General features: G+C 74.7%; 48 protein-coding genes (2 of these 48 cut by a window edge). 26 read left to right on the top strand and 22 right to left on the bottom strand.

The features are described from left to right. Positions 1–793, top strand: partial view of a sirohydrochlorin chelatase gene (locus tag ACFYUS_RS13340; RefSeq protein ID WP_388849778.1) — the 3' portion only. The gene continues 128 nt to the left of window position 1, outside the view; 793 of the gene's 921 nt are visible here — the last part of the coding sequence; its start codon lies beyond the left edge, outside the window; its stop codon occupies positions 791–793. An 88-nt stretch (positions 794–881) separates the two neighbouring features. Here ACFYUS_RS13340 and ACFYUS_RS13335 read toward each other — a convergent pair whose 3' ends face one another. Both ACFYUS_RS13335 and ACFYUS_RS13330 read right to left on the bottom strand, forming a co-directional pair. Then, positions 882–1,937 carry a lactonase family protein gene (locus ACFYUS_RS13335; protein ID WP_388849775.1) on the bottom strand — a complete coding sequence of 352 codons (1,056 nt, stop codon included), beginning with the start codon at positions 1,935–1,937 and terminating at the stop codon, positions 882–884. Positions 1,938–2,061: 124 nt separating this feature from the next. Then, positions 2,062–3,555: an FUSC family protein gene (locus tag ACFYUS_RS13330; RefSeq protein WP_388850591.1), complete on the bottom strand. Its 1,494-nt coding sequence runs from the start codon at positions 3,553–3,555 to the stop codon at positions 2,062–2,064. A 338-nt stretch (positions 3,556–3,893) separates the two neighbouring features. Between ACFYUS_RS13330 and ACFYUS_RS13325 the strand changes: the two genes are divergently transcribed. The 5 genes from ACFYUS_RS13325 to ACFYUS_RS13305 all read left to right on the top strand — a co-directional run bounded on the left by ACFYUS_RS13325 (position 3,894) and on the right by ACFYUS_RS13305 (position 8,847). Then, positions 3,894–4,970 carry an aminoglycoside phosphotransferase family protein gene (locus ACFYUS_RS13325; RefSeq protein ID WP_388849772.1) on the top strand — a complete coding sequence of 359 codons (1,077 nt, stop codon included), beginning with the start codon at positions 3,894–3,896 and terminating at the stop codon, positions 4,968–4,970. A 43-nt stretch (positions 4,971–5,013) separates the two neighbouring features. After that, positions 5,014–5,493, top strand: a complete 480-nt coding sequence (locus ACFYUS_RS13320; RefSeq protein ID WP_388849770.1) for an Lrp/AsnC family transcriptional regulator — start codon at positions 5,014–5,016, stop codon at positions 5,491–5,493. Between the two features lie 104 nt (positions 5,494–5,597). Beyond that, positions 5,598–5,993: a molybdopterin-binding protein gene (locus ACFYUS_RS13315; RefSeq protein WP_388849767.1), complete on the top strand. Its 396-nt coding sequence runs from the start codon at positions 5,598–5,600 to the stop codon at positions 5,991–5,993. Between the two features lie 147 nt (positions 5,994–6,140). Then, positions 6,141–8,096 (top strand): ABC transporter permease, encoded by a 1,956-nt coding sequence (locus ACFYUS_RS13310; protein WP_388849764.1) that lies wholly within the window; start codon positions 6,141–6,143, stop codon positions 8,094–8,096. 133 nt (positions 8,097–8,229) lie between these two features. Further along, entirely contained in the window at positions 8,230–8,847 is a 618-nt protein-coding gene (locus ACFYUS_RS13305) for a DinB family protein (protein WP_388849761.1), read from the top strand. Positions 8,848–8,860: 13 nt separating this feature from the next. Here ACFYUS_RS13305 and ACFYUS_RS13300 read toward each other — a convergent pair whose 3' ends face one another. From ACFYUS_RS13300 to ACFYUS_RS13290, 3 genes are all read right to left on the bottom strand, one after another. Further along, positions 8,861–10,921 carry a SpoIIE family protein phosphatase gene (locus ACFYUS_RS13300; RefSeq protein ID WP_388849758.1) on the bottom strand — a complete coding sequence of 687 codons (2,061 nt, stop codon included), beginning with the start codon at positions 10,919–10,921 and terminating at the stop codon, positions 8,861–8,863. 248 nt (positions 10,922–11,169) lie between these two features. Continuing rightward, positions 11,170–12,015, bottom strand: coding sequence for a phosphoenolpyruvate hydrolase family protein (locus tag ACFYUS_RS13295; RefSeq protein WP_388849756.1), 846 nt, complete (start codon positions 12,013–12,015; stop codon positions 11,170–11,172). 20 nt (positions 12,016–12,035) lie between these two features. After that, the gene (locus ACFYUS_RS13290) at positions 12,036–13,286 is read right to left on the bottom strand and encodes a Tm-1-like ATP-binding domain-containing protein (RefSeq protein ID WP_388849754.1); all 1,251 of its coding nucleotides are present in this window, start codon (positions 13,284–13,286) and stop codon (positions 12,036–12,038) included. Between the two features lie 210 nt (positions 13,287–13,496). On the opposite strand from ACFYUS_RS13290, the gene ACFYUS_RS13285 reads away from it, so the two are divergent. After that, on the top strand, positions 13,497–14,993 hold the full coding sequence (locus tag ACFYUS_RS13285; RefSeq protein WP_388849751.1) for a PLP-dependent aminotransferase family protein: 1,497 nt from the start codon (positions 13,497–13,499) through the stop codon (positions 14,991–14,993). A 24-nt stretch (positions 14,994–15,017) separates the two neighbouring features. Here the strand turns inward: ACFYUS_RS13285 and ACFYUS_RS13280 are convergent, their stop codons facing one another. After that, positions 15,018–15,464, bottom strand: a complete 447-nt coding sequence (locus ACFYUS_RS13280) for a DUF2000 family protein (protein WP_388849748.1) — start codon at positions 15,462–15,464, stop codon at positions 15,018–15,020. Positions 15,465–15,513: 49 nt separating this feature from the next. Here ACFYUS_RS13280 and ACFYUS_RS13275 point away from each other — a divergent pair, with 49 nt between their 5' ends. The 5 genes from ACFYUS_RS13275 (at position 15,514) to ACFYUS_RS13255 (ending at position 19,807) form a co-directional block, all read left to right on the top strand. Continuing rightward, positions 15,514–16,341 (top strand): helix-turn-helix domain-containing protein, encoded by an 828-nt coding sequence (locus ACFYUS_RS13275; protein WP_388849745.1) that lies wholly within the window; start codon positions 15,514–15,516, stop codon positions 16,339–16,341. A 297-nt stretch (positions 16,342–16,638) separates the two neighbouring features. Further along, positions 16,639–18,351 (top strand): FAD-dependent monooxygenase, encoded by a 1,713-nt coding sequence (locus ACFYUS_RS13270; RefSeq protein WP_388849743.1) that lies wholly within the window; start codon positions 16,639–16,641, stop codon positions 18,349–18,351. Continuing rightward, on the top strand, positions 18,240–18,986 hold the full coding sequence (locus tag ACFYUS_RS13265) for an NAD(P)-binding protein (protein WP_388850588.1): 747 nt from the start codon (positions 18,240–18,242) through the stop codon (positions 18,984–18,986). The genes ACFYUS_RS13270 and ACFYUS_RS13265 overlap by 112 nt, the downstream gene beginning before the upstream one ends. After that, positions 18,886–19,419, top strand: coding sequence for a carboxymuconolactone decarboxylase family protein (locus ACFYUS_RS13260; protein ID WP_388849740.1), 534 nt, complete (start codon positions 18,886–18,888; stop codon positions 19,417–19,419). The genes ACFYUS_RS13265 and ACFYUS_RS13260 overlap by 101 nt, the downstream gene beginning before the upstream one ends. Before the next feature lie 31 nt (positions 19,420–19,450). Next, positions 19,451–19,807, top strand: coding sequence for a hypothetical protein (locus tag ACFYUS_RS13255; RefSeq protein WP_388849737.1), 357 nt, complete (start codon positions 19,451–19,453; stop codon positions 19,805–19,807). On the opposite strand, the gene ACFYUS_RS13250 is transcribed toward ACFYUS_RS13255, so the two are convergent. Together ACFYUS_RS13250 and ACFYUS_RS13245 are read right to left on the bottom strand one after the other, a co-directional pair. Next, positions 19,791–20,762 carry a hypothetical protein gene (locus ACFYUS_RS13250; protein WP_388849734.1) on the bottom strand — a complete coding sequence of 324 codons (972 nt, stop codon included), beginning with the start codon at positions 20,760–20,762 and terminating at the stop codon, positions 19,791–19,793. The two genes, ACFYUS_RS13255 and ACFYUS_RS13250, sit on opposite strands and share 17 nt — an antisense overlap. Before the next feature lie 324 nt (positions 20,763–21,086). After that, positions 21,087–21,665, bottom strand: coding sequence for an isochorismatase family protein (locus tag ACFYUS_RS13245; RefSeq protein ID WP_388849731.1), 579 nt, complete (start codon positions 21,663–21,665; stop codon positions 21,087–21,089). Between the two features lie 130 nt (positions 21,666–21,795). Here ACFYUS_RS13245 and ACFYUS_RS13240 point away from each other — a divergent pair, with 130 nt between their 5' ends. Continuing rightward, the gene (locus ACFYUS_RS13240; RefSeq protein ID WP_388849728.1) at positions 21,796–22,344 is read left to right on the top strand and encodes a hypothetical protein; all 549 of its coding nucleotides are present in this window, start codon (positions 21,796–21,798) and stop codon (positions 22,342–22,344) included. Positions 22,345–22,359: 15 nt separating this feature from the next. Here the strand turns inward: ACFYUS_RS13240 and ACFYUS_RS13235 are convergent, their stop codons facing one another. The 5 genes from ACFYUS_RS13235 to ACFYUS_RS13215 form a co-directional block, all read right to left on the bottom strand. Then, entirely contained in the window at positions 22,360–23,319 is a 960-nt protein-coding gene (locus ACFYUS_RS13235; protein WP_388849725.1) for a hypothetical protein, read from the bottom strand. After that, positions 23,316–24,548: a DUF2306 domain-containing protein gene (locus ACFYUS_RS13230; RefSeq protein WP_388849722.1), complete on the bottom strand. Its 1,233-nt coding sequence runs from the start codon at positions 24,546–24,548 to the stop codon at positions 23,316–23,318. Before ACFYUS_RS13230 ends, ACFYUS_RS13235 begins: the two co-directional genes overlap by 4 nt. Positions 24,549–24,650: 102 nt before the next feature. After that, complete coding sequence (locus ACFYUS_RS13225) at positions 24,651–25,166, bottom strand: helix-turn-helix transcriptional regulator (protein WP_388849719.1); 516 nt, start codon at positions 25,164–25,166, stop codon at positions 24,651–24,653. A 65-nt stretch (positions 25,167–25,231) separates the two neighbouring features. Further along, positions 25,232–27,607, bottom strand: a complete 2,376-nt coding sequence (locus ACFYUS_RS13220) for an ABC transporter permease (RefSeq protein ID WP_388849716.1) — start codon at positions 27,605–27,607, stop codon at positions 25,232–25,234. Then, complete coding sequence (locus ACFYUS_RS13215) at positions 27,604–28,305, bottom strand: ABC transporter ATP-binding protein (protein ID WP_388849713.1); 702 nt, start codon at positions 28,303–28,305, stop codon at positions 27,604–27,606. The genes ACFYUS_RS13220 and ACFYUS_RS13215 overlap by 4 nt, the downstream gene beginning before the upstream one ends. A gap of 205 nt (positions 28,306–28,510) precedes the next feature. Between ACFYUS_RS13215 and ACFYUS_RS13210 the strand changes: the two genes are divergently transcribed. Together ACFYUS_RS13210 and ACFYUS_RS13205 are read left to right on the top strand one after the other, a co-directional pair. Continuing rightward, on the top strand, positions 28,511–29,836 hold the full coding sequence (locus ACFYUS_RS13210) for a sensor histidine kinase (protein WP_388849710.1): 1,326 nt from the start codon (positions 28,511–28,513) through the stop codon (positions 29,834–29,836). 2 nt (positions 29,837–29,838) lie between these two features. Then, the gene (locus ACFYUS_RS13205) at positions 29,839–30,552 is read left to right on the top strand and encodes a response regulator (RefSeq protein ID WP_388850585.1); all 714 of its coding nucleotides are present in this window, start codon (positions 29,839–29,841) and stop codon (positions 30,550–30,552) included. Here the strand turns inward: ACFYUS_RS13205 and ACFYUS_RS13200 are convergent. The 3 genes from ACFYUS_RS13200 to ACFYUS_RS13190 form a co-directional block, all read right to left on the bottom strand. Next, entirely contained in the window at positions 30,486–30,896 is a 411-nt protein-coding gene (locus ACFYUS_RS13200; RefSeq protein ID WP_388849707.1) for an STAS domain-containing protein, read from the bottom strand. The genes ACFYUS_RS13205 and ACFYUS_RS13200 overlap by 67 nt on opposite strands. A gap of 118 nt (positions 30,897–31,014) precedes the next feature. Then, on the bottom strand, positions 31,015–32,253 hold the full coding sequence (locus ACFYUS_RS13195; RefSeq protein ID WP_388849704.1) for an exo-alpha-sialidase: 1,239 nt from the start codon (positions 32,251–32,253) through the stop codon (positions 31,015–31,017). Between the two features lie 139 nt (positions 32,254–32,392). After that, a complete protein-coding gene (locus tag ACFYUS_RS13190; protein ID WP_388849701.1) occupies positions 32,393–33,805 on the bottom strand; it encodes an aminopeptidase P family protein in 1,413 nt (470 codons plus the stop codon). A 161-nt stretch (positions 33,806–33,966) separates the two neighbouring features. Here ACFYUS_RS13190 and ACFYUS_RS13185 point away from each other — a divergent pair, with 161 nt between their 5' ends. Further along, a complete protein-coding gene (locus ACFYUS_RS13185) occupies positions 33,967–34,965 on the top strand; it encodes a LuxR family transcriptional regulator (protein WP_388849698.1) in 999 nt (332 codons plus the stop codon). A gap of 9 nt (positions 34,966–34,974) precedes the next feature. Here the strand turns inward: ACFYUS_RS13185 and ACFYUS_RS13180 are convergent, their stop codons facing one another. Together ACFYUS_RS13180 and ACFYUS_RS13175 are read right to left on the bottom strand one after the other, a co-directional pair. Then, a complete protein-coding gene (locus ACFYUS_RS13180; protein WP_388849695.1) occupies positions 34,975–36,987 on the bottom strand; it encodes a prolyl oligopeptidase family protein in 2,013 nt (670 codons plus the stop codon). 20 nt (positions 36,988–37,007) lie between these two features. After that, complete coding sequence (locus ACFYUS_RS13175) at positions 37,008–37,556, bottom strand: FABP family protein (protein WP_388849691.1); 549 nt, start codon at positions 37,554–37,556, stop codon at positions 37,008–37,010. A gap of 496 nt (positions 37,557–38,052) precedes the next feature. Between ACFYUS_RS13175 and ACFYUS_RS13170 the strand changes: the two genes are divergently transcribed. The 6 genes from ACFYUS_RS13170 to ACFYUS_RS13145 all read left to right on the top strand — a co-directional run bounded on the left by ACFYUS_RS13170 (position 38,053) and on the right by ACFYUS_RS13145 (position 43,688). Further along, positions 38,053–38,919 carry an ABC transporter permease gene (locus ACFYUS_RS13170; RefSeq protein WP_388849689.1) on the top strand — a complete coding sequence of 289 codons (867 nt, stop codon included), beginning with the start codon at positions 38,053–38,055 and terminating at the stop codon, positions 38,917–38,919. Then, the gene (locus ACFYUS_RS13165) at positions 38,892–39,626 is read left to right on the top strand and encodes an ABC transporter ATP-binding protein (RefSeq protein ID WP_388849686.1); all 735 of its coding nucleotides are present in this window, start codon (positions 38,892–38,894) and stop codon (positions 39,624–39,626) included. Before ACFYUS_RS13170 ends, ACFYUS_RS13165 begins: the two co-directional genes overlap by 28 nt. A 23-nt stretch (positions 39,627–39,649) precedes the next feature. Next, positions 39,650–40,687 (top strand): ABC transporter substrate-binding protein, encoded by a 1,038-nt coding sequence (locus ACFYUS_RS13160; RefSeq protein ID WP_388849683.1) that lies wholly within the window; start codon positions 39,650–39,652, stop codon positions 40,685–40,687. Continuing rightward, positions 40,687–41,898 carry an LLM class flavin-dependent oxidoreductase gene (locus ACFYUS_RS13155; protein WP_388849680.1) on the top strand — a complete coding sequence of 404 codons (1,212 nt, stop codon included), beginning with the start codon at positions 40,687–40,689 and terminating at the stop codon, positions 41,896–41,898. The genes ACFYUS_RS13160 and ACFYUS_RS13155 overlap by 1 nt, the downstream gene beginning before the upstream one ends. Positions 41,899–42,005: 107 nt before the next feature. Next, positions 42,006–42,485 carry a DedA family protein gene (locus ACFYUS_RS13150; protein WP_388849677.1) on the top strand — a complete coding sequence of 160 codons (480 nt, stop codon included), beginning with the start codon at positions 42,006–42,008 and terminating at the stop codon, positions 42,483–42,485. 102 nt (positions 42,486–42,587) lie between these two features. Then, on the top strand, positions 42,588–43,688 hold the full coding sequence (locus ACFYUS_RS13145) for an NAD(P)-binding domain-containing protein (RefSeq protein WP_388849674.1): 1,101 nt from the start codon (positions 42,588–42,590) through the stop codon (positions 43,686–43,688). Positions 43,689–43,949: 261 nt separating this feature from the next. On the opposite strand, the gene ACFYUS_RS13140 is transcribed toward ACFYUS_RS13145, so the two are convergent. Then, positions 43,950–45,794: an ABC transporter ATP-binding protein gene (locus ACFYUS_RS13140; protein WP_388849671.1), complete on the bottom strand. Its 1,845-nt coding sequence runs from the start codon at positions 45,792–45,794 to the stop codon at positions 43,950–43,952. 90 nt (positions 45,795–45,884) lie between these two features. Between ACFYUS_RS13140 and ACFYUS_RS13135 the strand changes: the two genes are divergently transcribed. The 3 genes from ACFYUS_RS13135 to ACFYUS_RS13125 all read left to right on the top strand — a co-directional run bounded on the left by ACFYUS_RS13135 (position 45,885) and on the right by ACFYUS_RS13125 (position 50,877). After that, on the top strand, positions 45,885–46,346 hold the full coding sequence (locus ACFYUS_RS13135) for a MarR family winged helix-turn-helix transcriptional regulator (RefSeq protein ID WP_388849668.1): 462 nt from the start codon (positions 45,885–45,887) through the stop codon (positions 46,344–46,346). A 39-nt stretch (positions 46,347–46,385) separates the two neighbouring features. Next, positions 46,386–49,310: an FAD-binding and (Fe-S)-binding domain-containing protein gene (locus ACFYUS_RS13130; RefSeq protein WP_388849665.1), complete on the top strand. Its 2,925-nt coding sequence runs from the start codon at positions 46,386–46,388 to the stop codon at positions 49,308–49,310. A gap of 142 nt (positions 49,311–49,452) precedes the next feature. After that, positions 49,453–50,877, top strand: coding sequence for a Gfo/Idh/MocA family protein (locus ACFYUS_RS13125; protein WP_388849662.1), 1,425 nt, complete (start codon positions 49,453–49,455; stop codon positions 50,875–50,877). A 52-nt stretch (positions 50,878–50,929) separates the two neighbouring features. Here ACFYUS_RS13125 and ACFYUS_RS13120 read toward each other — a convergent pair whose 3' ends face one another. From ACFYUS_RS13120 to ACFYUS_RS13110, 3 genes are all read right to left on the bottom strand, one after another. Further along, positions 50,930–52,543, bottom strand: a complete 1,614-nt coding sequence (locus ACFYUS_RS13120; RefSeq protein WP_388849659.1) for a peptide-N4-asparagine amidase — start codon at positions 52,541–52,543, stop codon at positions 50,930–50,932. Between the two features lie 114 nt (positions 52,544–52,657). Beyond that, positions 52,658–53,509 carry a DUF429 domain-containing protein gene (locus ACFYUS_RS13115; RefSeq protein ID WP_388849657.1) on the bottom strand — a complete coding sequence of 284 codons (852 nt, stop codon included), beginning with the start codon at positions 53,507–53,509 and terminating at the stop codon, positions 52,658–52,660. Between the two features lie 15 nt (positions 53,510–53,524). Beyond that, positions 53,525–54,316: a metal-dependent hydrolase gene (locus ACFYUS_RS13110; RefSeq protein WP_388849654.1), complete on the bottom strand. Its 792-nt coding sequence runs from the start codon at positions 54,314–54,316 to the stop codon at positions 53,525–53,527. Between the two features lie 132 nt (positions 54,317–54,448). Between ACFYUS_RS13110 and ACFYUS_RS13105 the strand changes: the two genes are divergently transcribed. Then, positions 54,449–56,071, top strand: the 5' portion of a protein-coding gene (locus ACFYUS_RS13105; RefSeq protein ID WP_388849651.1) for a DEAD/DEAH box helicase. 891 nt of this gene lie beyond the right edge of the window; the window shows 1,623 of its 2,514 coding nt (coding positions 1–1,623); the start codon lies at positions 54,449–54,451; its stop codon lies beyond the right edge, outside the window.

Genomic DNA, 56,071 nt, shown 5'->3' with positions numbered 1-56,071 from the left:
GCCCGGCGCGCCGTCCGCCGCCATACGCTCGCTGGCCGAAGAGGTCGTGAGCATCGCCCGCTCCGAGCTGCCCGGCCTGGAGGCCGCGATCGGCTTCCTGGAGGGCGACGACACCGAGTACCCCTCCCTCGCGACCGTCCTCACGGCGGCCGAGACGCTGCGCACCGAGCGGTACGAGCTGGCCCTGGCCGCCGGCCGCGAGGCCACCGCCCCGACGGGTCCGGCCGCGGTCGTCGTCCCGCTGCTCGCGGGCCCGGACAGCGCCCAGATGCGCCAGGTGCGCCAGGGCCTCATGGACGCCGGCAACACCGCCGAGCTGACCGATGTCCTCGGCCCGCACCCGCTGCTCGCCGAGGCGCTGCACGTGCGCCTCTCCGAGGCCGGTCTGGCCCGCGCCGACCGGGCCCGGCTGTTCACGGTCGCGACGGCCGCCGACGGCATCATCCTGGCCACGGTCGGTGGCGAGGAGGCCGTGCAGGCCGCCGGGATCACCGGCATGCTGCTCGCCGCGCGCCTCGCCGTCCCGGTGATGGCCGCCGCGCTCGACCAGGAGGGTTCCATCGCCTCCGTGGCCGAGCAGCTGCGCGCCGCCGGCGCGGAGCAGCTGGCCCTCGCCCCGTACCTGATCGGCCCCGAGCTGGCCGAGGGCCTCCTCGACGAGGCGTCGAAGGAGGCCGGGTGCGCCGCCTCCGAGCCGCTGGGCGCCTACCCGGCCATCGGCAAGCTGGTGCTCTCGCAGTACACGGCCTCGCTGGGCATGCCGCAGCAGCCGCAGGGCGCGTCCTCGCTCTGAGGCCGCGGCCCCGTGTCGCACGGAAGGGCCCGCTCCGGAATCGTCCGGTGCGGGCCCTTCGTCGTGTCCGGCGGGTGGCCCCGGCGGTTCAGCCGAAGACCACGCAGGAGGCGGCGGGGGCTTCGACCGAGCCCTTGCGCGCGGGGACGCCCGTGTCCGGGTCGAGGGTGAACCAGGTGACGTCGCCGGAGCGTTCGTTCGCCGCGTACAGGCGCCGTCCGGAGGGGTCGAGGGTCAGGTCGCGGGGCCAGGTGCCGCCGCAGGGCACGGTGGCGACGAGACGGGCCCCGGCGCCGTCCGCGTCGAGGGCGAGGACGGCGAGGGTGTCGTCGCCGCGCACGGCGGCCCAGAGGAAGCGGCCGTCGGGGGCGACGACCACCTCGGAGGGGTAGCTGGGGCCGGTGGCGCCCTCGGGGACGACGGGGGTCTCGGCGAGCGGTTCGAGCACGCCCTCCGCGGCGTCCCAGCGGCAGACGGTGAGGGTGGGCTCCAGCTCGTTCAGGACGTACGCGTGCGTGCCGGCCGGATGGAAGGCGAGGTGGCGCGGCCCGGTGCCGGGACGCAGCGCGGTCTCGCCGTGGAGGGTGAGCGCGCCGGTCGCGGGGTCGAGGGCGCAGATCCGTACGGAGTCGGTGCCGAGGTCCACGCTGACGACCCAGCGGCCGCTGGGGTCGGGGAGCACCTGGTGGGCGTGCGGGCCGCTCTGGCGGTCGGCGACGGGGCCGCCGCCCTCGTGCCGCAGGACCGTGGTGGCGGGGCGGGCGGTGCCGTCCTCGGCGAGGGGCAGGGCGGTGACGCTGCCGGAGGTGTAGTTGGCGGTGAGGAGGTGTCCGGCGGCGAGCGCCAGATGGGTGGGGCCCGCGCCGCCGACGGGGACGGGGGTGCCGAGCGGCCGGGGCGCGGGGCCGGTGACGTCGAAGGCGGCCACGGCGCCCGTGTCGGTCTCGGACACGGCGTGGAGCACGGGGCCGGCGAGGGCGAGGAAGGACGGGTCGGCGACGGCGTCGCTGCCGCCGGTGACGGTGAGCGCGCCGGTCTCGCCGTCCACCTCGGCGGTGAGGACGCCGCGTCCGCCCGCCGAGGTGAAGGAGCCGATGTACGCCCGTGCTCCGCTCCGGCCCTGTTCCGTCCCCGTGTCGCCCACGGCGCCTCCCCTGCTCTCCGGTCCGGTCGTGGCCGACCGTCCGTCGTCTCGTGGCGCCGACGGTAGCAGGCGGTCTAGACCAGGGTGGTGGAGGCGGGTTCGGCGGGGTGCTCCGCCGCGGTCGTCAGGAGCGGACCATCCAGGCGCCGGGCGGAGTGCGCAGCGGGGCGTCCAGCTCCGTGAGCACGCGGGCGAGCCCGCTCGCGTGGGCGAGGGCCGGCGCGCCCGCGTGGACGTCGCCCTCGGCCCGGGGGTGACGGTCCAGCTCCACCGCCGCCCCTTCGCGGGAGGTGAGGGCTTCCACGGCGGCCTCGACGCGCCAGCAGGCCGCGGCCAGGCGGGCGTCGTGGCTGGCGTCCGGGTCGGCGGCCACGGCGACGAGTCCCCGCACCTCGGCGGCCGCCTCGTCGAGGAGCACGAGGACCTGGCGCGCTCGCTGCTTCCGCCCCAGGAAGGGCGTCAGCGGATGCACCAGCGGAGCCAGCGAGAGCCGTACGCGCCCGAGGAGCGCCTCCAGCTCGGCGGCGTGCGGCGTCGGGTCGGCGGCGTCGTCGCCCGCGAGACGGCGTACGGACGCCGAGGTGGCGGACCGGACGCACAGCAGCGCCCGCTGGATCCACGCGTCGTTCGTCGTGTGCGTCCGCACGGGAAGGACCAGCGTCACGGCGAGACCGGCGCACACGGCCCCGACGACGGTCTCGGACACGCGCAGGAGGAGCAGCGCGCCGTCGAGGACCCCGAGGAGCCCGTAGAGCAGGCTGGCCATCACGGTGACCGCGAGGATCATCCAGGAGTACGAGACGGGCGCGGCGTAGAAGATCCCGAACACGCACACGGCGACCAGCAGCGCGGTGACGACGGGCTCGCCGCCCAGCGGGACGGCGACGAGGAATCCGGCGGCGATGCCGGTGACGGTGCCGAGGACGCGGCGGAAGCCCCGTACGAGCGTCTCGCCCCGCGAGGCCGTGTTGACGAAGATCCACCAGACGGTGCCGACGGCCCAGTACCAGCGCGCCTCCGAGAGGAGCTGTCCGATGACGAGGGCCGCCCCCGAGGCGACGGCGACCTGGACGGCCTGGCGGGTGGTGGCCCGGGCGAGTCCCGTGCCGGGCAGGGCGGCGGGCACGGCCGGCGGCGGGACCCGGCGCTCGATGGGCCACAGCACGAAGCGCACGGTCGCGGCCGCGGCCAGGGCGACGAGGGTGGCCGCGTACAGCTCGGGGAGCTGGGCGGGGACGGCGTGCAGGAACTGGGTCACGAAGAACTGCATGAAGGCGAAGACGCCGAGCGCGTGGCCGCGCGGTCCCCAGCGGCGCGCGTACACGCCGGCGAAGATCACGAGCAGCCAGGCCGCGTCGCGCAGCGGGGGCGCGCCGTGCAGGAGCGCCGCGAGGGCGAGCACGGGGAAGCCGACCGTCGGCAGCAGGGCGGTGGTGACGGCCTGGCGGCGCACCGTGGGGTCGCCGACCGTGAAGAGGGCGAGGAGCGCGGCGAGACCGGCGGTGATGGACGCGACGAGGGACAGACCCAGCAGTTCGGCCAGGGCGACCGCGAGCCCGACGCCCAGGACGGCGCGGAGCGAGACCCTGAGTCGGACGAGCCCCGGATCCGGGGCCATGAAGTACTTCTGCACGGCGGCCAATCCCGCCCCCCTTGATCTGTTCCTCGGCGCGCGAGACTCCCCGGGGGTGGTGGGGGCTCGGACACGACGAAGGCACCGCGGGCCTGTCCGGCCTCGTCGCCGGACGGCGCTGCGCGGCGCCGAAGATATGTGATGGCTACAAGGATAGACAGAAGGGGGTGCGGCGGCTCAACCGACCGGCGAAACGCTGGGCCAACGGTCCACTGCCATGGCGGAACAGGTGACCGGACGGAGCCAATGGACCAGCCGCACCGCCTCGGTCCGTCCGCCATAATCCCGTTGCTCCCCGGGGCCCCCGACCGGATCATGCGGCCATGGAGACACGAGCAGGAGCGGAGACCACCGGAGCACCCGCGGCCGCGGGCGTGCGCACGGACTGGTGGGCCGTTCCCTCCCGCGTACGAAGCCGGGTCGAGGAGTCCCTCGGGTCCCCCGTGGAACATGCCGCCACCCAGGCCGGCGGCTTCTCGCCGGGTGTCGCCGCCCGCGTGCGCCTCGCCGACGGCCGGCGGGTCTTCGTGAAGGCGGTGGGGCCCGAACCCAAGCCGGATACTCCCGGCCTCCACCGGGCGGAGGCCGGGATCACCGCGGCCCTGCCGGTCACCGCCCCCGTGCCGTCGCTGCTCATGGCCCTGGAGCTCGACGGCTGGGTCGTCCTGGTCCTCGAAGACGTGGACGGCCGGACACCGGCTCAGCCCTGGCGGCCGGACGAGCTCCGGCGTGTCCTCGCGGCCACGACGGAGCTGTCCGCGCTGCTCGACCCTTCGCCGGTCGAGGCGCCGACGCTCGCCGACCGTTTCGGCGGGAGGTTCCGGGGCTGGCGTCTGCTCGCCGCCGCTGCCGCCGAGGGGGCGGACGACCTGGCGCGGCTCGACCCGTGGGCACGCCGCCATCTCGGACGTCTCGTCGGCCGGGAGGCCGGCTGGAGCGCCGCCGCGTCCGGCAGCGCCTTGGTCCATGGCGATCTGCGCGCGGACAACGTCCTGCTGACCGACGACCGCGTCATGGTCGTCGACTGGCCGTGGGCCTCGGTCGGCGCTCCGTGGTTCGACGTCGTCGCGATGGGCCCGAGCGTGATCATGCAGGGCGCGCCGGACGCCATGGGCTCTCTGGACCGGCACCTCCACGCCCGCGGTGCCGACGCCGAGGACGTGACCACCGTACTGATCGCCCTGGCCGGCTGCTTCCTCCGCCAGTCCGTCCAGCCCCCGCCGCCGGGACTGCCGACGCTGCGGGGCTTCCAGCGCGCCCAGGGCGAAGCCGCCCTGGACTGGGTGCGGGAGCGGACCGGCTGGCGCCAGCCGTGGGGACGCGGTTCGTCGTCGCCGGGCCCGGCACGGCGCCCGCCCGGGGCACGGACGGATCGCGGCGCCCGCCCCGGACCTGGATAGAGTCGGAAACCGGACGAGCCGGGGCGAAGGAGGCCGACGGGGCATGGCGGTGGACGAGCTCGACACACGGATCCTGCGGCTGCTCATCGAGCAGCCGAGGACGAGCGTGCGCGAGTACGCGCGGATCCTGGGAGTGGCGCGGGGCACCGTGCAGGCGAGGATCGACCGGATGGAGCGCGACGGGGTGATCAAGGCGACCGGGCCGGTCCTCTCCCCCGCCGCCCTCGGGCACCCGGTGCTCGCCTTCGTGCACGTCGAGGTGACCCAGGGGCATCTGGACGAGGTCGGGGACGCGCTCGCGCGCGTGCCGGAGATCGTGGAGGCCTTCTCCATCACCGGCGGCGGCGACCTCCTGACCCGGGTGGTGGCCCGCGACGCCGGGCATCTGGAGGACGTCATCCAGCGGCTGATCCAGCTGCCCGGCGTGGTCCGCACCCGGACCGAGATCGCGCTGCGCGAGCGGGTCGCGCACCGGCTGCTGCCGCTGGTCGAGGCGGTCGGCCGCCGCTCGGGGACGTCCTGAGCCGCCGCCCTTCCTGGTGGGTTCGTCCAAGTGGGCTGGCAGATGCCATGAGGCATCCCGCGATCCCTTGCAGATGAGATCCCGTACGGCCTAACGTGGCCGGCATGCAGTCCTACACCATCGGCCAGGCGGCACGCCTGCTCGGCGTCAGCCCCGACACGGCACGCCGCTGGGCCGACGCGGGCCGGGTCGCGACCCACCGCGACGAGAACGGCCGGCGTCTGATCGACGGCCGCGATCTGGCCGCCTTCTCCATCGAGGTCGGGCAGGGCACCGCCGGGGACGAGGAGGAGTCGTACACCTCGGCCCGCAACGCGTTCCCCGGGATCGTGACCGCCGTCAAGCTCGGCGACGTCGCCGCCCAGGTCGAGATCCAGGCCGGCCCGCACCGGCTCGTCTCGCTGCTCACCCGCGAGGCCGTGGAGGAGCTGGGCCTGGAGGTCGGCATGCAGGCCACCGCCCGGGTGAAGTCGACCAGCGTGCACATCGACCGGACCTGATTCCCTCCGGGACACGGCCCCCGGAAGCGGACTTCCGGAGGCCGTGGGCCCGGAGCGGCCCGTGGGGGCTGTCCGCGTCCGGGGGGACGGACAGCCCCCCTCGCGCTTCTCCGAGCACCCCTCCTCAGCACACCCCTGGAACCCACGATGAAACGCCTTCACGGCCGGACCGCCGGACGCGGGCCGCGCGCCCCGTTCCTCCTCGCCGTGCCCGCGCTGCTCGCCGTCGCGTTCCTGCTGCTGCCGCTCGTCGGGGTCCTGGTCCGCACCGAGTGGGGGTCCTTCGGCGCGCATCTGTCGAGCCCCGGCACCGTCGAGGCCCTCCGGCTGTCCCTGCTCGTCTCCTTCTGGGCCCTCGGCCTGTCGCTGCTGCTCGGCGTGCCGCTCGCCTGGCTGCTCGCCCGCGTGCCGTTCAGGGGCAAGGCGATCGTCCGCTCGCTGGTCCTGCTGCCCATGGTGCTGCCGCCGACGGTCGGCGGCGTGGCCCTGCTGCTCGCGTTCGGGCGGCGCGGCGTCATCGGCCCCTGGCTGGAGAGCACCTTCGGGGTGACCCTGCCCTTCCACACCTCCGGCGCGGTGGTCGCCGCGACGTTCGTGGCCATGCCGTTCCTGGTCATCAGCCTGGAGGGCGCGCTGGCCGGGCTGCGCCCCCGGTACGAGGAGACGGCGGCGTCCCTGGGCGCCTCGCCGGTGCGGGTGTTCTTCACCGTCACGCTGCCGATGGTCGCCCCCGGGCTGCTCGCCGGAGCCGCGCTCACCTGGGCGCGGGCGCTCGGCGAGTTCGGCGCCACCATCACCTTCGCCGGGAACCTGCCCGGCACCACCCAGACCCTGCCGCTCCAGGTCTACCTGCTGCTCCAGGAGGAGCCGGAGGCGGCGACCTCCGTGTCGCTGCTGCTGCTCGCCATCGCGATGGCGGTCCTGATCGCCCTGCGGGGCCGCTGGACGGGCACCCCCTCCCCGGGCCGGACCCGGACCGTGTCCGCGGCACCCGCCGAGGACCCCGCCGTCGCCCCGGACGGGGCGCGGGCCGCGTCGGTCACGGACCTCCCCGGAGCGGACGCCGGGCGCTGGGCGCTGCACGCCGAGGTCACCGGCTTCAACGACCTCACCCTCGACGCCGGACCGGGCACCACCATCGCCGTCGTCGGCCCCAACGGCGCCGGCAAGACCACCCTGCTCCGGGCCTTCCTCGGCCTCACCCCCCGTGCCCACGCCTCGCTCCGGCTCGGCGACACCGACGTCACCGAGCTGCCCCCGCACCGGCGCCGGGTGGCATGGGTCCCGCAGGACGGCGCCCTCTTCCCCCATCTGTCGGCGCTCGCCAACACCGCGTACGGCCTCCGGGCGCGCGGAGTGCCGCGTGCCGAGGCCCGGCGGGAGGCGCGGGCCTGGCTCGACCGGCTCGCCGTCGGCCACCTCGCCCACCGCCGTCCGGCCGAGCTGTCCGGCGGCCAGGCCCAGCGCGTCGCCCTCGCCCGCGCGCTCGCCGCCCGTCCCCGGCTGCTGCTGCTCGACGAGCCGCTCGCGGCCCTCGACCAGACCACCCGGGCCCATGTCCGGCACACCCTGCGCAACCACCTCGCCGGCTTCGGCGGTGTCTGCCTCATCGTCACCCACGACCCCGTCGAGGCCGTCTCGCTCGCCGACCGGGTGCTCGTCCTCCAGGACGGGCGCACCCTCCAGGACGCCTCTCCCGCCGAGGTCTCGCGGCACCCCCGTTCCCCCTGGGTGGCCCGGATGCTCGGCCGGAACGCCTGGCCCGGCACCGCCTCCGCCGAAGGCCTCGCCCTGGACGGGGGCGGCACCCTGATCACCGCCGAGCAGCCGCCAGCCGGCACCCCGGCCCTGGCGATCATCGCGCCCGAGGCCGTGGCCGTGCACCGCGAGAGGCCCGGCGGCAGTCCCCGTAACGTCTGGCCCGGCACCGTACGGGAGATCACCACGAGCGGCAGTCGGCTGCGGGTCCTCGTCACCTCGGACTCCGCGCCCTCGCTCGTCGCCGAGATCACCCCGCAGGCCGCCGCCGAACTGGGCCTCGCGGACGGGGTGCCGGTCTGGACGGGCGTCAAGGCGACCGAGGTGACCGTCGTACCGCTGTGAGGCCCCCTGAGGGACGAAGGCGCTCCCCGCGCCTCCGTCGACGGGCCGGGGCGGGACGGAAATCGGCAGGCGGCGCGGCCGGGCGCTGTGGCAGGGTACGACCGCCCTGCCCCCGCGTGATCCGGAGCGTCCCATGCCCCTGCCCGAGCGGCTCGTCCCCCTCCTCGACCAGTTCGACTTCGCCCGGAAACGACTCGCCGACCGGATGGCGGGACCGGTGATGGACAGCGGCAACGGCACGGACGTCGAGGTCGGTCCGATGACCGACGCGGAGTACCTCTGGGAGCCGGGGCCCGGATGCTGGTCCGTACGGCGCCACGCCGACGGCCCGGGGCCGGGCGCGACCCTCCTCGTGGGCGCCGGCGACTGGGGCCGGGACACGACGCCGCCGCCGCACCCCGTGCCGCCGCCGTTCACGACGATCGCCTGGCGGCTGAGCCACCTCACCGAGATGCTCGCGCTGCGCGCCGACCACACGACCGGCAGCCGCGGCCTGACCCGCGACGACTTCACGGTCAGCGGGGACGTCGCCACCGCCCTCCCGGCGTTCGACGCCGCCGCGACCGCCTGGCGCGAGGCGCTGGTGTCCGCCGACGACGAGGCGCTCGACACGGTGGGCCACTGCACCTACCCGCACGGCAGCGACGCGGAGAACCCCTTCCTGGAGATCGTCTGGTGGGTGAACCAGGAGCTCCTGCACCACGGCGCGGAGATCGCCCTCCTCCGCGACCTCCACCGGCTCCTCCCGTAGGCCCCGCGGGAGTTCAGCGGGTGGTACGGGCGAGGAGCATCGCCACGTCGTCCTGGGCGGATCCCGCGAGGAGCCGCCCGATGACCTCGTCGCACAGCGTGCCCAGGGGCCGGTCGAGGGGCCGCAGGGCCTCGGCGAGCTGCCGCATGCCCTGGTCGAGGTCCCGGTCGCGGGCCTCGATGAGACCGTCCGTGTAGAGGACGAGGAGTCCGCCCCCGGGCAGGGCGACCTCCTCCGTGCCGAAGTCGTGGGCTCCGGTGCCGAGCGGGGTCCCGGGCGGTCCGTCGAGGAAGGTGATGGCGCCCTCCGGGGTGGCGACGGCGGGCGGCGGATGGCCCGCGCGGGCGATGACCCAGCCGCCGGTGGCCGGATCGTGGACCGCGTAGACACAGGTCGCCATCTCGTCCTCGCCGAGGTCGGCCACGACGGCGTCCAGGGAGCTGAGCATGCGGGCCGGCGCGATGTCGTGGCGGGCCAGGGTCCTTACGGCGGTGCGCAGTTGGCCCATGACGGCCGCCGCGTGGATGCCGTGGCCCATGACGTCGCCGATGACGAGTCCCGTCCGGCCGCCGGGCAGCGCGATGACGTCGAACCAGTCGCCGCCGACGTCGTGGGAGCTCGCGGGGAGGTAGCGGCCGGTGAGTTCGAGTCCGGTGACGGCGGGGAGCGCGTTGTTGGTGAGGCTGCGCTGCAGGGTGAGGGCGGCCTCCCGCTGGGTGGTGTAGAGCCGGGCGTTGTCGATGTTGAGGGCGGCGCGGGCGACGACCTCGTCGATGAGGACGCAGTCCTGCGCGTCGAAGGGCTCGCGGGTCCGCAGCCGGGTCACCGTGACCGCCCCGAGGACCTGGCCCCGGGCCACCAGGGGGACGAGCCGCGCCGAGCCGATGCGGGTGGCGAGGTAGGTGCGGAGCGACTCGGTGCGCGGGTCGGTGAAGAGCGCCGGGATGTCGGAGGCGTAGAGGTTCGTCGGCCGTCCGTGGACGACGACCTGCTCGTACACCGAGTCGAGGGGGATCTGGAAGGTCTGTCCCGGGGCGAGGAGGGCCGTGGGCGCGCTCGGGTCGGGGAAGCGGGACGCGACCCGCCGCAGCAGGCCCCGGGTGGAGGCGGCCGGGTCGTCGGGTTCGAGGACGGACTCCAGCATCTGCACGTCGGCCGAGTCGGCGAGCTGGGGGACGAGGAAGCGCACGGTCTCCTCCGCCGTCTGCTTCAGGTCCAGGGTGGTGCCGATCCGGGCTCCGGCCTCGGCGAGCAGGGCGAAGCGGTGCCGGGCCCGCTCGACCTCGATGTGCGCCTCCTGGCTCTCGGTGATGTCGACGAGGGAGGCGATGATGCCGAGCGGCCGCGGTTCGGTGCGGTCGACGAGCGGGGCGTACGAGCAGGACCAGATGTGGTCCCGGTCGGGGTCGGCGGGGGTGCGGCCGACCCGGCGGGCGTCCACCACGGCCGTACCGCTCTCCAGGACCTGGCGCATGAGGGATTCGAGCGAGGCGGCGTTGACGCCGGGCACGACCTCGGTGAGCCGGTGGCCCACGTGCCGGGCGGCCGAGACGCCGTTCATCCGCGCCAGGGCGTCGTTGACGCGCAGGAAGCGCAGGTCGGGGCCGAGCAGGGCGAGTCCTATGGGCGACTGGGCGAAGAGGCTGTCCATCGCCGCCAGGTTCTCCCGCATCCGCAGGACCTCGGAGGTCTCCACCGCGATGAGCATCGCCCCCGGGCGCCCCTGCGGGTCGGCCGCCGGGACGATCCACATCTCCATGGCGACCGTGTGGCCGTCGCGGTGGCGGACGGGCAGCGTGCCGACCATGGTCTCGCCCGCCTGGACGCGGTCGGTGAGCCGGTCGGCGAGCTCACGGTTCGCGTCGGGGACCAGGAGCGGGGTCGCGAGCCTGCCGAGGACGTGCTCGGGCCGGTGTCCGAGGAGGTCCTGCGCGGCGAGGGACCATTCGACGATGCGGCCCTCGGCGTCCTCCCGCCAGAGGGCGATCGGCAGCAGCTCGCGGAGCACGCCCGCGTCCCCGACGGCCGCCCGGGGCGGCTGCGGAACCCTGCTCGACGACTGATGAGTCTCCAACGCATCGCCCTACGCATCGGCCCGGCCCCAAAGGGCGCAATCCCTACCGAATCACCCTATCCGAGGAGCTGACGGCGGGCGCTGCGCGGTACGGCCGATCGGTGCGGCACCCCGCCCCCGCCCGTGCCGAAGGGGACGGTCCCGGCGGTCCTCGGCGCGCGGGCGGCCCCGTCACCCGCGGTGACCGGGCCGGGCGCGCCGGCCCGGCCGCTCGTACGCGACCCGGCCGCGCGCCGCCGGCGACGGCCTCAGCCGGTGGCGAGGGCCTTGAAGGCCCGGGTCTGTTCCGTGATGGCCCGCTCGGTGGGGAGGCGTTCGATCGACGAGGCTCCGAAGAAGCCGACGACGCCGGTGGTGTGCTCCAGGACGTAGCGGGCGTCCTCGGGCTCGGCGATGGGTCCGCCGTGGCAGAGCACGAGGACGTCGGGGTTCACCCGCTTGGCCGCGTCGTGCATCTCCTGGACGGCGGCGGCCGCCTGGTCGAGCGTCATGGCCGTGCCCGCGCCGATGGCCCCCTTGGTGGTGAGCCCGACGTGCGGCACCAGGACGTCGGCGCCGGCCTCGGCCATGTCGGCGGCCTGCTGCGGATCGAAGACGTACGGGGCGGTGAGCAGGTCGCGCTCGTGGGCGGCGCGGACCATGTCGACCTCCAGGCCGTACCCCATGCCGGTCTCCTCCAGGTTGACCCGGAAGGTGCCGTCGTACAGGCCGACCGTGGGGAAGTTCTGCACGCCGGCGAAGCCCATGGCCTTGAGCTCGTCGAGGAAGAGGTCCATGCGGCGGAAGGGGTCGGTGCCGCAGACGCCGGCGAGGACGGGGGTGTCGCGGACCACGGGCAGCACCTCGCGGGCCATGTCCTGGACGATCGCGTTGGCGTCCCCGTACGGCAGGAGGCCGGCGAGCGAGCCGCGTCCGGCCATCCGGTAGCGGCCGGAGTTGTAGATGATCAGGAGGTCGACCCCGCCGGCCTCGGCGCACTTGGCGGACAGGCCGGTCCCCGCGCCCGCGCCGACGATCGGGCGGCCCGCGGCGACCTGGGCGCGGAGCCGGTCGAGCACGTCCTGACGGCTGATGGTGGTCGTCCGGGTGTTCACAGTGGTCGCTCCTCGGTGGGTCAGCGGACGGGGGTGCGGGCCTTCTCGGTGATCAGCTGGTGGAGGCGGTCGGCCATGGCGACCGCGAAGGAGGGGTCGTTGACGTGGGCGTCGAGTTCGTGGACCCGGACCTCGCCGCCCACGACGGCGGCGCGCAGCGCGTCGAGTCCGGCGCGGTCCGCCTCGGGGTCCTCGAAGGGCCCGTCGGCCGTGTCGACGGCGGAGACGCCGCGCAGGGGCCAGAAGACCTCGGCGGGGCCGTGCGCGGCGCGGAGCTTGCGGCCGATCCCGGTGCCGAGTTCGGCCATCTCGCGCGCGGTGGTGCGCATCAGGGTGACCGTGGCGTTGTGGATGAGCAGCCGGCGTTCGGCGAACCGCTCGGGGACGGTCGCGGCGGGGCCGAAGTTCACCATGTCGAGCGCTCCGGGGGCGACGACCTGGGGAATGCCGACGGCTCCGGCGGCGGTGAGCCGGGAGGGGCCCGCGCTGAGCACGCCGCCGACGAGCTCGTCGGCGAGTTCGGTGGTGGTCAGGTCGAGGACGCCGTCGAGCATGCCGTCCCTGGCGAGCTTCTCGACGGCCCGGCCTCCGGCGCCGGTGGCGTGGAAGACGAGGACCTCGTAGCCGAGTTCGGCGAGCCGGGCGCGGGCCGCGTCGACGGCCGGGGTGGTCACGCCGAACATGGTGGCCGCGACGACCGGCCTTCCCCGGCCGGCGGACTCGTCGTGGTTGCGCTCGTGGCGGCGGGCCATGCCGGCGGCGGCCGCGGCGGCGTTGCCCAGGACCTGGCGGGAGACGGAGTTGAGCCCGGAGATGTCGACGACGCTGTACATCATGGTGAGGTCGCTGCTGTCGACGTACGGGGAGACGTCACCGCCGGCCATGGTGCTGACGAGCACCTTCGGGACGCCGATGGGCAGCGCCCGCATGGCCTGGGCCGCGATCGCGGAGCCGCCGCTGCCGGCCGCGGCGAGCACGGCGTGCAGCTTTCCCTTGCGGTAGAGGTCGACGACGATCCGGGCGAGGCCCTGCGCCATGGCGGTGACGGCCGCGCCGCGGTCGCCGGCGGCCCGGAGCCGTGCCAGGTCGTGGCCGGCGGCCCGTGCGACGACGTCGGCGGGGATGTCGGCCGCCGGTGCCTGGGCGGGCGGCGGCATGATCCCGGTGTCGACGAGGAGGACCTCGCTGCCGTACTCCCTGAGCCGCTCGCGCAGCCAGGCGTACTCCTCCCCCTTGGTGTCCAGTGTGCCGGCCAGCACGACGGTCGCCATGCCCTCACCCTTCTCCCGGTCCCGTACCCGTGTCCGGTCCCGTGCGCCGGTCCCGCCGGTGTCGATCCTCCGTCGGGTGACCTGCGGCGACAACGACCAGTCGGGGCGGATTGGCCTGCGTCGCGGAGATCGCCGGGCGGGAGCCGCGCGGCAGGACGAGCGGGCGCCGTGCGGCAGGACGGACGGGGGCCGTGCAGCAAGATGGGTGCCATGGCCAGGATTGCTTCGACCCGTTTGTCCCGACTCCTCACCGGCTGGTCGTCGGAGGGGGCGGGGCCGCTGCCCCGGCGGCTCGCGGACGCGTTGCGGGAGCTGGCCGAGCGCGGGGACGTGCCCGGCGGGAGCGTGCTGCCCTCGCAGCGCGAACTGGCCGTGGTGCTCGGGGTGAGCCGGTCGACCGTGACGGCCGCGTACGGGCTCCTGGAGGGCGAGGGATGGCTGGAGAGCGTGCGGGGCAGCGGCTCCCGGCTGCGGGGGTCGGGCGCGCTCGACCGGTACGTCGCCGAGGGACGGCTCGTGAGCTTCAACGCGCGGTCGGGAGGCCCCGGCACCGCCGATCTGTCGAGCGGCGCGCTGCCCGGGCTCGGCGCCGTCGGCGAGGCCGTCGGGGCGCTCACCCACGACGACCTGGGCGCCCTGCTCGGGGACGACGGCTACCACCCGTACGGGATCCCCGCGTTGCGGGAGGGCATCGCCGCGTACTACCGGGCGGCGGGGGTGGCGACGGATGCGGAGCAGATCCTGGTGACCTCGGGCTCGCAGCAGGCGGTGTGGCTGGTGGCGCAGGCACTGGTCGATCCCGGCGACACGGTGGTCGTGGAGAACCCCACCTACCGGGGAGCGCTGGAGGCCCTGCGGGCGCGGGGCGCCCGGCTGGTCCCGGTCGGCGGGGACGAGCCGGACGGCGGCGCGGGCGGAAGCGGTCCGGCGGAGCTGCGGCGGCTGTGCGCGCACGGACGGCCCCGGCTCGTGTACCTCCAGCCGACGGTCCACAACCCGACCGGGCGTACGCTCGGCGGCGCGGCGCGCCGGGAGTGGCGGCGGGTCCTCGCGGACCAGGGGCTGTTCACGGTCGAGGACACGGCCTGCGCCGAACTCGCCCTGGGCGGCGGGGAGGACGGCGGGACCTCCGGTGACGACGGGGCTTTCGGCGACGACGGGCCCTTCGGGGACGACGCCGCCCCGGTGCCGCTCGTGGCCGGTCTGCCGATGGCCTCGACGGTGACCGTCGGGACCCTCTCGAAGCTGTTCTGGGGCGGGCTGCGGGTGGGCTGGGTCCGCTCCTCGCCGCAGGTGGTGGCCCGGCTCGCGAAGATCAAGACCTCGGTGGACCTGGCCTGCTCGGTGGTGGACCAGCTCGTCGCCGTCCGTCTGCTCGACCGGCTGCCCGAGGCCCGCGCCCGGCGCAGGGCCGAACTGCGCGGACAGCGGGACGCGGCCGAGGCCCTGGTGCGCGCGGCGGCCCCGCACTGGGAGTGGAGCCGGCCGGCGGGCGGTCCCGCGCTGTGGGTGCGGATCCCCGGCGCCGACACGGAGGCCCTGGCCCAGCTGGCGCGGCGCCACGGGGTGTCGGTCGTCCCCGGGGCGGCGTTCTCACCGGTGGACGGCTTCCGGGACCGGCTCAGGCTGCCGTACGCGCACGGGACCGGGGCCCTGGCCGCCGCGCTCCCCACCCTCGTGGAGTGCGCGCGGCGCGCGGCCGGTTGACGGCACGGGGCCCCGCCCGCCCCCTCAGGGGTGCATCCGGGCCCCCTTGAGCACCTTGTCGACCGCGTTGCGCGGCCCGTACACGGCGATCCCCGCCAGGTCGAGCTGTCCCGCGCCCACGGCCCGTACGGCGGCGCGGTTGTCCCGGTCGTTGCCGGTGGTGAAGAGGTCGCTCGTGAACACCGCCCGGGGCAGCCCGCGGGAGAGGGCGCGGCCGTGCGCGGCGGTCAGCGTCTCCTTGGTCCCCTCGAAGACCAGGACGGGCTGCCGGAACATCGGCAGGTACGGGGTGCCGTCGGCGTCGGCGTACCGTTCGCCGATGACCTCGGGCAGCTCCGTGCCGAGGCCGCTGACCAGGAACGCCGTCACGTTCAGCCGCTGCCAGGTCTCCAGGTCCTCGCGCAGCAGCACGGCGATCTTGGTGTCGAAGCGTACGGGCGTGTGGTCCGTGGTGGTGTCGGTGGTGTTCATGATCCGAGACTGCCGCCGGCCCCGCCGCGCGGTCTTGTACATTCCTTGCATGGTGGCCCGCACGGTGACCCGGCAGGAGGTCTCGGCGTGGCGCCCGCGCGTGCCGGGTGTCGTGGAGGTGTTCCACGCCCACTTCACGGAGCACGCGTATCCGATGCACGTCCACGACGTGTGGACCCTGCTCATCGTCGACGACGGAGCGGTCCGGTACGACCTCGACCGGCACGAGCGCGGCACTCCCGGCGACACGGTCTCCCTGCTTCCGCCCGGGGTCCCGCACAACGGCTCGCCCGCCACCTCCGGCGGTTTCCGCAAGCGGGTGCTGTATCTGGACCTGACCCAGCTGGACGAGAGCCTGATCGGTCCGGCGGTCGACGCGCCCGATCTGGTCGACCCGCTGCTGCGGCGGCGCGTCGGGCAGCTGCACACCGCGCTGGCGGAGCCCGGGGACGAGCTGGAGGCGCAGAGCCGCCTCGCCCTCATCGGCGACCGGCTGCGCGGCCATCTGCGGCCCCGGCTCGTCACGCCCGCGCGGGGAGCGGACCCCGGGGTGGCGGACGGTCTGCGGGAGCTCCTGGACGCACGGCTCGTCGAGGGCGTGACGCTGGACGAGGCCGCGCTGCTGCTCCACGCCCATCCCGCGCATCTCGTACGGGCGTTCAGCGGCGCCTTCGGCATCGCGCCGCACCAGTACCTGACGGCCCGCCGGATCGACCGGGCCCGGGGTCTGCTGCTCGACGGGCGGCCGCCGGTCGAGGTGGCGGCCGCGACCGGCTTCTACGACCAGTCGCATCTGAACCGCTCGTTCAAGCGGATCGTGGGCACCACCCCCGGGCGCTTCACCCGGACGCGAGGGGGCACGACGCCGCTGTCGTGAACCGGCCGGTGGACGAGGGGCACGGAGCCGATCCGGGAGCGGCCGCCCCGCGCCCGGGGCGGGCGAGCCGGGCGTGAGCGGCTCCGAAGCGTGACGATCCGGCCGCGTACACCCTCCCCGCCCCTGCGGACGGCCGAATTCCGTCTGTCGCCGTCCAAACGGACAGGATGACGCACAGGTAGTCATCTCTCCCGGCGGTAGTGATTCCAGCGCCCCACCGCACGCCCTGCCGAAGCCGATCTTCCGCCCCTCACCCTGAAGCCCCGGTGGGTGGGCGAGCGGAGAGCGGGTGACCACGTGGACGCGGGCAAGGACGTGGACGTATGCGTCGTCGGGGCGGGGCCGGTCGGGCTGACGCTCGCGATCGGCCTGCGCCGGCTGGGGCTGCGGGTGCGGATCGTCGACAGGGCGCCGACCGCCGAGCGCGAGGCCCGGGCCCTGGTGCTCTGGGCGCGGGCCCGGGAGGCGCTCGACGCCCTGGGGGTCGGCGAGGTCCTCCGGCGCCACGGGGTGGAGCTGGACTCGGTGACGATCCACGCGCGCGACCGGTTCCTCGGCGAGCTCACGACCGGCTGGGCGCTGTCCGCCCACGCCCGCCCGCTCGACATCGAACAGCACGACATCGAGCGTCTCCTCCGCGAGGAACTCGCCCGGCTCGGCACCCACGTCGAGTGGAACACCGAGCTGACCGACGTCCATGTCCGCGAGGACCGGGCCGAGTTCACCCTGCGGCACGCGGACGGCACGGAGGAGTTCGCCGCCGTTCCGTGGATCGTCGGCTGCGAGGACACGGCCGGCGTCGTCAGGGACCGGCTCGGCATCCCCTTCGAGGGCCGCCGCCGCACCGGCCTCCAGGTCGTGCAGGGCAACGCCCGCCCCACCTGGCCGCTCGGCGAACGGCCGGGCCGCGGGCACATCTTCCTGGCCCCGCACCGCTCGCTGCTCGTCTTCCCGCTGCCCGGCGGGGGCTTCCGCTTCTTCTGCTTCCGCGACGACCCGGACCCGGAGCTGACCGCCGCCCCCACCGTCGGCGAACTGCGCGACCTGGTCGCCGACACCGCCCGGATGCCCGGCCTCCGGCTCGACCCGACGGAGCCGCTCTGGCTGAACCGGGCCCGTTTCAGCGACCGGGTCGCCGCCCGGCTCCGCCACGGGCGCGGGCTGCTCGCCGGGGACGCGGCGCACGCCTGGGCCCCGGTCGGCGGCCACGGCATGAACGTCGGCATCCTCGGCGCCCACAACCTCGCCTGGAAGCTGGCCGCCGTGCACCGGGGGCAGGCGGGCGAGGGGCTCCTGGACACGTACTGCCACGAGCAGCGGCGGATGGCCGTGCGGTACATCCGCGAGATGCGGTTCAACTTCATGGAGCTGCCGCTGCCTCCGCTGGGCCACCGGGCGTTCACGGCCGCGGTGCCCGGCGCCCTCGCCCGGCGCGGCTTCCAGCGCCGACTCGACCTGCGCCTGAGCGACCTGCGCCGGGGCCACCGGGGGAGCGCCCTGTCCTGGCACCGGCCCGCCCTGCACCGCCGCTCCGGTCCGCGCGCGGGCGACCGCATGCCCGACGTCCGGGTCACCGCCGGCACGGGCCCCGTCCCCCGTCGGCTGCACACCCTCCTCGCGTACGAGCGGTGGACGCTGCTCCTGCACTCCGCGCGGGCCGAGCCCGGGGTCCTCGACGCGCTGCGCGCGACGTGCGCCCGGTTCCCCGTCCCGGTCCGGATCCTGCCCGTGACGCCCCGGGACCCCATCGAGGCCGGGCGGCTCTGCCACCCCGACGACCTGTGCCTGGTGCGGCCCGACGGATACGTGGGACTCGTCGCCCCGCTCTCCCGCACCGCCCTGCTCCACGACTACCTCGCGGCGCTCGCCCCCGACGGCCCGAGAACGGGCCGGAAGCCCTGGGAGTCCCGCAGGCCCTGGAAGCTCCGGGAGTCCCTCAGGTCCCGGAAACTCCGGCAACCCCGCGAGTCCTTCAAGTCCCGGCAGACCCGCTCGCACCGTGCGCACTGAACCGATCGGAAGTCGGACCGTCATGCGGACCACCACCGCCGTGCAGCCCCGTCAACTGCCGCACGCCCGGGCGGCGCACCCGCGCCAACAGCACGGTCACCGTCGTCGGCGCGGGGATGGCCGGCCTCGTCGCCGCCTACGAGCTGGAGCGGCTCGGCTTCCGGACCGAGGCCCTCGAAGGCGGCCGCAGACCCGGGGGCCGGACCGTACGCCGGGGCGACCGTCCGCTGCTCGTCCCGGGCTCGGCACGGTTCCCGGACCCCGACCGGCTCGACATCCACCGGGACGCCTGCCGGCACCGCGCCTTCGTCCTCGGCATCCGCTCCTGCGTGGGCGCGGAGCTCGCCCGCGCCGAGGCCGAGATCGGACTCGGCGTCCTCCTGGACCGGCTGCCCGCGCTCGGCCCGTCACGACTGCCGCCGACCGCCCGACACCAGCACCGACACCGCACCGGCACCGGCGCCACAGGTTTCCGGGAACTTCTCCCGGCCCTCCCGAGTTATACCCCCCAAGGGTATGCAGAGGAGAGGTTCCATGACCACGAGAAGACTGGCCGCGCTCGCCCCCGAGCAGGCGCCCGGCCGCGCCCGCGAGCTGCTCACCGACATCGTCGAACGGCACGGCTCCGTCGGTGAGATGGTGTCCACGATGGCCCACTCTCCCGCTCTGCTCGACGGCTACCTCAGCCTGTCGCGGGCGATGAAACGGGTGAAGATCCCCCGCGCCCTGAGCGAGAAGCTGTCGCTCGCCGTCCAGGAGTGGATCGGCTGCGGCACCTGCCGCGAGGCGCACCGCGAGGCCGGGCGGGCGGCGGGACTGACCGAGACCGACATCGAGCTCGCCCGTCAGGGCACGTCGACCGACCCCCGCGAGGCCGCCCTCATCGCCCTCGCGCTGCGGGTCCTCGCGGAGCCCGGCTCCCTCTCCGACGAGGACGTCGCCGAGGTGCGGAAGCACGGCTGGAGCGACCGGGTGATCGCCGAGGTGGTCGGCGTCGTCACCCTCAACCTCCTCACCGGCGCCTTCAACCTCCTCGCGGGCATCCAGCCGGAGGCCGGGGAGGGGTGACTCCCCAGGGGGTCCGGGCCGAACGGACGGGGTGACGGGGACGGACCCGGGCGGGACGGCCACGCACACTGAGCGGCCCCTCCGCGTTCCCGTCGGTCACGGCGCCGAGCGGCGGATCGAGGACACACTCGCCGCCCTCCCCGGCCGCCTCGCCGCCGCGGCCCCCCTCGGCGCGGGCCGCCACGCGGTGGGCCTGCGGGACGGCCGGCTCGTCGAGGCGGCCGCGACGGGTCCCGGCACGGGGCCGGAGTTCGCCGCGGCGGTCGCGTACGCCTGCCTGCCGCCGGAGGGGACGGCGCGCCTCCGCGTCGACGCCCGGCCCACGGGGGAGGTCGGCCTCGCGCCGGACGGGGTGCGGCCGCGGCCGCCCGTCAGTCGGCCCACGTGAGGGTGCGGTCCGCGCACTTCGTGAGCAGGGCCTGGTACTTCTCGGGCCGTGACGCGAAGTCGACCCACGCGTCAAGCCCGGCGGGATCGGCGTCCGGCCCGCGCAGCAGGTCGACGGAGGCCTGCGCGAACCGCTGTTCGGCTCGGTCGAGCAGCGGGTGCAAGGCGTCCAGGGCCGCCCTCGCGCGCCGGAACTGGTCCGGCCCGGCGGTCAGCAGGGGACGGATCCGGACGGCGGGGGCCGCGTCGGCGAGCAGCGCGTCCAGGCGCGCGGCCAGAGCCGCACCCCGCTCCGCCGCGCCCTTCGCCCGCGGCCCCGCCTCCACCAGCACCCGGAGCGCGGCCAGCACCGCCGTGGTCTGCGGCTCCGGCCGGTCCGCCTCGATCCGTACCACCACGGCCCTGGCCCGTTCCTGGGCGATCCTCCGCGCGGCGGCGACCGCCGGGCCCGCGGTGTGCCGTGGCACCCCGACGTGTTCGAGACCCCACTCCCGGGCGTCGAGCACGTCCCGTACCGTGCGGACGCCGCGCTCGGCCAACTCCCCGGCGGGAAAGGCCTTTCCCGCCACCCGCCTGAGCCGTGCCACCGGCATCAGCTCCAGCTCCGCGTCCACCTGCGCCCGGAGCGAAGGAGCCCACGCCGTACGGACCGCCTCCACGGCCTTCCCGTGATCCCGGGCCACGAGGACGGCGGCCTCCCGCAACCGGGCCGCCCGACGGACCGCCCGACGGTTCCTCGGATCCACCAGCACGGCGGCGCCCCGCAACAGCACCGCCCGGCGGCCCGGCCGCCGATGCGCGCCGCTCGACCGGTACAACGCCCGGACGGTCCCACCGAAGAGACCACCGACCACGAACAGGAACCCGACCGTCCCGAGCCCGTCCAGGACGGCCGAGCAGCAGAACAGGATCAGACCGAACGTCGCCACCCAGCGGAAGAACGGCACATGACGCATCCCGGATCCCCCCTTGCCCCTTGCCCCTCACCGAGGACGTGTGCGCGCTCAGCGTCCGCCCGGGGAGAGAGGACATCAAGGGCGGAACCGAGCAGCCACGCGGCCCCGCGCCTTCCTGCTTCCGGCAACGCGGAGGCCGGAAGGCGCGGGCGACGACTCGGCCCTGTTCCGCGCCCCCGCCCTCGGCCCCGCCCCCTCATCCGGCCTCCGGCGGCCTCCGGTTCCCCGGTGAACGCCTCGGCGTCCTCGCTCGAACCCCGTCGTCGCATCGTGGGCGCGGCGTGGCGCGTTCCGTTCGCTCCGCGGGAGACGGGGCGGGGTGTCTCAGGGGACCGGCGGGGCCGTGAAGACGACGTCGGCGGCCGGGACGGTGGTCTCGGCGTCGCTTCCGAGGGCGTACGCCGCGACGCGGGAGACCGTCGCCGCCGGTACGGCCTCGCTGATGCCGGGGGCGGCCGGGATGTCCTGGGTGGCGTGGGCGTCGTGCGGGACGACGACCCGGTAGCCGCGTGCCAGGGCCGTACGGGCGGTGGCCTGCACGCACATCTCCGACATCACGCCGCAGACGGCGACGGCCCGCACTCCCGCGGCGGTGAGCACGTCGCCGAGGGAGGTCTCCTCGAAGCCGTCGTCGTGGGGCTTGCGGATCACGACCTCGGCGGGGCCGGGCTCCACGGGGTGGTGGAGTTCCCAGCCGGGCGTGTGCGGTTCGTCCTCCGAGCCGGGCGGCCCGTCGTTCTGCAGGTGGGCGATGAACGCCCCGTCCCGCCGGGCCCGGGCGATCAGGTCGGCCGTCCGGTCGACGAGCCGGCCGGCGGCGGGGACGGCCCCGTCGCCGGTGACGAAGGCCGACTGGACGTCGACGACGATCAGGGCATCCACGGGCCGCGCGCGCTGGGTCATCCGGTCATCATCACTCCCACGAGCCCCGCCCGCCACGGGGTTTCGCCCCTCGGGAGAGACCTGAAACTCCCGGGCGCGCGCCCCGGACCTGCGGGTAACCTCGCGGGCCGGGAACAAAGGGAGGATCCGCATGGCCGAGTTGACGACGTCCGAGTGGTGGGAGCTGCTGCCGGAGGGCATTCGCGGCGAGGTCGACGGGTACGTCCTCCAGGACGCCCGGCTCCGGGCGGCGCGGGTCGTCTGGGAGGCCTGCCGGGGCCGGGGTCTGGGGCTCCACGAGGCGGAGAGGGTCGTCCACGAGCGGTATCTCCACCACGGCGACCGGATCGCGCGCGCCCCCCTCAGCCCCCTCGGCCTGGAGTCGCTCGCCGCACGGGCCTCCGGCTGCCCGGGGCCCGTTGTGGCGATCGAGGCGGTCTGGGACGGCGACACCGTCCACGACTGGTTCGTGATCCTCCTGGCCGTCACCGCCGAGCCCGCGGGCGAGCACCACCTGGCCACCGTCCACCGGGAGACGGCCGTACGTCACCTGGGCGGGGCGCGGGCCGGGGAGTCGCGCCGTCCGGAGGCCACGGCCGCCGAGGCGGCCGGCCGGGCCCTGGCCGGACACCTCGCGGTGCCCTTCCACTTCGGGAGCCCGGACACCCCGGACGACGAGGCGCCGCGCTGGCGTCCGTGACCCGTCGGGCAGGCCCTAGCGTCGTGTGGCCCGGGCGAGCAGCCAGCGGCCCGAGACGCCCGTGACGAGGAGTCCGGTCACCAGGGCGGCGAGGGCGGTGCCGGGGCCGGAGGTCCAGTCGACCGCGGAGGCGTGGGCGGCGAGGACCACGGCGAGGGCGAGGGCCACGGCCGGGACGGCTCCGAGGGCGGGGCGGATACGGGCCAGGTCGTCCTCCACGAGGGAGGCGAGGACGCCGACGCCGAGCGCGAGCGCCCACACGCCGAGGCCCTGCGCGTCGGCGCGGTTCACGGTCCACGGGAGCAGGGCGCCCCAGAAGGAGGGGAGGAAGAGCAGGCCGGCGCCGATGCCGAGCCAGCCCGAGCCGAGCACGGCGAGCAGCGGTTTCGACCAGGCGGGCAGCGGGGCGACCGGGTGGCGCTTCTCCGGCGCGCCGCCGGGGCGTCTGCGGTACTGCGCCGCCAGGCAGCCCACCGCGGCGAGGGCGAGGACGCCGAGGGTGGCGACCCAGCCGAGGCTGAACAGGGCGAGGAACAGCGGGCCGCCCCGTACGGCCTGCAGGGTTCCGGCGTTGAGCAGGGACACCGTGAAGAGGCCGACGAGGACGATCGCGAGCGGCAGCACCAGGGAGCGGACCTCCTCCCAGACGCGGGCCCGGCCGACCGTGAAGAGCGCGGGTGCCACGCCCGCCATGGCCGCCCCGACCAGGCCGGGGCTCAGCGCCTCGGGCGACGCCCAGGCTCCCGCCGCGTGGCCGGTCAGGCTCGCCACGGCGAGCAGGGTGCCCACGGTGGCGCTGATGCCTCCGACGACGCCGCTCAGGACCACGACGGCGGGCGAGAGTTCCCTGCCGTCGGGGGTCGCGGCCGTCTCCGGCGCGGTGCCGCTCCTCCCCGGGCTCGTCCCCTGGTTCGTCTCCTGGCTCGTCCCCGGGCTCGTCCCCTGGTTCGTCCCCTGGCTCGTCCCTGAGCTCATCCCTGGGTTCCTTCCCGGGCGACGCCCGCGGCGACCGCCGGCGCACCGGCGTGGGGATCGGCGTGAGAATCGGCGCGGGGATCGAGGGACTTCCGCTGCCGCTTGAGGAGTTCACGGGCGTACAGGATCCGCAGGCTCACCGCCGTGACGGCCGCGTAGGCGAGCATGCCGCAGCCGATGCCGACGCCCGCGACGAGGGCCGTGGGCCGGTCGAGGTCCAGGGTCCGTTCCAGTACGGGCACGGTCACCGCCGAGAAGGCGGGGGCCAGGCACAGGGCGGCGAGGTGCAGCGACCACTCCTCGCGCGCCCAGTCGGCGCCCCGGGAGCCGGCGCGGGCCGCCCGGGCGGCGATGACGGCGTACGTCACGGCGTACGGGACGAGGTACGCGAGGAGCAGCCGGCGTCCGGCGGTCCCCTCGTCGAGGAACGCCACCGTGATCCACACCAGGCCCGCCGCGCCCGCGAGATGGGCGGCGATCCGCACCGGCAGCGGGCACCACGTGCCGGTCAGGCCCGGGACGGTGGTGCGCCGGTCGAGGGCGCGGGAGGCGAGGAGCGCGCCGAAGGAGACGAGCGCGCCGAGGTGCATGATCGCGACGCGGTTGATGTCGAACAGGTCGAGCCCCGGGTAGAGGGAGGGCAGCAGACCCCATTCGAGCCGCAGCAGCGGAGCGGTCATCAGGAAGCCGTAGCAGAGCAGCAGCCAGCGCTGGTGGAGGTCCGGGAAGCCACGGACGGCGGCGAGGACGCCGAAGGTCACGCTGCCGACGGTGCCGACCAGGATCGTGGCGAGGACGATCCAGAACGCGGCCCCGCTGAACGCCTCCTCCGGCGGGGTGCGCACCAGGTAGAGGGCGGCGCCGGCCATCGACACGTACACCGTGACGGCGAAGACGGTCCCGGTGATCCGGTGCAGGCGGATGCGGCGCCGGACCGCGGAGAGCAGCTGTACGGGGCCGAGGAGCATGAGGAGGCCGCCCAGGACCGAGTGCGCGATCAGGGGGGCCAGGCTGCGCCCGTACGGTCCCGCCCGGTCGCGCACGGCCTCGGCCACGAACTCCGGGGAGACGGACCGGCCGAGGAGCCACTCGCCGGGGGCGGGGGCGCCCGGCCTCGCGTACGGCCAGAGTTCGGTCATGGCGATCGGCGCGTACGCCAGGCAGATCACGGTCACCGCGACGGTGGCCGCCCTCCCCCATCCCCGTCGTGCACCCGCCGCGCGTCGCATGGAGGTTCCCCCTTCACTGATAGTCCTGTCTGGACTATGGAGGAAGGTAGGGCGGGAGGCGACCGGGGTCAACCGGTCGGTAACAAGCTCTCGTCGAGAGGATCAGGGCTCGCGGCTCTCCACCCACCGCCAGAAATCGACCATCATCCGCTCATACCGGATGCCGAACTCCAGCGCCTCGCGCTGCCCGCGCGTCAGCAGCTCGCCGACCTCGTCCGCGAGGCCCTCGTACTCGTCCAGGGTCCGCCGGTGCTCCTCGATCTGGACCGGGGCGTGGACGCGCGGGCTGGCGCCGAACCACAGCTTGAGGATGCCCCGTTCGCGGGCCTCGACCGGGACGAAGGCGGGGTCGGCCAGCCAGCCGCGCAGGGCGGCCGCCCCCTCCTCCGTGAGGCTCATCAGACGCCGGTTGCGACCGCCCGGCTGCCGCACCTCCGACAGCAGCCCCGCCTCCAGGAGCCGGTCGCACTGCGCGTACACCTGCGCGTGCGGCATGGACCAGAACGGGGCCACCGTCCGCGCGGCCTCCACCTTCACGTCGTACGGACTGGCCTCGCCCAGCTTGTCGATGATGCCGAGCACGAGGAAGGAGGGCGTGGTCAACCGGACTTCAGACATGCGGCGACCGTATCGCGGCGGAGAGGCGGGGCGGCCCCGGGAGGCTCCCCGCCGGGCCCCGGCCCTCACTCCGCCCGCAGCGCCCGCGCCGTCGCCGCACGGGCCGCCCAGCCCGCCGGGAGCAGCGCGCCGGCCGTCGCGATCACGACGCCCGCCGCCACGAGGAGACCGAGGAGGGCGGCGCCGTACACGTCGATGTCGGCGGGCGGGATCGTGGTGCCGACCGCGCGGCCCATCGCGGGCATCACCCGGCTGTGCAGGGCCACGCCCAACGGCGCGCCGACCGCTCCCGACACCAGGCCGATGGCGCCGACGGAGGTGAGGACCTGCGCGACCGTCTGCCGCGGGGTCATCCCCAGGGCCTTGAAGACGCCCAGGTCACGGACGCGGTCGCGGGTGTCGAGGACGACCGTGTTGAGCACCCCGAGGCCGGCGACGACGACCAGCATCAGGGTGAGCGCGACGATCAGGGCCTGCATCGCCCGGATGACGCTCGACTTGCTCCCCTCGGTGAGGGCGGCCTCCGCCCCGAGCGGTGCCACGGCGGCGTCGAGGCGCTCGGCGTAGCGGGCCGCGTCCGTGCCCTCGGTGACCGTCACGGCGAAGTCGGCGGGCTCGAAGCGGGCGCCCAGCGCGGCGACGGACGCCGCCGAGGCGCGCAGGGCCATGCTCTCGTCGCCCAGGTCGAAGACCTCTCCGACGATCCGGACCCGGACCGTGCGGCCCTGTTCGGAGAGGGTGACCGTGTCCCCGACGCGGACCCCGGTGGTGCTCAGGAACCGGGACGCGGCGACGGCCTCCCCGGCGGCCGCGAACCAGCGGCCGGAGACCATCGTGCGGGGGCTGCCGGCCGTGTCCCCCTCGTACGCGATGAGGGGTGTGCCGCCCTTGAGCCCGGCCACGTCCAGCTCGGTGCGGGCCGTCCGGTACGCCGATCCCGTCCCCGGGAGCGCGGCGATCGCCGCCGCGACGGCGGCCGGATCGGCCGGCTTCCCCGGCATCGGCCTCGGATCGCCCGGCTTCCCCTGCGCCAGGGTGACCGTGTGGACGGTGACGTCGCCGCCCCGGTCCGGGTCGCCGTCGGCCTTGATGGCGACGAGCGTGCTGCCGAGTCCCACGGCGAAGGTCACCGCGAGGGCCCCGAAGGCCACCGCCGCGGCCGTGCCCGCCGCCCGTGCGGGGCGGGCGAAGGGCGCGGCGAGGCCCAGGGTGACCGGCCGGGGCAGCGGCAGGCGCCCGAACAGGCCGAGGAGCGCCCGCCCCCGGCCGCCGCCGGCGGCGGGGCCCATGCGGAGGACCGTCGCGGTCGGCAGCCGGGCCGCGCGCAGGGCGGGCCCGAAGGCGGTGGCGGCCACGAGGGCGAGCGCGCCGGCCGGCACGACGAGGTCGACCCACACGGGGATGAGGACCTCCGTCGTCCCGTACACCTCGGCCACCTCCGCCATGACGGGCACGGCGAGCAGGTTGCCGAGGGCGACCCCGAGCACGGTTCCGGCGGTGCCCGGAATCAGCGCCTGCGCCACGTACGCGCGCCCCACCTGGAACGGGGTGAAGCCGAGGGACTTGAGGATCCCGATCCGGCGGGTCGCGGCGCCGACGGCTCCGCTCACCACGATGCCGATCACCAGCACCGACATCGCCAGGCCGAGGAACGCGAAGGCGGTGACGAAGGGCACGAAGGCGGCCGTGGTCCGGCGCGCGCTCTCCCGCACGTCGAGGTACGAGCGGCTGCCGGTGACCGCCCCGGCCGGTACGGCGGCGGTGACGGCCTTCCGGCCGGCCGTCACGTCGGTGGCGGTGTCGGCCGCGGTGAGCCGGTAGAGCATCTGGAGCGCGGGCGGCCGTCCGCCCGCGAGCGCCGTGAGCTGCTCGGGTACGACCCAGGCGTCGGCGCTCTCGCCGACCGACTCGGCGATGCCGACCACGGTGAGGGTGACGCCGTCGCCGGTCAGGCGGGTCCCCGGGCCCGAGGCGGGCGGCCGGGATCCCCGTTCCAGGACGATCTCGCCGGGAGCCGCGGCCCATCGGCCCTCCGTCAGGGTCACCGCGTCCACGGGCCCGGCGGCGGAGGCCCGGCCGACGATCGTCAGCGGTGGCGGGGCGAATCCGGGCGGGGCCGTGCGGTCCGCGCTCAGACGCCGGGAGGTGACGGCGAAGGGACCCGAGGCGGCGGCCACTCCGGACGCGTGGGCGGTGGCGGCGAGTTGCTCCGGTGTGACGGCCGATCCGTCGAACCGCAGCGTCAGATGGGCGCCGTGCTGCCGGGCGAAGGCCCGGTCGAAGGGCGCGCCGGAGGCGACGAGGAGGCCGAGCGCGAGGACGGCGGAGGCGACGGAGAGCAGCGTGGTCAGGACCATCACGGCGGTCTGCGTGCGGCGCCGTCCGACCCCGGCCCGTACGACCCGGCCGAGGGCGCCGCCGCCGGCGGGATCCGCGCTCATCGGGCCACCGCCGTGACGTCGCGGGCGATGCGGCCGTCGACGAGTTCGATCGTGCGCGTCGCGCAGGCCTCGGCGAGCGCGAGGTCGTGGGTGACGAGGACGATCGTCTGCCCGTCGGCGTTCAGTTCGCGCAGGAGGTCGCGGACGTCCGCGCCGGACGCGGTGTCCAGGGCTCCGGTCGGCTCGTCGGCGAGGAGCAGCGGGGGACGGTTCATCAGGGCGCGGGCGACGGCGACGCGCTGGCGCTCGCCGCCCGAGAGGCGGCCGGGACGCACGCGCGCGTGGCGGGCGACGCCGAGCTGTTCGAGGAGTTCGGCGGCGCGCGCCGCCGCCCGGCCGCGCGCCGTGCCGGCGAGCTGGGCGGGGAGCAGCACGTTGTCGAGGACGGTGAGGTCGTCGAGGAGGTGGAAGAACTGGAAGACCATGCCGATGCGGTCGCGCCGGTAGCGGGCGGAGGCCGTCTCGCTCAGCGCGTCGACGCGCAGCCCGTCGACGGTCACCCGGCCGGTGCTCGGCCGGTCGAGGCCGGCGAGGAGGTTGAGCAGGGTCGACTTGCCGCTGCCCGAGGGGCCGAGGACGGCGAGCGACTCCCCTCGCGCCACGCGCAGGTCCAGCCCGGCGAGGGCGGCCGGCCCCTCGTCGTACGTCCTGCCGACCTCGCTCAGGTCGATGAGCGGCTCGGCTGAGGATGGGGTCATGGGGCCCTCCGGGGCTCGGGGTCGAGTGGGTGCGCACCGACGCTAGGAGCGGCCCGCCCTCGGCCGCGTCGGCCGCGGTGGCGAAGATCCGTACCGTGTGCGGCGGATGCGCGGGCGGGTCATCCGCGCGATGTACACCGCGGGGACGGCTCCCTGGTCCCCCGGGCCGATTCGCCCGCGCGGCCCCGCTTGGCACACTGCGCCGGTGAGCAGGTACGAGGAATTCATGGGCCGGATACGCGGATCGCGGACCATCGGCGCCTTGCCCCCGCTGTCCCGCTGGGCGTGGCTGGCCGACGGGCTGCTCGCCCTGTCGCTCGCCGTGGCCACGCTCGTCGGGAACCTGAACCGCACGTACGTCGAGCTCCGTCCCTACCCGGCCGTGAGCGGTGCGCCGGTGCCGGGGCGCCTTCCGACTCCGCCCGCGCTCCCGGACGTACCGGGGGTCCCGGAGGATCCGCGCCCCTTGCACGCCGTGGAGCACGTGCTGCCGCCGGTGGAGGCCTGGGAGATCGTGGCGGCGCTGCTGACCGCGCTGCCACTGGTGCTGCGGCGGCGCTTCCCGCTGGCCGTGTACTGGGTGGTGACGGTCGCGTCGGTCGTGCTGCACCTCGGGGACGCGGCCGACGACGCCACGCGGACCACCTTCGCCGCGGGGCTCGTCGCGGCGTACAGCGCGGCGATGCACAGCCCGCACCGCAGGTCGGTGCTGGCCTCGCTCCTGGCGGGTGCCCTGCTGTACGCGGTCTTCCCGCTGGTCCCGAAGGTCGACAGCGACCTGGTGCCCCTGCTCGTCCTGCTGCCGCTCGCCCTCGCCTCGCACGGCGTCCACCTGTGGCGGCAGCGGGAGCGGGTGCTGCGGGCGGAGCAGGAGGCGGCGCTGCGCCGGGCGGTGGAGGCGGAGCGGTCGCGGATCGCCCGGGAGCTGCACGACGTGGTGACCCACAACGTGAGCATGATGACGATCCAGGCCGGTGCGGCGCGCACGGTCCTCGCCACCTCGCCCGAGCAGGCCCGGGAGGCGATGCTCGCGGTGGAGGCGGCGGGGCGGACGGCGATGTCGGAACTGCGGCACGTGATGGGGCTGCTGACGATGAGCGCGGACGGTCCCGACCCGGCGGCCGATGTGGCGCTGGCCCCGCAGCCGGGCCTGGACGCGCTGGCGGAGCTGACGGACCGGGTGCGCGCCTCGGGGGTGCCGGTGGAGGTGGCGGTGCGGGGCGTCCCGGTGGAGCTGCCGACCGGGGTGGACCTCGCCGCGTACCGGGTGGTGCAGGAGGCGCTGACGAACGCGGTGAAGCACGCGGCGGGCGCGCGGGTGTCGGTGGAGGTCGAGTACGGGGCGGACCGGCTGCGGGTGGAGGTGCGCGACACGGGCGGGCGCCGGCTGCGGACGGCCGAACCGGGCGGCGGCCACGGGCTGCTTGGCTTGCGGGAACGGCTCGCGGTGTACGGCGGTACGCTCGACGCGGGCAGCCGCCCGCACGGCGGGTACCGGGTCCGTGCGGTGATTCCGTGGGAGGTTCCGTGACCGTGGCCGATGCTCCGCGCGTGGTGATCGTCGACGATCAGGCGCTGGTGCGGACCGGTTTCCGGATGATCCTCGCCGCCGACGGCATCGACGTGGTCGCGGAGGCCGCCGACGGCGACGCGGCGGTGGCGGCGGTCCGGCGGACCCGGCCGGACGTGGTCCTGATGGACATCCGGATGCCGGGCACGGACGGCCTGGAGGCCACGCGCCGCATCCTCGCCGACGAGACGGCGGCGCCGCCGAGGATCGTCGTCCTCACCACCTACGACCTCGACCAGTACGTGTACGCGGCGCTCGCGGCGGGCGCCAGCGGCTTCCTGCTCAAGGACGTCACCCCCGAGCACCTGACGGCGGCGGTCCGGCTCGTGCGCTCCGGGGACGCCCTGCTCGCCCCGGCGATCACCCGCCGCCTGGTGGAGCGCTTCGCCGCGCCCGGTGCGGGAACGGGGGCGCGGACGGTCGCGCCGCACCGCGAGCTGGCCACGCTCACCCCGCGCGAGCTGGAGGTCCTGGAGGCCCTGGCGCGCGGCCACACCAACGCCGAACTGGCCGCGCGGTTCGGGCTGAGCGAGGCGACGGTGAAGACGCACGTCGCCCGCATCCTCCAGAAGCTCCGGCTGCGCGACCGGGCGCAGGCGGTGATCGCCGCCTATGAGACGGGTCTCGTCACCCCCGGCTCGGACGGGAGCGGAAGCAGCGCGCCCGGGTCCGGCTGATCGAGGAGGTCCGGTGGTCCGCACTCGGGGCGGAGGAGCTCGCCGAGCGCGGCCAGCCGGATGAGCCGCAGGATCGACGGCTGGTCGCAGATCAGCCGCCAGCGCGCAGCGCGCCGGTGCATGCGCCCGGCGCAGTGGGCGAGGAGTCCGAGCCCGGTGGCGTCGCAGAAGGTGAGGCGCCGGATGTCGACGGTCAGGTCGTCGGACTCCCGCACGAGGGCGTCGAGCTCGGGCCGCAGGTGCCGCACCAGGACGAGGTCGAGCTCGCCCCGGAGGGCGGCGACCGTGCGGTCGCCGGTCGAGCGGACGTCGAGGTACGGGTCGTGACGGGGGATCAGCTGCATCGGACGCTCCACAGGGTGGCTCCATGTGTCACGTCGAGCGTGGCCGCCCCGCTGCGGGGAGGGACGTTTCACCTCGGCCGCTCTCACCTGAATCGGCGAACATTCGATCGCTTTTCCCTCATTCAGGCGTGCGCGAGTCGGACGCGTGCCCGGTGAGTGCCGTCAGCGGGATGCGGCGGAACTCCACCGTCTCGTACGGGCTCCGCACCCCCGTCTCGTACAGGAGGCCGACCGTCGCCGCGTCCAGCGGCACCAGGTCCGAGTAGGCGGCCTTCCGCCGGTCCACCGTCAGGGCCTTCGTGAAGGTCTCCCCGTCGTCCCCGCTGGTCCAGACGGCCTGCTCCGCGCGGGCGTCCGGCACCGAGGGGGCCGAGAACAGCAGGGTCCCGTCACGGCCGCCCACGTACAGCAGGCTGCCCTGCACGACGGGCACGCGGTCCAGGGTGCGCTGGGGCGCGAAGGGGCGGTCGAGGCTCGCTCCGCCGTCGCCGGAGAAGGCGTCCGCGCGGTTGCCGGGGCTCGTCCCCAGCTGGTCGCGGGAGTTGAAGTACAGGCGTCCGTCGGGAAGTTGGGCCACGGTCGACTCGCTCGTGTCGATGAACCCGTCGTAGGTGTCGTCCACCAGGCCGAGGGACCAGGTCCGGCCGCCGTCGTCGCTGCAGAGGGCGTGCGCCCCGTAGTGGCGGGGCTCCTCGCCGGTGTCCGCGGACCCCTCGGGCGGCGCCGCCGAGTGGTTGGCGGGCACGACGAGCCGGCCCGCGTGCGGACCGCGCGTCAGGGCGAGGGCGTGGCCCGGTCCGGTGGCGTACCAGCGCCATCCGGGCTTCTTCACGCGCGCGGTGATCTCGCGCGGCGCGGAGAACGTCCGCCCGTCGTCGGAGCTGCGCTGGACGAACACCCGGCGGCCGCGTGCGGCGGGGACCTCGCCGCGCAGGATCCGCCGCTCCGTCGCCTCCGCGCCGTTGTACGAGCTGAGCAGCACGACGTCGCCGGAGCGCGGGTCGACGACCGGTGCGGGGTTGCCGCGCGTGTCGTCGTCGCCGTCGGCGACGACGAGCGAGGGCCCCCAGGTGCAGCCGCCGTCCTCCGACCGCCGCACCACGATGTCGATGTCGCCGCTGTCCCCGGCCCCGCCGACCCGGCCCTCGGCGAAGGCGAGCACGGTCCCGGCGCGGGTCCGCACGGCGGCCGGGATGCGGTGGCTCGCGTAGCCGCCGGCACCCGCGGCGTACGGCACGGACACCTCGCACCGGGCCGGCGGTCCCGGCTCGACGGCGCCGGGTCCCGCGAGCGCCGGCCCCAGGAGGGGCAGGGCGAGCAGCCCGAGGCTCCGCACGGTCGCGCGTCCCCCGCCCACGGATCCCCCTGCCGCCGTCCTCCGGTCCGTCGGTCCCACCCTCCCCGCCCGGCGGGGCGGGGGGCGGACCCCCGGGACGACACGAGGGGCCGCCCGCGCCGATTCACGCGGACGGCCCCTCGCGGGGTGCGGCGGGGCCTCAGCCGGCGAACCGCGCCATCCACGCCTCGACCTCGTCCGAGGAGCGCGGCAGACCGGCCGACAGGTTCTCGTTGCCCTCCTCGGTGACGACCAGGTCGTCCTCGATCCGGACGCCGATGCCGCGCCACTCCTCGGGCACGGTCAGGTCGTCCGGCTGGAAGTACAGGCCGGGCTCGACCGTGAGCACCATGCCCGGTTCGAGGACGCCGTCGACGTACTCCTCCGTGCGGGCCTGCGCGCAGTCGTGGACGTCCAGGCCGAGCATGTGGCCGGTGCCGGCCATGGTGAAGCGGCGCTGGAGCCCGAGCTCGTAGGCGCGGTCGACGGGGCCCTCGATGAAGCCCCACTCGACGAGGCGCGCGGCCAGGTGCCGCTGGGAGGCCTCGTGGAAGGCGCGGTACGGGGCGCCCGGCTTCACGGCGGCGAAGCCCGCCTCCTGGGCCTCGTACACCGCGTCGTACACCTGGCGCTGGACCGGGGTGAAGGTGCCGCTGATGGGGAGGGTGCGGGTGACGTCGGCGGTGTAGAGGGAGTGCGTCTCCACACCGGCGTCGAGGAGGAGCAGCTCGCCGGGGACGACCGGGCCGTCGTTCTGCGTCCAGTGCATGATCGTGGCGTGGTCGCCGGCGGCGCAGATCGAGCCGTAGCCGACGTGGTTGCCCTCCAGGCGGGCCCGGCGGAAGAAGGTGCCCTCGATCCACCGCTCGGACGAGGCGACCGCCCGGGAGAGCTCGGCGACGCAGTCGGTGAAGCCGCGCACGGTGGAGTCCACCGCCTTGCGCATCTCGCCGATCTCCCACGCGTCCTTGACCAGGCGGAGGTCGCTGAGCGCCCCCTCCAGCTCGGCGTCGCGCTCCTCGTCGGTGGTGACGGCCGCTTCGAGGGCCGGGTCGACCCCGCGGACGATCCGGGTCGGCACGTCGCCGCCGGCGGCGAGGTCCTCGGTGAGCCCGCGGACGTCGCGGCAGGCCATCCCGAGGACGGTCTCGGCCTCGGCGAGGGAGCGGCGGCGGCCCATCCACAGCTCGGCCGTGTAGCCGATCCAGAACTCGTCGTTGTCGCGGCTGTCGCGGGGCAGCTGGTAGCAGTAGGCGTCGTGGCCGCCGTCGGCGCGCGGTTCGAGGACGAGCGCGCAGTCGCGGGCCTGGTCGCCGGTCATGTGCACATAGCCGGAGTACGGGCGGAACGGGTAGGTGTCGTCGTTGGAGCGGGTCTTGAGGTTGCCCGAGGGGACGACCAGGCGCTCGCCGGGGAACAGCGCGGAGAGCGCGGCGCGGCGGCCGGCCGCGTACGGGGCCTGCTCGGCCGGTTCGAGGCCGTGCCGCTCGGTGTCCGCCCACCCCGTCCTCATCAGGGCGGAGAGCTCCTCGGAGACGCCGTTGTAGAGGCCGTTCTTGCGACCCTTCGCCACGTCCTGCACCTTCTTCCGGGTTGCGTTCTCGGCCGCCGGTCGTCGGCGGCACCCGGGACGGTACTCCCGCGCGGGCCCGGTGGGTGCCCGGATCGGACAGTGGCACGGATCGGCCACGCCCGGGCGGCGGGGGTGGCCCGGGCGGGTCGATAATGCGGTCCATGGCGAACGCGAAGCTCAGTGAGGCGCTCCGGCTTCTGGGGATCGGCGAGGAGGCCCGCCGGGTCTACGTCCGGCTCCTGGACCTCGGCCCCGCGCCGCTCGACGCCATCGGTTCCGCGGCCGGTCTCGACGGTGCGGAGCTGTCGGCGGCGTACGGGGAACTGGTCGACGCGGGCCTGGCGAGCCCGGCGGCGCAGGGCCCGGACCTGGTGGCGCCGGTGCCTCCCGCCGCGGGCCTGGAGATCCTGGGGCGGCACCGGGCGGCCGAGCTCGACGAGTCGCGGATCACCGTCGGCGGCGCGTTCGAGTCGTTCCGGCGGCAGCGGCTCGCCGCGTACAACGACGATCTCGTGGAGGTCGTCACCGGCGACGCCATCGGCCCCCGGAGCCGGCAGGCCTGGGCCAGTGCCCGCGCGCAGATCCGGCAGTTCGAATCGCCCCCGTACACCCCCATCGCGGGCGCCACCGAGGACGCGCTGGCCACGCTCGCCCGGGGGGTGACGCAGCGCGTCATCTACACGCAGGCCTCGTTGGAGCACCCCGACACGATGCGGACGGTCATCGAGCCGTGCGTCGAGGCCGGCGAGCAGGCCAGGGTGCTGCCGTCGCTCCCCGTCAAGCTCCTGATCATCGACGACGCGTACGCGCTCGTGTCGCTGTCGATCAGCGAGGCCGACGTGCACAACACGATGCTGGTCGTGCAGCCGTGCGGGCTGCTCTCCGCGCTCATCGCCCTGTTCGAGCAGACCTGGCGGACCGCCCTGCCGTTCCACGGCCGCACGACCCGCCCGGCGGGCGTGCTGCCCGCCGGGCTGCTGCCCGCCGACCGCCGGCTGCTCTGGCTGCTCGCGGGCGGCGCGAGCGACGACGTCATCGCCCGGGAGATCGGGGTCAGCCGCCGGACGCTCTTCCGCCGGATCCAGGTCCTCATGGCCCGGCTCGGCGCCACGAGCCGCTTCCAGATGGCGCTGCAGGCGCAGCGCCATGGCTGGTTGTAGAAGGCCTGCTCAGGCCAGGTGCTTCCGCAGGAAGGTGTGCACGAGGGCACTGTTGTGGGCGGCCTGTTCGTTGTCCCCGGCGCCCGCGTGCCCGCCGCCGGTGTTCTCGTGGAAGAGCACCGGATGGCCGAGTTCCCGCAGCCGCGCCGCCGCCTTGCGGGCGTGGCCGGGGTGGACGCGGTCGTCGCGGGTGGAGGTCATCAGGAGCACCGGCGGGTAGGTCCGGTCGGCCGCGAGGCGGTGGTACGGGGAGAGTTCGCGCAGGTGGGCGAGGTCGGCCGGGTCGTCCGGGTCTCCGTACTCGGCGATCCAGGAGGCGCCCGCGAGGAGCTTGTGGAAGCGGGTCATGTCGAGCAGCGGGACCTGCGCGACGATCGCGCCGAACAGCTCGGGGTGGCGGGTGAGCATCGCGCCCATGAGCAGTCCGCCGTTGCTGCCGCCCGACGCGCCCAGCTGCGCCGGGGTGGTGATGCCGCGTGCGACGAGGTCCCGGGCGACGGCCGCGAAGTCCTCGAAGGCCCGCGGCCGGTCCGCGCCGAGCGCGGCCTGGTGCCAGTCCGGTCCGTACTCGCCGCCGCCCCGGATGTTCGCGATGACGTACGTGCCGCCGCCCTCCAGCCACGCCCGGCCGGTGACGGCGCCGTAGTAGGGGGTGAGGGAGACCTCGAAGCCGCCGTAGCCGTAGAGCAGGGTGGGGCCGGGGCCGGTGGCGGCGTGGTCGGGGCCGATGACGAAGTACGGCACGCGGGTGCCGTCGGCGGAGGTCGCGAAGTACTGCTCGACCGCGAGTCCGGCGGTGTCGAAGCGGTCGGGGGCCTGCTTGAGGACCTCCGTGTCGCCGCCGATGTGCCCGCGGTGGAGGCTGGAGGGCTGGAGGAAGCCCGACACGTCGAGGAAGTACTCGTCGGAGACGTCCGGGTCCGTGTCCACGACGCCGACGGCGGAGAGCGCCGGGACGCCGACGAGCGGGGTGCGCGTCCAGCCGGCGCCGTCGCCGCCCGGGGTGAGGACCTCGATGCGGGCGCTGACGTCCCGCATCGTCTCCAGGACCAGGTGGTGGCGGGTCCAGGAGTGCCCGGCGAGGGCCGTCCGGGCGTCCGGGGTGAACAGCACCTCGTGGGTGCGGTCGCCCGCGAGGAAGGCGTCGAAGCCGAAGGCGAGGAGGGAGCCGGTGGGCTGCCCGAGCCACTCGGACTTCAGGGTGACGAGCAGGTGCCGGCGGTGGACGTCGACGACGGCGTCCTCGGGGACGTCGACGCGTACGGTCGTGCCGTCGGGCTTCAGGAGGTGCGTCTCGCTGCGGAAGAAGTCCAGCGAGCGCCCGACGAAGTCCCGCTCGAAGCCGGGGGTGTCGTCGCGGTATCCCCAGGCCGAGACGTCCGTGTCCTCGGCCTCGTAAACGAGCTCGGACTCCTCGATCGGCGTGCCGCGCCGCCAGCGGCGGACCGTGCGCGGGTAACCGGATTCGGTCAGCGAGCCCGGCCCGGTGTCCGTGCCGACGAAGACGGTGTCGTCGTCGATCCAGCCGATCCGCGTCTTCGCCTCCGGAACCCGGAAGCCGTCCGCGACGAACTCCCGCGTCCCGAGGTCGAACTCGCGGACCACGACGGCGTCGCCGCCGTCCCGCGACAGGCGCACCAGGGCCCGGTCGTACGCGGGACGGCGCACCCGTGCCCCGTCCCACACCCACTTCTCGCCCTCGGCGGCGGCCAGCGCGTCGACGTCGAGGAGCACCTCCCACGCGGGCGCGTCCTTGCGGTACTGCTCCAGGGTCGTGCGCCGCCACACCCCGCGCACGTGCTCGGCGTCGCGCCAGAAGTTGTACAGGTACGCGCCGCGGCGCGCGGTGTAGGGGATGCGGTCGGAGGCGTCGAGCACCTCCCGCACGCGCGCCTTCAGCGGGGCGAACCCGGCGTCGGCGGCCAGGGCGTCCGCCGTCTCGGCGTTCCGCTCGGCCACCCACGCGAGGGCGTCCTCGCCGGAGATGTCTTCCAGCCACAGGTACGGGTCGTCATCGTTCACCCCCGTATTGTGCCGGGCGGTCAGCTCCGGTCGGCGCGGTGGAGCCGTACCGCGAGGTGGTGCTGGAGCGGGCGGCCGACGGCGGCGAGGTCGTGGACGAAGTCGAGGGTGTCCTCGCCGACGAGGGTGTAGCGGCGGCGGGTCGCGTCGACCTGCTTGGCGGTGGGGGCGAGCGCGACCTCGTGGGTCGCGAGGTCGACGGCGGTGCCGTCCGCGTGGCCGACGGCGATCTCCGCGATGCCGGTGGGCTGGGTGATCAGCGCCTCGACCCGCCCCTCGGGCTGGAGCCGCCACCAGCCGCTCTCCCGGGCGGACGGCCGCAGCGGGGTGCCGTCCTCGTCGATCAGCCAGGCCCGCGCCTCGTAGTGCAGGAAGGGGCGCCCGTCGTGGCTGAAGGTGACCTCCTGCTCGTACGCGAACTCCTCGGCGAGCGAGGGATAGCCGCCCCTCCCGCGTCCCACCCAGGTCCCCAGCAGCCCGGTCACCGGCCCGAGCAGCGCGTGCGGCGCGGGTGCCTCGTCCGCCCGGAACGCGTCGGGGTACGGATGCTGCCGGTCGCGGTCGTTCATGGGATGCGCTCCTGGGTCGGGACCTGTGCCGTACGGCAGCTTAGGCGGCGGCGTCCGGCGCGCCCCGCAGGGAGCCGGAGCACCGTGAGGGCTCCGGCCCCGGCCGCGAGGCCGGCGGAGACGTACCGGAGGTCCGGGCGGGGCCCGCCGCGCCGGACCGCACGGTGAGGCCCGCCGCGCCGGACCGCACGGTGAGGGCCGCCGCGCCGGACCACGCAATGGGGCCCGGCTCGCCGGACCGCGCGTCCATCGTCCGAGACACCGTTGACCCGGCGCGTGGCGGCCGCTACCTTCGCGCCATGTTGCGTACAGCCCTGCTCACCACGCGCGGTCACATCGACCTGCTGCGGGTGGCCTCCGCCGCGTGTCGCCGCGGCTGCTGACGCCCCTTCGCCTTCCTCGTACCCCTGACGTCCTGATCGCCGTGCGCGTGTGTCCGCTCCGCGCCCACGGCCGCTGACGCGTACCTTCGCCTCCCTCTCCCCCGGAGTCCGTCATGACGGTCGACCATGCCCCACCCCCGCACCACTCCCCGCCCGACATATCTCCTTTGCCGGACGTCGAGTCCCTGACTCCCGCCCGGGGACCGGGTCGCGGCCCGTCCGTTCCGCGCTGGCTGCGCCGGGCCGCGGGCCCGGTGCTGCTGCTCGCGCTCTGGCAGGCGAGCAGCGCGGCGGGGGTGCTGCCGGCGGACGTGCTGGCCTCGCCGGGGACCATCGCCCGGGCCGCCGGCGAACTGGCCGGGGACGGGACGCTGCCGACCGCGATGGGGGTGTCGCTGCGGCGGGTCGCCGTGGGGCTGCTGATCGGCGGGGTGGCGGGGATCGCGCTCGCCCTGGTCTCCGGGCTCTCGCGGCTCGGCGAGGACCTCGTCGACGCTCCCGTGCAGATGCTGCGGACGGTGCCGTGGGTCGGGCTGATCCCGCTGTTCATCATCTGGCTGGGCATCGGGGAGGCGCCCAAGGTGGCGCTGATCGCGCTCGGCGTCGCCTTCCACCTCTATCTGAACGTGTACGCCGGGATCCGGGGCGTCGACGCGGGGCTCGTCGAGGCGGGCGAGTCCCTGGGGCTCGGCCGCTGGGGGCTGGTCCGGCACGTCGTCCTGCCGGGCGCGCTGCCCGGGGCGATGACCGGCCTCCGGTACTCCCTGGCCACGGCCTGGCTCGCCCTGGTCTTCGGCGAGTCGATCAACGCCGACGCCGGGATCGGCTTCCTCATGAACCAGGCGCGGGAGTTCTTCCGCACGGACGTGATCGTCGTCTGCCTGGTCGTCTACGCCTTCCTCGGCCTGCTCGCCGACGCCCTCGTCCGCACTCTCGAAAGGCTGCTGCTGCAATGGCGACCGACCTTCACGGGGCAGTGACCGTCCAGGGTCTCACCCGCTCCTTCGACGGGCGTCCCGTCGTCGACGGTCTCGATCTGACCCTGCGCGCCGGGCAGTTCACCGCCCTCCTCGGGCACAGCGGCTGCGGCAAGTCGACGCTCCTGCGGATCCTCGCGGGGCTCGACCGGGAGGTCTCCGGCACGGTCCTGGTGCCGCGCCGCCGCGCGGTCGCCTTCCAGGCGCCGCGCCTCATGCCCTGGAAGAAGGTCTGGCGGAACGTGCTGCTCGGGCTGCCGGGGAAGCCGGACCGGGCGGTGGCGGAGCGGGCGCTCGCGGAGGTGGGGCTCGGCCACCGCTCGGGGGCGTGGCCGAAGACCCTGTCGGGCGGCGAGGCCCAACGCGCCTCGCTCGCCCGGGCGTTGGTACGGGATCCGGATCTGCTGCTGCTCGACGAGCCGTTCGGCGCGCTCGACGCGCTGACCCGGATCAAGGCCCAGCGGCTGGTGGCCGAGCTGTGGCGGCGGCGCGGCTGCACGGTCCTGCTCGTCACGCACGACGTCGACGAGGCGCTGCTGCTCGCGGACCGGGCGCTGGTGATGCGGGACGGCGTGATCGCGTACGACACCGCCGTCGACCTCGACCGCCCCCGCTCCCCCGGCGATCCGGCACTGGCCGCGCTCCGCGGCCGCCTGCTCGCCGAACTCGGCGTCAACGACGGCGAGTTCGCCGACACCACCACGGCCTGACCGAGCCCTCCGAGGAGACGACGATGAAGTCCTTCCGCCTGTCCGCCGCCGCGGCGCTGCTCGTGCCGCTCGCCCTGCTCGCCTCCGCCTGCTCCGGCGCCTCCGCCGCCTCCGACGGCACCTCGCACTCCGACGGCAGGGGCTCCCTGGTCCTGAACGTCGGCGACCAGAAGGGCGGTTCCGAGGCCCTGCTGCGCGCCGCCGGCGAGCTCGACGACCTCCCGTACCGGGTGAAGTGGTCGACCTTCACCTCCGGACCGCCGCTGCTCGAAGCGATCAACGCCAAGGCCGTCGACTTCGGCTCCGTCGGCAACACCCCACCCGTCTTCGCCGCCGGTGCCGGCTCGAAGATCACCGTGGTCGCCGCGACGCACGGCGACTCCGCGGGCGAGGCGATCCTCGTCCCGAAGGACTCGCCGCTGCGCACCGCGCGGGACCTCAAGGGGAAGAGGGTCGCCGTCGCCCAGGGCAGCTCCGCCCACTTCCAGCTGATCGCCTCGCTCCGGAAGGCCGGCCTGACCCTGGACGACGTCCGGGTCAGCCTGCTGCAGCCGGCCGACGCCCTGGCCGCGTTCACGAGCGGCAAGGTCGACGCCTGGGCGGTCTGGGACCCGTACACCTCGCAGGTCCTGCTGAGCGGCAAGGGCCGGGTGCTGACCGACGGGCGCGGCCTCGTCAACGGCCTCGGCTTCCAGGTCGCCGCGCCCTCGGCCCTGGCCGACAAGGAGAAGGCGAAGGCGATCGGCGACTTCGTCGAACGCCTCCGCCGCGCCCAGGGCTGGGTGTTCGGCCACCCCGAGGAGTGGGCGAAGGTCTGGGCGAAGGAGACCGGGCTGCCGTACGAGGTGGCGCTGGCCGCCGTGAAGCGCAGCAACGGCACCCGCGTCCCCGTCGCCCTCGACGACGCGGCGATCGCCTCCGAGCAGCAGCTCGCCGACACCTTCGCCGGACTGAAGCTCATCCCCCGCACGTTCCGCTTCGCCGACTACGTCGACACCCGCTTCAACAAGGACCTGCCGCCGTCCACCACCCCGGCGCGCAGCTACGGAAAGGCCTCCTGATGACCGTCCATCTGCACTGGTTCCTGCCGACCGGCGGCGACGGCCGGACCCTCGTCGACCGGCACGCCTACACGGACGGCGGGATCACCCGGGACCGGACCGTGTCCGGGGTCCGCGCCCCCGACATCGACTATCTGATCCAGATCGCCAAGGCGGCCGAGCAGCTGGGCTTCGAGGCCGTGCTGACCCCGACCGGCACGTGGTGCGAGGACGCCTGGCTGACGACGGTCGCGCTGTCCCAGCACACCGAACGCCTCAAGTTCCTGGTGGCGTTCCGGCCGGGGGTGATCTCGCCGGTGCTCGCGGCCCAGATGGCGTCGACGTACCAGCGGATCACCCGGGGCCGGCTCCTGCTCAACGTCGTGACCGGCGGCGACTCGGCCGAGCAGCGCCGCTTCGGCGACCACCTCGACCACGACCGGCGGTACGCGCGGACGGCCGAGTTCCTCTCGGTGGTGCGGGGCGCCTGGGGCGGGCGGCCGTACGACTTCGAGGGCGAGCACTTCCGGATCGAGGGCGGGCTGACCGCGCTGCCGCCGGACCCGCTGCCCGAGATCTTCTTCGGCGGCTCGTCCGCGGCCGCGGGCCCGGTCGCGGCGGAGCACGCGGACGTGTACCTGACCTGGGGCGAGCCGCCCTGGCAGGTGAAGGAGAAGATCGACTGGATCCGGCGGCTCGCGGAGGAGCGCGGCCGGACGGTCCGCTTCGGGATCCGACTGCACACGATCTCGCGGGACTCGGCGCGCGAGGCCTGGGCGACGGCCGACCGGCTGCTCTCCGATCTCGACGAGGAGACCGTCGCGGCGGCGCAGGAGCTCCTCGGGCGGAGCGAGTCGGTGGGCCAGCAGCGGATGCTGGCGCTGCACCGGGGCGGCTCCCTCGACCGCGACCGCCTGGAGATCTCGCCGAACCTGTGGGCGGGCGTCGGTCTGGTACGGGGCGGGGCCGGCACCGCGCTGGTGGGCAGCCACGCGGACGTCGCGGACCGGATCGAGGAGTACCACGACCTGGGCGTGGAGCACTTCGTCCTGTCCGGCTACCCGCACCTGGAGGAGGCGTACTGGTTCGGCGAGGGCGTGACGCCGGAGCTGGCGGCGCGCGGTCTGCTGCCGTCGCCCCCGGCCTCCCCTCTGCTCGGCGTCCCCGCGGCGAACGGCCGCCCGGCCTCGGCCCCGGGCGGCGCGCCGCTGCTGGTACCGGGCGGGCGGTAGGAGGTCGCCCCGCGCCGGGCACCCCCGGGCCATCCGAACCCTGCGCGATCGTGCCGCCCGACAGCCGGACGACCGCGCAAGGTTCGGTTAGGCTAACCTTTCCCGGCATGGAGATCGTACTCACGGCCGGAGCCCTGTACGTCATCGTCCTGCTGCGCGCCGGAGGGACGTTCGCCGTCGGGTGGCTCGCCGGCGCCGGCGCCCGGCGCAGCAGGTTCGCCGGGCGGATCTCCTCGGCGAAGTTCCGGCGCGTCGAGCGGGCGATCCAGCGGTGGGGCGCGCCGGTGGTGGCCGTCTCCTTCCTGACCGTCGGTTTCCAGACCGCCGCCAACTTCCTCGCGGGCAGCATGCGCATGCCGCTGCCGCGCTACCTCCCCGCCCTGTTCATCGGCGGAGCGGCCTGGGCGCTGCTCTACGCGACCGCGGGGCTCGGCGCGCTCGAAGTGCTGGGCAGGCTCTTCGCCGGACGGACGGCCCTCGGGGTGTCCGCCGTGGCCGTCCTCCTCCTCGCGGTGTGCGGGGTGGTGGCGTACCGCAGGAGAAGGCCGGTCCCGCCCTCCGGCGACACCGCGCCCGACGCGTCCTGAGTCCGCCCCGCGAGGGCCGCTCGCCCCGGACGGGCGGCGGGCACGGGAAGAACCGCCGGGGGGCACGGGAAGAACCGCACCCCCGCCCCGGTTGGTGGAAGCGTGAACGATTTCGGGTTCGAAGAGGTCAGGGCGGTCGACGTCGTCGTCATCGGCGCCGGACAGGCGGGGCTCTCGGCCGCCTTCCATCTGCGGCGCACCGGCCTGGAGCCGGACCGGGACTTCGTCGTCCTGGACCACGCCCCGAATCCGGGCGGCGCCTGGCAGTTCCGCTGGCCGTCGCTCACGTACGGCAAGGTCCACGGGATGCACGCGCTGCCCGGCATGGAGCTGACCGGAGCCGATCCCGCGCGCCCCTCCTCGGAGGTGATCGGCGCGTACTTCGACACGTACGAGCGGACCTTCGACCTGCGGGTCCACCGGCCCGTCGACGTCACGGCCGTCCGGGAGGGCGAGGGCGGCCGGCTCCGGGTCGAGACCTCGGAGGGCGTGTACGCGACACGGGCCCTGATCAACGCGACCGGCACCTGGGACCGTCCGTTCTGGCCGCGCTACCCGGGGCAGGAGACCTTCCGGGGCCGCCAGCTGCACACCGCCCAGTACCCGGGCCCCGAGGCGTTCGCCGGAAAGCGGGTGCTGGTCGTGGGCGGCGGGGCCTCCGGCACCCAGCACCTCATGGAGATCGCCGAGGCCGCCGCGGGGACGACCTGGGTGACCCGGCGCGAGCCCGTCTACCGCGAGGGCTCCTTCGGGGAGGCCGAGGGACGGGCCGCCGTCGCCCTGGTCGAGGAGCGGGTACGGCGCGGGCTGCCGCCGCAGAGCGTCGTCTCGGTCACCGGGCTTCCCCTCAACGACGCGATCCGCGCGGCCCGCGCGCGCGGGATCCTGGACCGGCTGCCGATGTTCGACCGGATCACCCCGACCGGGGTGGCCTGGGACGACGGCCGGACCGTCGACGTGGACGTCATCCTGTGGGCGACCGGTTTCCGGGCGGCGATCGACCATCTGGCGCCGCTGCGGCTGCGGGAGCCGGGCGGCGGCATCCAGGTCGAGGGCACGCGCGCGGTGCGGGACGAGCGCGTCCACCTCGTCGGCTACGGCCCCTCGGCCTCGACGATCGGCGCCAACCGCGCCGGCCGCGCGGCCGTCTCCGACATCCGCCGCCTCCTGAGCCGTGAACCGGTGACCGCACCGACCGCCTGAGCCGCCCCGCCCCCGCACACACGGCGGCGCCGCCGGCCCCCGGGGACGGGGGACCGACGGCGCCGGCTGCTGCGAGCGTCAGATGAGCCAGCCCAGGAAGTGGAAGACGCCGGCGAGCAGGTTGGTGATGACGTTCATGGTGGTGCTTCTCCTCATACAGGTACATCAGTGGGACGTGTGCGGTCGCGGTCTGCAGCCCGTCGCTCGCACTCCGTAATCATCCGATGGCCCAAAGGAGTTGAGCAACGAATCCCGGCACGATCACACGTTCTGGGGAACAACCGCTCCCACGTTCGCCTGTTCGGTACGGGCGTCCCGGCGGACCAGCGCCGCGTACCGCCCGCCCTGGGCGAGGAGCTCCTCGTGGGTCCCGCGCTCCGCTATGCGGCCCGCCTCCAGGACGACGATCTGGTCGGCGTCGCGGACGGTGGAGAGACGGTGGGCGATGGTGATGGTGGTGCGGCCGGCCGACAGGGCGTCGATGGCGCGCTGCACCGCGTGCTCGGTCCGGGTGTCGAGGGCGCTGGTCGCCTCGTCGAGGATCAGGACCGGCGGATCGCGCAGGATGGTGCGGGCGATGGCGAGGCGCTGCTTCTCGCCGCCCGAGAAGCGGTAGCCGCGCTCGCCGACGAGGGTGTCGTACCCCTCGGGGAGCGAGGCGATGTGCTCGTGGATCTGGGCGGCGCGGGCGGCGGCCTCGATCTCCTCGTCGGTGGCGTCCGGCTTGGCGAAGCGGAGGTTGTCGGCGACGGAGGCGTGGAAGAGGTACGTCTCCTGGGAGACGACGCCGACCGCGCGGGCGAGGGTGTCGAAGTCCAGGTCGCGCACGTCGACCCCGTCGAGGGTGACGCGGCCGCCGGTGACGTCGTACAGCCGGGGCACCAGATAGCTGAGGGTGGACTTGCCGGAGCCGGTGGGGCCGACGACGGCCAGGCTGCCGCCGGCGGGGACCGTCAGGTCGATGCCGTCCAGGGTCGGGCGGCTCTGCCCCTCGGGGTCGTAGTGGAACTCGACCTTCTCGAAGGAGACCTCGCCGCGGATCTCCGGCAGCCGGACCGGCTCGTCGGGTTCGGTGATGTCGACGGGCAGGTCGAGGTACTCGAAGATGCGCTGGAAGAGCGCGAGGGAGGTCTGCACCTGCACGCCGGTGGAGAGCAGGCTGACGGCGGGCCGGAAGAGGCCCTGCTGGAGGGAGACGAAGGCGACGAGCGTGCCGAGCGAGATCTGCGGGCCGCCCGAGCCGAGGGCGACGCCGGCGGCCCAGTAGATCAGGGCGGGCATGGCGGCCATGACGATGCCGATGGTGGACATCCGCCACCGCCCGGCCATGGAGGAGCGCACTTCGAGGTCGACGAGGCGCTCGGACTCCTCGGCGAAGGACCTGGTCAGCGAGTCGGCGCGGCCCATGGTGCGGCCGAGCAGGATGCCGCTGACCGAGAGGGACTCGGTGACGGTCGCGGCCATGGCGGCCATCTGCTTCTGGCGCTGGGTGGTGATCTTCTTGCGCTCGCGGCCGACGCGCCGGCTGATCCAGACGAAGACCGGCAGCAGGAGCAGCGAGACGAGGGTGAGGCGCCAGTCGAGGGCGAGCATGGCGACGACGGTCGCGACGACGGCGGTGAGGTTGGAGACGAGGGAGGTGGCCGTGGAGGTCACGGTCGCCTGCATGCCGCCGATGTCGTTGGCGATGCGGGACTGGACCTCGCCCGTACGCGTGCGCGTGAAGAAGGCGAGCGGCATCCGCTGGAGCTGCTCGTAGACCCCGGTGCGCAGGTCGTGCATGACGCGCTGGCCGACGGTGGTCGATATGAGGGTCTGGAGCACGCCGAAGACGCTGGTCAGGACGGCGGTGGCGATCATGCCGAGGGCGAGCAGGCTGAGCAGCCCGGTGCGGCCCTGGGGGATCGCGACGTCCAGGATCTCCCGGAGGAGGAACGGCGAGGCGACCGACACGAGCGAGGCGGCGCCGACCAGGAGGCCGACGAGCGCGAGGCGCGCGCGGTAGGGGTGGAAGAGCCGCAGGATCCGCCGCACCTGGGCGGGCTCCTCGGGGCGGCCGGGGTCGCGGGGCGGGGGCGTCCAGTCGGACTGGTCGTGGGGGCGCATGGGCTCCTTCGGAGGATTCGACGGTCGATGAAGACCATAGCTCACTGTTACCTATACTCACAATGAACATGGTCCTGATATTGTTCCCGTATGAGCACCTCCGACCCGCTGGCCAGGACCGACACCGACGGGCTCCTCGCCGAGCAGCTGCTGCGACTCACCCGGCGGCTGCACCGCATCCAGAAGCACCACCTGGAGCCGGTCGGCATCACGCCCGCGCAGTCCCGGCTGCTGCGCATGGTCGCGCACTTCGGGGAGCCGCCCCGGATGGCGGACCTCGCGGCCCGCCTGGAGGTCGTCCCGAGGGCCGTGACCAGTCTCGTCGACGGACTGGAGGCGAGCGACCGGGTGCGCCGGGTGCCCGACCCCGACAACCGCCGGGTGGTGCGGATCGAGCTCACCGACGCCGGCCGCGCCACGCTGCGCGAGCTGCGCAGCGCGCGCAGGGCCGCCGCAGAGGACATCCTTGCTCCATTGACCGTCGACCAGCGCGAGGTGCTCGAAGGTCTGCTGTCCGCCCTGGTCGACCCCGGCCCGGAGCGCGGCTGCTGATCCCTCGGGCGCGGGGCCGCGCCGAAGGGGAGCCGTGACATGCCGCTGCTTGAGCCGAACCCGCAGGCCCTCCGCCCCGGCACGAAGCGGACCCCCGCCCCGGACCGCGTGCCGGAGCTCCAGTCCCGGGGCACGCCACGGCGGCTGCGCGAGGAGCTCACCGAGCTCCTCGGCCCGGGGAAGGTCCTGTCGAAGATCTCCGACCTGGTGCGCTACGCCTCGGACGCCAGCCCGTACCGCTTCGTCCCGCAGGTCGTCGTGGTCGCCGAGGACATCGACGACATCTCCACCGTCCTGTCGTACGCCCACGGCAAGGGCCGCGAGGTGGTCTTCCGGGCCGCCGGGACCAGCCTCAACGGACAGGCGCAGGGCGAGGACGTCCTCGTCGACGTGCGCCGCCACTGGGCGGGCGTCGAGGTCCTGGACGGCGGGGCCCGGGCCAGGGTCCGGCCCGGCACCACCGTGGTGCGGGCCAATGCCGCGCTCGCCCCGTACGGGCGGGTCCTGGGGCCCGATCCGGCCAGCGCGGTCGCCTGCACGATCGGCGGGGTCGTCGCCAACAACGCCTCGGGGATGACGGCCGGCACCACCCGGAACTCGTACCGGACCGTCGCCTCCCTCACCGTCGTGCTGCCGAGCGGGACCGTGGTCGACACGGCCGCCCCGGACGCCGACGAGGAGCTCGCGCGCGCCGAGCCGAGGCTGTGCGCGGAGCTGCTCGCGCTGAAGGCGGAGATCGAGGCGGACGCCGAGCTGACCGCCCGGATCCGCGCCAAGCACACCATCAAGAACACCAACGGCTACCGGCTCGACGCCTTCCTCGACGGCGACACGCCGGTGCGGATCCTGCGCGGTCTGATGGTCGGCTCCGAGGGCACCTTCGGCTTCATCTCCGAGGTCGTCTTCGACACCCTGCCGCTGGACCGCGCGGTCTCCACGGCCCTGCTCTTCTTCCCCTCGCTGCCGGCCGCCGCCGCGGCCGTGCCCCTGTTCAACGAGGCCGGGGCGCTCGCCGTCGAGCTGATGGACGGCAACACGCTGCGGGCCTCGGTGAGCGTGGCGGGCGTGCCGGCCGACTGGGCGGAGCTGCCGAAGGAGACGGCGGCGCTCCTGGTCGAGTTCCGGGCCCCGGACACGGCGGCCCTGGAGGCGTACGAGCGGGCGGCGGAGCGTGTGCTCGCCGGTCTCGAACCGGTCGCCCCGGTGGCCTCCGCGGAGAACGCCTTCACCCGGGACCCGAAGCGGATCTCCGGCTACTGGAAGGCCCGCAAGGCCTTCGTGACGGCCGTCGGCGGCTCCCGCCCCTCCGGTACGACCCTGATCACCGAGGACTTCGCGGTGCCGCCGGAGCGGCTCGCGGAGGCCTGCGAGGCGCTGCTGGACCTCCAGGCCCGGCACGGCTTCGACGCGGCCGTGGCCGGGCACGCGGCCCACGGCAACCTCCACTTCCTGCTCGCCTTCGACGCGGCCGACCCCTCCGACGTCGAGCGGTACGCGGCCTTCATGGACGAGTTCTGCAAGCTGACCGTGGAGCGCTTCGACGGCTCGCTGAAGGCGGAGCACGCCACCGGCCGCAACATCGCGCCCTTCCTGGAGCTGGAGTGGGGGGCGAAGGCGACCGATCTGATGTGGCGGGTCAAGGAGGCCGTCGACCCGGCCGGCGTGCTCGCCCCGCGGATCGTCCTGGACCGCGATCCGCAGGCCCATCTGCGCGGCCTGAAGACGATCCCGGCCGTGGAGCGGATCGCCGACCCCTGCATCGAGTGCGGCTTCTGCGAACCGACCTGCCCCAGCCACGACCTGACGACCACTCCGCGCCAGCGGATCGTGCTGCGCCGGGAGATGATGCGCCAGTCCGACGGCTCCCCCGTCGAGACCCGGCTCCTGGAGTCGTACGGCTACGACGCCGTCGACACCTGCGCCGGCGACTCCACCTGCAAGCTGGCCTGCCCGGTCGGGATCGACACGGGGGCGCTGATGAAGGAGTTCCGGCACGAGCGGCACTCCCCGCGCGAGGAGCGGATCGCCGCCCTCGCCGCGAGGAACTTCCGTGCCGTGGAGGCCTCCGCGCGGCTCGCGGTCGCGGCGGCGGACCGGATCGGCGACCGGGTCCTGGAATCGGTGACGGGCCTCGCCCGCAGGGCCGTCCGCCCCGACCTCGTACCGGAGTGGCTGCCGGAGATCCCGGGCGCGGCGGCGCGGCGGCTGCCCCGCACCCACCGTCCGGCGGCGGTCGCCGTGTACTACCCGGCCTGTGTGAACCGCATCTTCGGCAACCCGGAGGGCGAGCGCGGGCCCTCGCTGCCGGAGGCCGTCGTCGCGGTGTCCGCGCGGGCCGGGCGGCCGGTGTGGATCCCGGACGACGTGGCGGGGACGTGCTGCGCGACGATCTGGCACTCCAAGGGGTACGAGCGGGGCGACGAGGTGATGGCGAACCGGATCGTCGAGGCCGCCTGGGGCTGGACGGCCGGCGGGCGGCTGCCGCTGGTGGTGGACGCCTCCTCGTGCACCCTCGGGCTCGCGCACGAGGTGGTGCCGTACCTGACGGAGGACAACCGGGAGCTGCACGCCGAACTGACCGTGGTGGACTCGCTGGTGTGGGCGGCGGACGAGCTGCTCCCCCGGCTCGACGTGCGGCGCCGCGTCGCCTCGGCCGTGGTCCATCCGACCTGCTCGATGCGGCACCTGGGCGACGAGGAGAAGCTCACCGCACTCGCCGAGGCCTGCGCGGAGGAGGTCGTCGTCCCCGCCGACGCGGGCTGCTGCGCCTTCGCCGGCGACCGGGGCATGCTGCACCCGGAGCTGACGGCCTCGGCGACGGCCCGCGAGGCGGCCGAGGTGACGGCCCGGCCGTTCGACGCGCACCTCTCGGCGAACCGGATGTGCGAGATCGGCATGGACCGGGCGACGGGCCGGAGCTACCGGTCGGTGCTGCTCGCCCTGGAGCGCGCCACCCGCCCCTGACCGTCCGGGTCTTCGGACGGAGGGCCTCTCACTCCGGGCGGTGAGGGGCCCTTCGTATGTTCGAGTGATCATGGACGGTCGGTGCGGCTCCCCCCGAGCGGTGGACTTGTACAGTCCAACCACCCGTCAGCAGGGAGGTTCCATGGACGACCAGACACCGCGCCCCCCGAGCCGCCGCACGGTCCTCAGGACCACCGCGGGGGCGGCCGGGCTCGGTATCGCCGCCGCGGGCGGCGCGCAGACCGCCCGGGCCGCCACCGGATCCGCCCTCGCAGCCGTGCCGGAGACCACGCCGGGAGCCGCGGCCGTGCCGCAGCGCCGGGGCGCCACCATGGCAGGGGTCCCGTTCGAGGGCCGTTCCACCGTCCGGGTCGGCATCGTCGGGTACGGCAACCGCGGCGCGGGCATGATCGGCAACTTCCTCGCCCTCCCCTGGGTCCGGGTGGTCGCCGTCTGCGATCCGGTGCGCGAGAAGGCCGAGCGGGCCTCCGCGGCCGTCGTCGCCGCCGGGCAGCCGGCCCCCGCCCTGTACACCCACGGCGCGGACGACTACGAGAACCTCTGCACCCGCACCGACCTCGACTTCGTGTACGTGGCGACCCCCTGGGAAGCCCACTTCCCGATCGCCCGGGCGGCGATGCTGGGCGGCAAGCACGTCGGCGTGGAGTGTCCGGTCGCGATGGAGCTCACCGAGCTGTGGGAGCTCGTCGACCTGTCGGAGCAGACCCGCCGCCACTGCATGCAGCTGGAGAACTGCTGCTACGGGCGGAACGAGATGCGGGTCCTGCGGATGGCGCACGCCGGGAAGTTCGGGGAGCTGCTGCACGGGGCGGGGGCGTACAACCACGACCTGCGCGAACTGCTGTTCTCGCCGACGTACTACGAGGGGCCCTGGCGCCGGACGTGGCACACGAAGCTGCGCGGGGACCTCTACCCGAACCACGGCTTCGGTCCGGTCGCCACCTACATGGACGTCAACCGGGGCGACCGGGCGCTGAGCATCAGCAGCTTCGGCACTCCGGCCCTCGGGCTCGCCGAGTACCGCGCGGCGCACATGCCGGCCGGCGACCCGAGCTGGAAGGAGACGTACGTCGAGAGCGACCGGACGATCAGCATGGTCAAGACGGCCAGGGGCCGGCTGATCCGCCTGGAGCACGACGTCTCCACCCCGCATCCGTACAGCAGGATCAACAGCCTGGGCGGCACGCGGGGGGTCTTCGAGGACTACCCGGCCCGGATCTATCTGGAGCCGGACCACAAGGACGACGCGTGGGGCGACTTCGCCGCCTACGCGGCCGAGTTCGACCACTGGCTGTGGAAGGAGCACGCCAATCCGCCGGGCGGCCACGGCGGCATGGACTACATCATGGTCTACCGCCTGATGCAGTGCCTCCAGCTGGGCCTTCCGCCGGACTTCGACGTGTACGACGCCGCCACCTGGACGGCTCCGGTACCGCTGAGCCACGCCTCCATCAAGGCGAACGGGGCGCCGCAGGAGATCCCCGACTTCACGCGCGGCGCGTGGCAGAAGGCCCGCTCGGGCGTGGACTCGGCGAAGCCGGCCTGACGGAGCCGTGCCGCCCGGACCCTCGTCGCGAGGGGCCGGGCGGCCGTGCGTCTCAGCAGCGCCGCAGGTCCTCGGTGACCGTGCCCTGGACGCTCGTCAGGCTCCGGTCGTAGCAGCCGGCGGAGCCGTACAGCCGGTAGCGCTCGGTGCTGGTGCCGACCGCGTGCCGCTGGTCGCGCGGGACGCCGAGGGTGAAGGAGGCGTCGCCGGTGTACGTGTCGTCCAGGCGGGACCAGGACAGCCGTTTGCCGTTCCGGACGACGTCGACGGCGGCGCGGTCGCCGACGGTGAGGACGGTCCGCAGGCGGTTCGCGTCGTCGACGCCGATCTCGCCGTCCATGGTGTACGCGCGCCGGGTGCGGGTCGCGGTCCGGCCGACGGTCACGGTCTCGTCGTCGGTCCAGCGGGCGGTGAGCGCGTCCGGGTTCTCGTCGGCGCCCCAGCGGTGCGTGGAGCGGTGGTCGACGGTGCGGGTGACGGTCGTGTCGACCCGGCCGTGCGAGGTGTTCAGGTGCCCGGCGACGGTGAGCGTGTCACCGCCCGCGGTCTCCAGGACGTCGGGCGAACCGGCCGTGTACACGGCGGAGTTGCGCGGGGTGCCGAGCTCGTGCCGGTCCAGGGCGCCGGTGACGACCTCGCTTCCCTCGTCCTGCCAGAGGAGCACGTTGGTGGGGACGCTCCAGCCCGACTGCCCGGCGGGGACGCCGGCGACGGAGACCTCGACGCGGTGGGCCGCGCCGTCGTTGAACAGGGCCGCGAACGGCGTGAGGTCGTAGACGATCGGCTGCACGTCGAAGGCGCGCGGCGCGGGGGTCACGTACCAGAGGAAGGGGTTGGACCAGCCGCCGGTCCACACGTGCGGGAAGGGGGCGGCGATGCCCGCGACCTTGCCGTCGACGGAGATCCGCACCTCCCGGTAGGGCCCGTCGGAGGCCTTGCAGGAGTAGGGGGCGGCGTCGGGGACGGTGAGGTACCAGAACTCCTCGCAGCCGCCGCCGGATCCGGTGGCGTACACCTCGGCGAGGACGCGTTCGGTGTTGCGCGGGGTGGTGAGGGTGGCACCGGTGAGCGGGACGACCCGGTCGGGGGTGCCGGCGGCGGGCTTCACGCGGCCCTCGGCGGTGTGGAAGGTGAGGGTGACGCGGACGTCGATGACACCGGTGTACGTGTCGTTGACGACGTTGCCGATGAGCATCTCGACGGGCCCCGGGCGGCTGAGGGCGTCGCGGTAGCGGGTGACGTCCTTCTCGACGGACCAGCTGATGCCGTCGGGAGAGGGCTCGGGGGTGGAGGTGCGGAGGAGCTCGACGCCGCCGAGGGTGAGGTAGCCCAGACGGTCGTACTGACGGCCCTTGACCTGTCCGTCGAGGCGCAGGACGACCTTGTTCCAGCGCTTTCCGGTGCCGCACTCCTTCGGCGGGGCGTAACTCCCCCGGTACGGGGTGAAGTCGCGGAACCGGGCAGCGGCGAGGGTGACCTCGCAGCTGCGGGTCCCGGGGGTCTCGACGGGCGGGGCGGCGGTGACCGGGTCGTGCCAGTCGGTGGTGAACTCCGCGGGCGGCGTCGGGCCGGTCGGGCCGTCGGCGGCGGCCGGGTGCGCGGCGAACAGCGCTCCGGCGGCGAGCACCAGACCGCCGATCACGCTCGTGATCTTGAGTGATCTCATGGCCCGGAAGTGAAGCGCGGTCGCGCGGCGCGGTCCAGAGGACGATGAGCGGACATGGCGCGATCTGTTCCCCGATGGGGAAAAAGCGATGGCCCCGTCGGTCCGGCCCGACGGTCAGGGCCGGTCGGCGGGCGACGACGTGCCGCGGAGCTCGGCCAGGGCCGCGCCGCGGCGGGGCAGGTGCATCCACCCCTCGACGGCGGCCGCGGCCCGCTCCTCGTCGGTCTCCGGAGGATGCGTGAACCCCAGCGCCGCGGCCCGCGCCACGACGGCGGACACCAAGGCGTCGAGGTCGTGGTCGCTGCGCAGGCAGCGCTCGCGGACGGGTGCGGGCAGGTCGAGGCCGAGGCCTTCTTCGAGGGCCGGGACGATCACGGCCCGCGCGGGCCCGCCCTTCTTCCCCTTGTACGTCCCGGCCTGCGCGAGCCCCCACTGGAGCAGCGCGTAGGCGGGGTAGACCTCCAGGACCGGGCCGGAGCCGTCCCGGGGCAGGGCCGGGCCCCCGTCCGCGAGCCGCTCCATGAGGTCGGCGGCCCGCAACGCCACGGCGCCCAGCTTGTCCGTCGACACCGACAGGGGCCGCTGTCCGCGCGCCCCGGTGCGCTTCCAGGCCACGTCGTCGGTGAGGCGATGGGTGAACCGGCTCCCCACGCCGGGCCGGCCGTCCTCGGACATCGGGTAGCGGGCCCTGACGGGCAGCGCGGCCCCCGCCCGGTGCGCGCCGAGCAGGGCCGCGAAGGCGATGGGCCAGCCCAGCGGCGCGTCGAGTCCGGTCCTGTCGGCGGAGCGCATCGCGGCGAGCAGGTCCTCGTCGTCCCTCGCGGGAAGGAGCTCGACGCGGGGTGCGTCGGCCCAGGTCACGCGGCACGCGCCGGTCGTGTTCGTGTAGCCGGCGAGATCGATTCCCACCGTGACCATGACACCGCCGACGGCGGTCGTCGCCCCGTCCCTCACCGTCTCCGCCATCCGAGGACGCCGGGCTCAGAAGACGCCGAGCGCCGAGGCTCCCCCTATGCCGCCCAGGACCATGAAGGCGGGCATCAGGACCTTGAGCTCGACCCAGCTGCCGGCGCGGAAGCGCATGCCCTTGGGCGGGCCGAGCGGGTACCAGCGCTTGCGGCCGACGGGGATGGGCCACAGGACCGGGCAGCCGGAGACGGTCAGGGCGTCGCCGATGTCGTGCACGAGGGCGCCGAGGACGATGGGCAGGCCCAGCCACAGGTACTCCTGGCCGGGGCCGGTGAAGAACCAGTCCGAGCCGTTGCCGGGCTGGTCGAGGACGCCCGCGAGGATCCAGGCGCCGGCGGCGCCGAGCAGCCAGACGAGGACGTCGCTGGACATCCGGGCGGCCCGCCACAGCAGGCCTTCCACGGCGAGGACCAGGTGCACGAAGAGGATCGCGAGGACGGCCCAGCGGCCGCCGGTGACCGCCGCGACGGAGGCCCCGGCGCCGATCAGGACCGCCCAGAGCCAGGTGTGGGTGAGGGTCCGGTGCCCGCCGGACCTGCGGGGGTCGGAGGAGGAGCGGGTCGCCTTGTAGACGGCGTACGACAGCTTGTCGACGATCTCGCAGAGGCCCCGGGAGACCGGCCCGAAGGCGCGGGAGATCGTCGCCGACTTGTGGTCGAGGTCGGGCGCGAGGGCGGCGCCCGCGCAGACGAGCGCGCCGACGACGAGAACCGGCCAGGGCATCGGGTGGTCGAAGGCCGCCGCGGCCGCTCCGACCCCGAGCCAGGCCGCCGCTCCGGACAGCGAATGCGCCGGTCCCATCATGGTCAGCCCGCCCCGTTTCTCCCCTGCCGGCGCTCAGTTGACGACCGGTCGACGGACGAGCCTACCGTCCGTGATCAAGCCTGATGACGGCCGGTTCCCTCATCCGAGCGGAATGCGGGCAAGATGGGGGGCGTGACCCTTATCGATCAGCTGCCGCCGACCGCCGACCCCGACGCCCTCTTCGAGGCCTTCTCCTCCTGGGCCGAGGACCGGGGCATCACGCTCTACCCGGCCCAGGAAGAGGCGCTGATCGAGGTCGTCTCCGGGGCCAACGTGATCTTGTCCACGCCCACCGGATCGGGAAAGTCGCTGGTCGCGGCGGGTGCGCACTTCACGGCGCTCGCCAATGACCAGGTGACCTTCTACACCGCGCCGATCAAGGCTCTGGTGTCGGAGAAGTTCTTCGACCTGTGCAAGCTCTTCGGCACCGAGAACGTCGGCATGCTGACCGGCGACGCCTCCGTGAACGCGGACGCCCCGGTGATCTGCTGCACGGCGGAGGTGCTCGCCTCGATCGCGCTGCGGGACGGCAAGTACGCCGACATCGGCCAGGTCGTCATGGACGAGTTCCACTTCTACGCCGAGCAGGACCGCGGCTGGGCCTGGCAGATCCCGCTCCTGGAACTCCCCCAGGCCCAGTTCGTCCTGATGTCGGCGACGCTCGGCGACGTGTCGATGTTCGAGAAGGACCTGACCCGGCGGACCGGGCGGCCGACCTCGGTGGTCCGCTCGGCGACCCGGCCGGTGCCCCTGTCGTACGAGTACCGGCTGACCCCGATCACGGACACCCTGACGGAGCTCCTGGAGACCAAGCAGGCGCCCGTCTACATCGTGCACTTCACGCAGGCGCAGGCCGTCGAGCGCGCGCAGTCGCTGATGAGCATCAACATGTGCACGCGCGAGGAGAAGGACCAGATCGCCGAGCTCATCGGCAACTTCCGCTTCACCACCAAGTTCGGCCAGAACCTCTCGCGGTACGTCCGCCACGGCATCGGCGTGCACCACGCGGGCATGCTGCCGAAGTACCGGCGGCTCGTGGAGAAGCTCGCGCAGGCGGGTCTGCTGAAGGTGATCTGCGGGACGGACACCCTCGGCGTCGGCGTGAACGTGCCGATCCGCACGGTGCTCTTCACGGCCCTCACCAAGTACGACGGCAACCGGGTGCGGACCCTGCGCGCCCGTGAGTTCCACCAGATCGCGGGCCGGGCCGGCCGGGCCGGCTTCGACACGGCCGGTTTCGTGGTCGCGCAGGCCCCCGAGCACGTCATCGAGAACGAGAAGGCGCTCGCGAAGGCCGGCGACGACCCGAAGAAGCGCCGCAAGGTGGTCCGCAAGAAGGCCCCCGAGGGCTTCGTCGCCTGGAGCGACTCGACCTTCGAGAAGCTGATCGAGGCCGAGCCGGAGCCGCTGACCTCCCGCTTCAAGGTCACCAACATCATGCTGCTCTCGGTGATCGCCCGCCCGGGCAACGCCTTCGAGGCGATGCGCAAGCTCCTGGAGGACAACCACGAGCCGCGCAAGGCGCAGCTGCGGCACATCCGCCGGGCCATCGCGATCTACCGCTCGCTGCTCGACGGCGGTGTGGTGGAGCAGCTGGACGAGCCGGACGCCGAGGGCCGCACGATCCGGCTGACGGTCGACCTCCAGCAGGACTTCGCGCTCAACCAGCCGCTGTCGACGTTCGCGCTCGCCGCCTTCGACCTGCTGGACCCGGAGTCCCCCTCGTACGCGCTCGACATGGTCTCGGTCGTCGAG

It is taken from the genome of Streptomyces sp. NPDC004284 (assembly GCF_042874035.1).
Taxonomy (GTDB): domain Bacteria; phylum Actinomycetota; class Actinomycetes; order Streptomycetales; family Streptomycetaceae; genus Streptomyces.
This window is presented reverse-complemented; position numbering and strand designations above follow the sequence as displayed.

What these genes read in the sequence shown, in the direction of transcription:
- ACFYUS_RS13330 (WP_388850591.1), bottom strand. Translation starts at nt 3,555, where the DNA reads ATGGCCCCGGATCCGGGGCTCGTCCGACTCAGGGTCTCGCTCCGCGCC.
- ACFYUS_RS13325 (WP_388849772.1), top strand. Translation starts at nt 3,894, where the DNA reads ATGGAGACACGAGCAGGAGCGGAGACCACCGGAGCACCCGCGGCCGCG.
- ACFYUS_RS13320 (WP_388849770.1), top strand. Translation starts at nt 5,014, where the DNA reads ATGGCGGTGGACGAGCTCGACACACGGATCCTGCGGCTGCTCATCGAG.
- ACFYUS_RS13315 (WP_388849767.1), top strand. Translation starts at nt 5,598, where the DNA reads ATGCAGTCCTACACCATCGGCCAGGCGGCACGCCTGCTCGGCGTCAGC.
- ACFYUS_RS13310 (WP_388849764.1), top strand. Translation starts at nt 6,141, where the DNA reads ATGAAACGCCTTCACGGCCGGACCGCCGGACGCGGGCCGCGCGCCCCG.
- ACFYUS_RS13305 (WP_388849761.1), top strand. Translation starts at nt 8,230, where the DNA reads ATGCCCCTGCCCGAGCGGCTCGTCCCCCTCCTCGACCAGTTCGACTTC.
- ACFYUS_RS13290 (WP_388849754.1), bottom strand. Translation starts at nt 13,286, where the DNA reads ATGGCGACCGTCGTGCTGGCCGGCACACTGGACACCAAGGGGGAGGAG.
- ACFYUS_RS13285 (WP_388849751.1), top strand. Translation starts at nt 13,497, where the DNA reads ATGGCCAGGATTGCTTCGACCCGTTTGTCCCGACTCCTCACCGGCTGG.
- ACFYUS_RS13280 (WP_388849748.1), bottom strand. Translation starts at nt 15,464, where the DNA reads ATGAACACCACCGACACCACCACGGACCACACGCCCGTACGCTTCGAC.
- ACFYUS_RS13275 (WP_388849745.1), top strand. Translation starts at nt 15,514, where the DNA reads ATGGTGGCCCGCACGGTGACCCGGCAGGAGGTCTCGGCGTGGCGCCCG.
- ACFYUS_RS13260 (WP_388849740.1), top strand. Translation starts at nt 18,886, where the DNA reads ATGACCACGAGAAGACTGGCCGCGCTCGCCCCCGAGCAGGCGCCCGGC.
- ACFYUS_RS13250 (WP_388849734.1), bottom strand. Translation starts at nt 20,762, where the DNA reads ATGCGTCATGTGCCGTTCTTCCGCTGGGTGGCGACGTTCGGTCTGATC.
- ACFYUS_RS13245 (WP_388849731.1), bottom strand. Translation starts at nt 21,665, where the DNA reads ATGACCCAGCGCGCGCGGCCCGTGGATGCCCTGATCGTCGTCGACGTC.
- ACFYUS_RS13240 (WP_388849728.1), top strand. Translation starts at nt 21,796, where the DNA reads ATGGCCGAGTTGACGACGTCCGAGTGGTGGGAGCTGCTGCCGGAGGGC.
- ACFYUS_RS13235 (WP_388849725.1), bottom strand. Translation starts at nt 23,319, where the DNA reads ATGAGCTCAGGGACGAGCCAGGGGACGAACCAGGGGACGAGCCCGGGG.
- ACFYUS_RS13230 (WP_388849722.1), bottom strand. Translation starts at nt 24,548, where the DNA reads ATGCGACGCGCGGCGGGTGCACGACGGGGATGGGGGAGGGCGGCCACC.
- ACFYUS_RS13225 (WP_388849719.1), bottom strand. Translation starts at nt 25,166, where the DNA reads ATGTCTGAAGTCCGGTTGACCACGCCCTCCTTCCTCGTGCTCGGCATC.
- ACFYUS_RS13220 (WP_388849716.1), bottom strand. Translation starts at nt 27,607, where the DNA reads ATGAGCGCGGATCCCGCCGGCGGCGGCGCCCTCGGCCGGGTCGTACGG.
- ACFYUS_RS13215 (WP_388849713.1), bottom strand. Translation starts at nt 28,305, where the DNA reads ATGACCCCATCCTCAGCCGAGCCGCTCATCGACCTGAGCGAGGTCGGC.
- ACFYUS_RS13200 (WP_388849707.1), bottom strand. Translation starts at nt 30,896, where the DNA reads ATGCAGCTGATCCCCCGTCACGACCCGTACCTCGACGTCCGCTCGACC.
- ACFYUS_RS13185 (WP_388849698.1), top strand. Translation starts at nt 33,967, where the DNA reads ATGGCGAACGCGAAGCTCAGTGAGGCGCTCCGGCTTCTGGGGATCGGC.
- ACFYUS_RS13175 (WP_388849691.1), bottom strand. Translation starts at nt 37,556, where the DNA reads ATGAACGACCGCGACCGGCAGCATCCGTACCCCGACGCGTTCCGGGCG.
- ACFYUS_RS13170 (WP_388849689.1), top strand. Translation starts at nt 38,053, where the DNA reads ATGACGGTCGACCATGCCCCACCCCCGCACCACTCCCCGCCCGACATA.
- ACFYUS_RS13165 (WP_388849686.1), top strand. Translation starts at nt 38,892, where the DNA reads ATGGCGACCGACCTTCACGGGGCAGTGACCGTCCAGGGTCTCACCCGC.
- ACFYUS_RS13160 (WP_388849683.1), top strand. Translation starts at nt 39,650, where the DNA reads ATGAAGTCCTTCCGCCTGTCCGCCGCCGCGGCGCTGCTCGTGCCGCTC.
- ACFYUS_RS13155 (WP_388849680.1), top strand. Translation starts at nt 40,687, where the DNA reads ATGACCGTCCATCTGCACTGGTTCCTGCCGACCGGCGGCGACGGCCGG.
- ACFYUS_RS13150 (WP_388849677.1), top strand. Translation starts at nt 42,006, where the DNA reads ATGGAGATCGTACTCACGGCCGGAGCCCTGTACGTCATCGTCCTGCTG.
- ACFYUS_RS13140 (WP_388849671.1), bottom strand. Translation starts at nt 45,794, where the DNA reads ATGCGCCCCCACGACCAGTCCGACTGGACGCCCCCGCCCCGCGACCCC.
- ACFYUS_RS13135 (WP_388849668.1), top strand. Translation starts at nt 45,885, where the DNA reads ATGAGCACCTCCGACCCGCTGGCCAGGACCGACACCGACGGGCTCCTC.
- ACFYUS_RS13130 (WP_388849665.1), top strand. Translation starts at nt 46,386, where the DNA reads ATGCCGCTGCTTGAGCCGAACCCGCAGGCCCTCCGCCCCGGCACGAAG.
- ACFYUS_RS13125 (WP_388849662.1), top strand. Translation starts at nt 49,453, where the DNA reads ATGGACGACCAGACACCGCGCCCCCCGAGCCGCCGCACGGTCCTCAGG.
- ACFYUS_RS13120 (WP_388849659.1), bottom strand. Translation starts at nt 52,543, where the DNA reads ATGAGATCACTCAAGATCACGAGCGTGATCGGCGGTCTGGTGCTCGCC.
- ACFYUS_RS13115 (WP_388849657.1), bottom strand. Translation starts at nt 53,509, where the DNA reads ATGGCGGAGACGGTGAGGGACGGGGCGACGACCGCCGTCGGCGGTGTC.
- ACFYUS_RS13110 (WP_388849654.1), bottom strand. Translation starts at nt 54,316, where the DNA reads ATGATGGGACCGGCGCATTCGCTGTCCGGAGCGGCGGCCTGGCTCGGG.